This is a genomic window from Treponema sp. OMZ 855, from assembly GCF_024181145.1.
Classification (GTDB): domain Bacteria; phylum Spirochaetota; class Spirochaetia; order Treponematales; family Treponemataceae; genus Treponema.
This window is the reverse complement of sequence record NZ_CP051194.1, coordinates 1-56,721: the sequence shown is the minus strand read 5'-3', so window position 1 is coordinate 56,721 and position 56,721 is coordinate 1. Positions and strand designations below refer to the sequence as shown.

The window sequence follows — 56,721 nt, the reverse complement described above, 5'->3', positions numbered from 1 at the left end:
AACCGTAACATCAATCCACACGGTTGTATTTCCTACTTGCATTGGGTATTTACTTGTTTCGTTCCTGCTAGCAATGTAGCGCAGACTAGCCATGAACAAGTCAATATTCTTGTTTTTATCTATGCATTCAAAATAAAACGCTCCATATTTTGAATATACTGATTTTAAACTTTCATTTGTATTAATAGCTACTTCCTTGGTCTTTGATATTGTTTTCTTTATCTCAAAAACAGGGGTATTGATAGCTCCTGAAAAGACACCGTTTACTAATACCGCATTTTCCAACGTCGCATTTTTCGCGAAGACATTACCCGCGGTATCAACTTTGAATATCTCCTCTCCCTTGTTTTTTATCTTCAACCCATTATCTTTATCAAACCATGCTTCAAAATCCTGATGTGTTGTATCGTCGCTATCGATGTGCAGCTTTTGTACAATCAGCTTTTCAGTAAACGTCTTTTTTGCGGCTAATTCAAGGACGTTGATATAGTCTGCTTTAAGCTTACCATTTACAAAAATATTATCGGACTTGAACTGTATCTGATCCGCTTCAAGGCTTATTTGACTTGCCAGCAAGGCGGCGCGGCGGGCGTCTTCCCAGAGCGGTTTTATCGCAGCTCCGGCATCCGGTTTAATGCCGTAATAGTCGGTATCTTTTACCTTGGCGTATACGGCGTTAACCTTTTCAAGCGAGCTTGCTTTTATGAGTTTTTCGCGGGTTGCCTCGTCAATCATAACGGGGAGGTTGAGGGTTAATGCCATCTGCCCCGTTGCCCCGCCGCCTTTTACGAGGGCGTGGATTGCCCCTGCCTGCACGTTTAAAAGGGCGGTAAGCTCGCGGCGCATATCGTCGGCTTTTGCAAGGATTTCGTCTTTGGTAATGCCGATATAGGATTGTAAGCCCTCTTCCGTGTCCGATACCTTCAAAAGGATTTCGTCCTTGGTAATGGATAATCCGTCCTTGGCGTTGCGGGCGTCCTCGTCCATCTTATCAATCAAATTTTCAAGAGAGGTTCCGTACCCGTTCAGTTGAAAGACATCGGAAAAAGTATCGCCGCGGGCTATTACGTCAATCGCTGCTTGCGCGGCTTTTGCGGCCGCTTCGAGGGCGGCTTGCTTTACCGCTTGCTCGTTTACCTTTTTCAATTCGTCGCGGGTTACGTATCCTTTATCGGAAGGGTGCGGCTTGGGGTTGCCGTCGGGGATATCGGTAATATTACTTTTATACTCCGGCAGCGCCCCATATTCGTAAAGAGCGGGGTTGTAGTCTTTTAAGGTTAAGCTATAGCCGTGGTCTGCCGGTTCTATGTTTACGATTTTCATTGTACGGGTAACCGCCTGAAATCCGCCGTCCGTGTCGAGGATACCGAAACTTAATACATCGCCTGAATGCGGAATACTATCGGCAGACTGGCGCACTTTTGAAACGACTTTGAGCGTGTCGGTTTTTCCGACGCCTGCAACTTCAACGGCACAAATACCATGCCCTTTATTATCGATACAGTGAATAAGAACGCCGCATCGTTTCCCTTCCGGAAAATCGACACACCCGTCAAGGGTGATTGTTTTTAATAAGCCGCCCCACCATGTAACCTCTTTTACCACTGCATGAGAAAGGCCGACGGGCAAGGCTCTATGCTGTACTTCAACGCGGCTAAAAAGCGGATAGTATGCGCCCTCCGCTCCAACCTTTACGACGACGGTACGGGGGTGCGCTGCTTCTTCCGCCATCTGCCGCCAGACGTATTTATACGCCATCTTATAATCGGTGATATACTTTAAGGCGGTTATGCTGATGGTGTCGGTTTCGGGGTTATACTCTTTACCGCTTCGCATAAAAACGACACTATCGGCGTCGTATCCTGCGTCTCGGTTTATGTAGGTAACTTTTTTACCGTCGGTTTTTCGTTTAAAGTCCTTGCTTGTCTGTATGCTGATAATGTTTTCGCTGTTAAGAAGCGCAACCGAATATGGCCGGCCGTTATCGATTGCCGCTTCAATCTTGCCGGTAAACTCGTTATAGATTAAGGCAGCGTTTCCGTTTTGACAGAGGGTATCGATCGTGTTTTTCTTTTTCTCACCGCGGGTGATAACGCCATCGGCATAAAATCCTTCTTTTTCGCAGTACTCATACCATGCGCCGAAAGAAGCTAAGTCAAGTTCATCGTCGGCGTATCGGCTCGGCTTATGGTGGGGGCTGGTAAGGATTTCAAGCACCCATGAAGCGAGGTTCCGTGTCGGCACTTTTGCATCGCTCCAGCTCTTTGCGGTTTTATCCCAGACGCGGGCGATGCCGGATTGAATAACGGAAAAGCTATCGAGCATATCGGCGGTGTTCTCGTTTGCGACAACACGAATACCGACCCTTGTACATTTGTCGCGCTTGTCGGCTTCTAACAGTTGCGCGGCGACTAAGGTATCTTTGTTTGATTTTTTCGCATCGTAGCAGGTCGTCTGCACGGCTAAAAGGATTACATTTTCTTGACTGTTACTCTTTGCCTTGGGGGTAACGCGCTTAACTCTCACGCTGATTTTCTTGCCATAACTTTGGGAAGCGGTAAAGGTTTGCGTTGCGCAATAGCGCATCTGTTTTTTCGTATTATACTCGAATGTATTTGAGGCGGTGCCGTTCTGGACAAACCCTGAATCAAACGGTGTCCATACAGGTTCCGCATCTTCGGGGTTGTTTGTCCATTCTACCTGAAGGGTTACGCTTTGTGCTTTCCACACATCCTCTTCAAACTTACGGAGGCCGTCAAAAAGAACAATAACCTCTACCGCCATAGGGTTTGATGCTAATTCCTGAACGACGCCCGCTTTCCATTCTTTTTCAATGCGCGCGTTCTCTTCCGCATCCTCCCCTGCGTGTTCGTGCGGGATTTGCTTATTTACGCTTACGCCGATAATCTTTTTATTAAAGGCATCGATGGCAAAATCTCCGGTCTGCCTAATTTCGATACGGTTACGGCTATCATAATAGGTACCGGCATCAAAATTGAATACGCCGTTTTGCGGGGTTTCGGTGTTCCACGTTTTAACGGACGTGTTTTTCATTTGAAGCTTTTTAATAAGAATATCATTAAAGCCGCATTCTAAAACCAGATTTAAATACTGATCCTCTCCGCGCACTCCTTCAATGGTGTAGTGCGGAGGGCATAAAAGGTAGGGAGTGAATAACGATTCGCCGATAGTGTACGGGAAATACTGACCGGTTGCGGCTCTATTTTGTGCGCCTTTAACAAAAGGGAGACGCTCTATAGCGTTCTTTGCCTTTGTGTTTTTCTGCGCTTTTTGCATTTCTTCAAGTTCCAGTTGCTGATTATAAAGCGCCGCGCCGACGGCGACACCGGCTGCAATACCGGCAACGGCAAGCACGACAGAAACTGCAATCAGAGCTGAAACGGGATCTTTGGGCAGTTTTCTGATAAAGATAATGTCATCATCCTGCGCTTCATAATCGCATGGAATTGCCTTGCCTGCTTTTAAAATAAGTGCGTGTTCCCAGTCGATATTGTTAAGCACATCTTTTAAAACGCCGTTCGCTTCATACGTTGTTACGTCTTGCCCGATGCTATTATAAACGTGTATCAATGCCATAAATGCCCCTTATTTTAAAAGTTCCGATGCGATTAACTCGACAGCCGAGCCGCGTCATGTGAATAAATTCGGTTTCGTTTAAACAGACGCCGAGATGTAAATCTGTCCCCGATTCCGTGTGTGTTTCCATCTCTAAAAGCGCGCCCTCTTTTGGCGTGTCGATTTTATGCACGTTAAGCGTCGGCGCATAAAGATGGCTTAAATGTACGCTGTGATCTTCATAGTACACGTCGTCTAAGCGGTACCCCGCGCGGCGGGCGACTTCGATACAAAGACCGTAACAGTCATACCCTGATTTATCCCGCCCGTGGTCTTTATACGATGCACCGATTAAATCGTTTACTTCTATCATACTACTATAGTCATGCTTTTACGCGTTTCCGCGGTTATTGTCGGCGTCAAATATAAACGGTGGGAAATTCATTTCAAGCCTATCATCGTTGGTAAACGAGATAACGACTTTTAAACCGTTGTCGGTGGTAACCGTTCCGTATTGATGGTGAAAATAGCGGATCGGTGTTATATCCCCTGCGGCGTCGAGTACACCGATAACGTCAACGGTGAATAGCTCATCGCTTGCCTCTACCATATCGAGGGCGCATGTTTTAACGCCGGTGATTTCAAGGGTTCCGTTCTGTAGGACGCCGCCGACTGTTTTAGGGCGGGTATATTTAAAGGCGCTTGCTTCATACGTTATCCCGTGATAGGTTACGTCTTCATTATTATTGATATAGTGCGCCGCCCCGACGTTCGGATGGTGGATTGTAATTAAATACGGCAGGGCATACGCACCGCCAGAGGATAGCGATTGAAAAAGTTCAGCCTTTGTCATACTTCTATCCATTCCATCGATATCGTTTTATACGCTTGCCCCTCAATCGTCGGCGGGCTATCCATCCGGTATACTGTTTGCACTGCCGATCCTTCGAGGTTCGGCGCGCTAAAGGGTTGACCGTTACCGCCGAGGGTTTTGGTGTACCATTCGTCAAAAATTTGAGCCTGCGCCCGTGTTACGGAGCAAGATACGGCATACTTGCGCTTTACCACCGTATTTTTCTGCCATGCGACGACGCGCCCTGAATCATATTGCTGCTTTACGGCATTATCGACGTATCCGGTTTGAACGCCGTACAGTTTTGTAATGGGAAAAGGGAATGTAATCATTGAATATTTACCCCTGCGCTTCGTGCTTGCATACCGGCAAAGCCTTTATCATACGTGCCGTCTGCAAAGCCTTTATTGATATGCTTATCGATAATTTCTATAAAGACTTCTCCGTTTTGCTCTTGGGCATACGCGCTGACACGGTTTGATTGCGTATTGTTGACGGTGATAGGGAAAGAGGGTTTATATTGCCTCTCTCCGTTCAGCATTGCCCATAATCGTTTCTGCTGCGGAAAGTTTGTAATCATCTCGCCTGAATTAACATTCGCGTTGACGTTGTCTCCGTAATAGCTGGAACCTCCTACTATACCGCCGTGTGCAAAATTCGGAGGTATCGGCTTACTTGCGACGATAGAGGCAATTTGTACCGCGCCTGCTGCGGCGACAATCGGAGCGGTGGCAAGCCCGATAGGAAAGCCGAGCGCAATCGTTTTACTTACCCCCTCGGCAATGTTTGCGACGGCGGCAAGCATAGAAGCCGTCCATTGAAACATCTTAACCTTGTATTCTTCTTGCGCCGCTTTCTTTTTTATCTCTTTCATTTTCGCGGTGTACTCGGTTTCGGACATTTCGCCTTTTTCGTACTTCTCGTCGAGGGCGGCAAGTTCTAGCTTTTGCTCATTCTGAATGGATTCAAGCATCAGCTTTGCGGCATCTTGCGCAACCCGTAGCGCTTGCTGCGTGTACTGATTGACTTGCTCCATAACGGTGCGGGCGCGCTCTATTTTTGCTTGCGCATACTTTTCGTCTATCTCTGCTTTCGCTTTTTCCTTTTCCTCTTCGCTTAAAACCTCGCTTGCATCGATTGCCCGTTTAAGGTCTAAAAGTTGCTGTTGCCGCTCGCGGAATGCCTCTTCTTCGTTTTTTTGCATACCGGCGATTGTCCGTATCTTTTCTTTTTCAAGGGCAATCTCTTTTTCTTTCAACTGTTTTAATAGCTGCTCTTTCGTATATTTTGTATCGTTTCCTTCCTGCGCTTTTTCGATTGTTGCGTCATCTAAGCCCTTTATTTTATCTCGAAGGGTTTTATATTGCGCAAGCTGCTCGTCGAACCCCTCTAGCGGCGTCGGTGCTATTTTCATATCTTTGATGGTGTTCATTACCGCATGGGTTGCTTCAATCGCAGCCTTTAATTTTTTCTCCGCATCCGTTTGTGCATCAACAGCAGCCTTCGCCGCGTTTACCTGCTCAAGCCGCTTTTGTGCAACAGGGAAACCTTCTTTGATTTTCCCTTCCGTGTTCGTGAGTAAGTCGATATAGGATTTTAGATAGACATTGAAAAGGTCTTGAGCCTTGACGTTCTCACCCTTTGCCTTTGCTTCAAGCTCAAGGGCTTTAATGTTATTTTCAAGCTGCTTATTGCTTGCCGCTGCGTAATCGTCGGCGGTCTTTTGTGCTTTCGTTTGATCTTCTGCTGCTTTTGCCGCGGCGTTTTCGGTCGCAATTCTGTCTTTTTCGGCTTTTTCTTTTTGCGCCAACAGTGCCGTTGATTTTTCTAAAAGTTCTTCCTCTTTTTCTCCCAACTTCCCCGCAAGCTCTATTTTTAACTGTAGCTGCTCGATTATTTTTTCAAGCTCTTCAATAGAAGAATCTTCGAGCCTTTTTGTCGGTGTCGCTTTTTCATACCATTTTTCAACCGCTTTATATGCCGCCGCTCCGCTGTCAAGCGCATCATTGGGATCGGGTTTGTACATATCCCGCTTTCGCTGCTTTTCTGCTTCCTTTACAGGGTCATAGTCCATCCGCTCAAGCATATTATGCAAAAAAGCATCGTTATCAGTATTGATAAAGTCAAGCCGTTTTTTTAGCCATTTCATTGCGGCGGCGCCTTTTTCATAAAACCCTTTCCAGAAACGATCCCAAAGATCAACGGCCGGAGCTATGAGGGCGCCGACCATCTCTTTAAAATCTCCCTTTGCATTTTCTGCCTGTTCTTTTACATTAGCAAGTTCAGAGGCTAAGCCGTTATAGTGTTTTGAGATGAGCTTTACCGCGTCTCCGTTTTTAAGTTGTTCGTCTGTAAGATTTTTTATACCTTCAATCTGTCTTCCAAGGGCTCCGGCCTGCCCTGAAAAAGTGGCATTTAAGGTTTGTACCGCGCTTTGTATATCAGTGCCGGTTCCTGCTGCGTAGTCTGCGGCGGCCTTCATAATATCTTTGATTTGCGATTCCGTGCGCCCTGTTGCCGCGAGTTGAGCCATAAGATTAAGGCTTACCTCGTCTCCGATTTCGCTCACCGATTGTAATTCGCTTGCAAATGCTTTTAATCCTGCGACTGCTTGCCCGTCTAAATACGGGTTGTTCCGTGCTGCAACCTCAAGGGCTTTCTCTGCCTTTTCCTGTACCTTGTATGCGTCGGTACATTCCCGCATTATCTCGCCGATTTTCTTTGTTGCGGCGATTGCCCCGACGGCCGCGGCAACGTAGAGACCGTTAGAGGAGGCGGCGTTACTGATTTTATTAGCGAAACCGGAGGCGGTGCTTGACGCTTCCTGCATAGCGGTGTCAAGTTTCTTAAAATTGCCCGCCGTTTTTTTCGTCGTCTTTTCCGCTTCTTTCCCTATCGTCTGGATTTCTTTGTTTATTTTTTTGACGCCTTTTTCAACGCCTTCGGTACCCAGTTCAGTTTTAATTTCTACGCTTCCATCGGGCATTATCTTTTTCCTTTTTTCTTTTTCTGCAAGCCGTTCAGCCTTGCTTCAAACTCGGCAAGAGCGGCATCTTCTTCTTCATCCTTTACTTCAATTTCCCATGCGTCGTGGAGCTTTTGCATTGCGCGGGTGTATTCGTCCTTTTTACCGCTCGTGTTTTCCCAGAGCCTAAAACCGATAACATCATTTAACTTGGTGTCCCGTAAGCCTGCTAACAGTGCGCTAAATTGGTGCCAATGGAGAGGCTCGGTACTTAAATCAATATGATACTGCTGCATAAAGGCGGCATAGATTAAATCGGCGTCAAGGGTGTAATCGAGCACCGGCGCGCCTGCATCCTCGCGCTTACTCTTGCGGGGTAAAGTGTGCGGCGGGTTCATAAAAGCAACAAGCGCCTTTACGCCCGCTATTTTATCGGGGGGTAACTCTTGAATAAACATAAAATCGCAGTCGTTCGGCTTCATGCCTTTCTCATTGAGCACCTGTTCCAAACGGATAAAATAGCGGAAATCGGTATGAATGCGGTAAAAAGCCCCCGAAACTTCTATCGCTTCGGGGAGCTTTGCTTTGGTTAAATCGATCACTAAACGCCCTTAACTTGCGGGGGTGAACGTTTCGCCAGCCCAGTCGCCTTTGATAAACTCGGGCTTGCCGCTTGCAAAGGAAAGAGCGCCGATAACGATTTTATTGAACGAAAGGTCAAAATTGATGCTTTCGTCTACCGTATCCATCTGGCTGATTTTTACCAAGGCGTCAACCTTCCATGCCTTGTACACATCATCGCTGCCGTTTTTCCCTTTCTCTTGGTAAAAAGCGACCATTACATCGCGGTGTGCATTTTCACCCGTCGGCAACTTAAAGAGCATACCGAAAAACTCTTCATAGTCATCGGAGTTTTTCCACATGGTGAGACTCTGCGCAAGGCTCGGCTGATATCCGGTGATTTCTTCTTCCGGTATATCACTTGAAATGTAATCGTAGGTTTTTACCTGCGGATTGGTCGAAAGGGTGAACGTTTTTGATTTTTCAATACGCCGCCAATCGGGTGCGCTGTCGGTTCCTACGTTGACAAACGGCACGACGTGCGTTTTACGTACTAGTTTCTTTTTTGCCATAGTCTTTCTCTTCCTCCTCTTTGGCATTATTCTTCCAGATAACTACAGGCAATCGCTGCGCTGTAGGTGGTAAAGTCTTTATCATCCTTGCCGATAAATTGCGGCAGGGTGAGCGCTTCGCATGTAATGTCTACATCTTCCCCTTCTATCTCCACTCCGTCTAAGGCGCTGGTAATGGTATAAGCATACTCGCGGGCTTTCTCGGCATCTTTACAGCGGATATAGTAGGTAAGATTCCATCTTACGAAGCGTGAGCCGTCGGTATAGCGTTGCTGTGCTGCGGGGGCTGGATCGTGCCGGAGCGCTGCCCCGTCTTTGTCGGCGTAAGGAATAAGGTCGTTATAGACGGTAAAAGGAATGAGCCCTTTTTTTTCAACCCACTGATTAACCCGTTCAGCTATTTTTAAGCATTTCATTAACAAACCTCACCCATTTTGAATGCCATCGTGCCTTTGCCGCCTCGAACCATTTCGCGCACGCATTCGGGTTGCGCTGCTTGCTATGGTCGAATCCCTCCCCGTAATACTGCGCCCGTGCATACGGTGTCTGCCAGATTAAAAGCCCGCTCCCCATCGTTGTATTGATGATTGCCGACTTTTGCAGGACGCTTGTTTCAAGCGGGCAAAAGTAGTTACTGTCTTTAACAACAAGGTAATCAAGATAGCCTTGTACACTTTCAATGCGTTGTACGACATTCGCTTTTATAATCTTACCGTCTTCGGCAAGCCGCTTTACTTTAAATTCGATTGTCATACAAGCGACACCTCCCAATGATGCACCAGCGAACCTCTGCCAGCGGTGTAGCATGGAGTTACGGCGCGGACGGTGTATTGTTGTCCTTGCCAAAATACCGCGCTGTCGGTTTTGGGTATAAACCCGCGCGGTGTGCTGTTTACTCCGTCGATAAAAAGAAGTAATTTGTCGTCCTTTTCTTTACCGACGGTGCCGCGCCTTACACTGTATGCAGGTACTATCCGCACGTGTTCGAGTAAGATGTTTTCTCCATACTCCGCGCCGCCGTCGCGGTTTAACCCGCTTACCTCTTGCACGGTACAGGAATGGATTAAAAGGTGTTTGCCTATCATCGCCTTACCTCCTATCGCACTCCGCCGGTGATATGGCAAAAGAGCTTCAAGTATTCGTACTTTTTCGCTTCAAGGCTCTTTTTTGTGCCGCTCCACGAATAGCCGCCGATACTTTCGCTCGTCGTTACGGTGTCATTGCCGCCTGCCTGATAATCTATTTCAATCATCATACAGATAGCCTTTACGATGCCGTCCGCTTCGCGCTCTACAATAAGACCGTCGTCGTATAACCCTTTGACAAAGAGAACGTTTTTTAGGCGGTATGTGTTAAACTCCGCCTCGGTTGGAATAACCGCTCGTCCTAATGTGTGAGAGTAAAAATCGTAGGTTACTTTGTCAAAGAGTGTCATTGATTGCTTATTCCTTCTTCCCGCCCTTTTTGCCGGGATCGTCTTTCGGCTCCGGCGGTGTCGTGTTGCTGGTATCAGCCGGCGGTTCGGGCGGTGTCGTGTTGCTGGTATCAGCCGGCGGTTCGGGCGGTGTCGTGTTGCTGGTATCAGCCGGCGGTTCGGGCGGTGTCGGTGTTCCGGTTCCGTCGTCTTTCGGCTCCGGCGGTTCGGGCGTTGCCGGCGTTCCGCCCTGTTCCGTTACCGGCTCTTTTTTCTGCTCCGCGCCCTCTTCGGGGATATATCCTACTGTGCGCATCTTTATCGCCTCCTTAATTTATAGAGTGTAAATAAGCGGACGGTTTACCGCCCACCTCTTTTCCATTATGCTGCCGTATGCAGGTAGATACCGTTCTTCTTGTTTTCGTACACGTCGGCAATACCGTACGAACGGTAATTGAACGCCCAGCCGTCGGCAAGCTGATTTTCTTCCGGTCTGAAAATGCTTACAACGACATGCTTTGAAAACTGGATAAGAGCGCTTTTATGAATAATCATAAAGTTGACATCCTTCGCACTTGCGTTCTTTTTGTACCCGCCTTTTTCCTCTCCGCTGCCCTTGCCGTTCAGCTGGTCAATAGCAGTGTAGAACCGCGATTGCGGAGTTTTGACAATGCGGCTTTCAAATGTCGCTAACAGCTCTCTTGACTTGGTGGTATCAAGCGAATGAATAGCGTTGAAATGCGCGGGGGTAAGGAAAAGGTAGCGCCCTTCCTCCGGCACTTCCGCATCATCGAGCGTACCGATCGCCGCGGTAATCGCTTGCATAACAGCCCCACCATCGGCGAGCGTGGCCGCTTTCTTTGTTCCGGCTTTTAATGCGTATTTAGCGAACCGATACGCATCGAGTTCAGGGGTAACCTTGGTACGGATAAACTCGGCGGCAAGGCGGCCAAATGCAACCCCTGCCGTTTCCTCGTTATCCATTGCGTCAACGGTAAAACGCCGCCCGCGGTCAAAGTCGCATTTGACCGTTTCGTTTTTAAGGTCAACACCGCCGGATACATACCCATCATTACGGCTATAGTCGCCGAGTCCGTCCATGTCCAACTTCGGGATGACAAACTCTCCGGCGTTTGCCCCTTGCGTTATCAGCGCGGGGTTTGTTTCCAAAACAGCCGTTTTGGACGAGTATTTGTATACATCGTCAAGCTGATCGATGTACTTCTTAAAGGTAAGAATGTTATTCGCCATGTTCTTTTATTCTCCTTGTATTAGTCTTTTTCAGGCGGTAAGCCCATTACCGCCCGTGCTGCCGCCCGCTCATCGGCTGCGTGCGAGCCGCCTTTCATGCTGCCTTGTACCGGTGGTGCGGGAGCGGTATCGTCGGCAAGGATGTTTTTTTGATCCTTCGTAAGGGCGGCAAATAAATCATCAAGCGATTTCCCCTTCGCCTCTTCACTGCCGAGCTGTTCGGTGAGCTTTGCCGCGAGGGCATCACGGGTAATATCGTTGACAAACTTTTTGCCGCTTAAAAAATCCTTTACTTGCGCGGTTCTCTCAAGGCTTGCGATTTTTGCTGCCGCTTCCTTTTTTGCCGTTTCCGCTTCCGCTTTGTACTTTTCAACATCGGCCTTTATTTGCTCATGGTCTGCAAAGCCTTCAAGCGTTTTATTCGCTTTTTCAAGCTGCGCTTTAGTTTCCTTAGCATCTTCTTGAGCGGCGAGCGTCTTTTGTTTTTCGCGCTCTATGTCCTTGCCGTTCTCTGCCATAATCTGGTCGATAACGGCGGCTTCAAGGTTAAGCCCTTCCAAAAATTCTCGCTTCATACATCTCCTCTTTTATATTCTTCACGTTACGCATCGTTTTACGGCGTTGCTCGCCGATTGTGAGTGCTGATCTTTTTTATTACGCGCCTGTCAGCTTCTGCGCATTACACCTTTATAGTTAGGCTTCCGGTGTGTTTTTACGGTAAAAACGGAAAAAATCTTTTTAATTTTACGATTGCAAAAACGATAGCTCCAACAAGAGCTGTTGAAAGCATTATAACGGTAATTGTCAGCCGGTGGATCGTGTCTTTTTTTTCGTCAATTAGGGCTTGCTTTTCCGCTATTGTTTCGGCCGCCTCTTGCTCGGATTTGTTGTAGGATGTCCGCAAATTCTTCAAGGTATCCCGTTCCGTCTGTAATTGATTGTTTAAGGTGTTCGCTGTTTTCTCTGCTTGCTGTAAGCTCGCCGCTAAGGTTTTCGCTTTGCTCTCTTGCGCCCTCAATCGCTCCGCTAAGCCGCTCGCCTGTAATAGCAGATTCTGCCTGCTTATCGCTAAGTTCTCCGATATGCTCTCTAACCTGATAAGCTCCGTTTCCGTTATCGCGTACTGCTGCTCCAGTGCAGCAGCTGGAAAGAGTAAACAGCAAAAAACAGATAAGGCAAACAATAAAAACATTCTTTTCATTCATTCACCGCTCCTTTTGATTTATCGTATTTTTTTATACACAACCACCGTTCTGTGTTCTCGAAAATCTTACACAGCTGATCCGACAAGCCGAAGCGTTGCTTGTTGATTTCGATAGATTTTAAAACATCGCCATCATTATGCCGTTCACTCGCAGCCTTCCAGTCAAAAAACATTTCAACTAAATCGGCAAGCGTAAAGTCATCTATTCCATTGTCATAATGCTCAGGGTGATGGCTGTTATGAGAATAATGGTGATCAAGAGCCGGTTTTAATTCTGCCAATGCTTGTTTATACTCTTCACTACCATACGTTAAAGCTTTTAACCGCGGTGTCATTTTATCAAAAAACATTTTTTCCGGTTCATGCAATTTCGATTCATCGTGTGTTACAGCCCTGTTTATCAGCTCTTGCAAGAATTGCAAGAGTAAGGCATTAACACGCTTTATGTGTAGCAATGTGTCTTTAGCAGAATCGTATCGCTGCTCATTCATCAACCGCTCCTTGGTGATTCTCATTTGTACCTATCCCTTCATAAGTTCAAAGTGGGGACTATCCCAGCCCTTGCCCCAGACCTGTCCGTATCCGCCGGCACACCAGTCAAGCCCACACTCTTCACCGATAGTGCCGATTTCTTTCCAGACTTGCTCCGGTGCATTCCACCAGACGCGGCCGTCTTTTACCGGTGCAATATCAACGGCATTGCCGCCAAAATGCCTTGACTGCGTTGTCTTTGTTACAATGCGCTTATTCTCGGCTTCAGTTAAAAGGTACAAACCTGCTTTTTTACGCAAGGCGTTCACTTCTTCAAGCGGCTTGCGCCCTTGCGCATAATAGGCCGTCTGCGTATCAACCGTACGATCTGTTTCAAGGACGATTACCTCTATACCGCGCTTTTTCAGTTCTGCTAAAAAAGCGCGTGTCCTCTTCGCAAGTTCTGGCTTGAGCCGGTCAATATCCCGTATCACTCCCATCGTTAAACCTCCTCAATTTTTTTAGCTTCCAGTTCATGGAGCACTTCAAGCAGCGCATCCGCCTGCTTCATTTTCTTTTCTCGCTTTTCTTTGCAAAATTCAACACGGATAGCGTCTCCCAGTTTTTCAAAAAGCGGCTGGTAGGACTCATACATCATTGCCTTGCTCTTTACCTCACGCAAATAAATCGCTGCTGCCCTGCGGGTGAACTCCTTCGCAATTGCGTATGTTTTGCTCTTTTCTATCGGTTCAGGCGGGTGCGCGGTGCATCGTCCCGCGTTGTGTATTTCGCGCTGTAGGTGGCTATAGAGTTCCTCGTTCAGTTGTTCGATATAGCCGTTAACCGTCTGAACGGTTAAATCTTCAAATCCGTTTTTGTACAACCGTTTATTAAGGATCGCCTCTGCTCGGTACATACAACAGGAAAGGCGGCTGATGCCGGTTAATAAATACGATATGTCCGGCAATATATCTTCTGCGCGTTCTTTACGGAGCAGCTCTATCCGCTCGCAGGCATCTTTCATGAGATACATAAGCCCGATTGTGTCTACGGTCTGTTTTTTACCGGCAATCGGAACTTCTAATGTTTGCCCAAAAAGGGTATATTTTCCGCCCTTTTTTATCATTAGAATAAAAGCCAATATGATAACGCCGATGACGATTAGCTCTTTATGCTGGAGTGCCTCTATACTCATGGTTTATTCTACCTTCGGATAGCGCTGTTTTATTTCTGCTATCTTTGCAAGCCATTCTGTTTTTTCCACCTCTCCTCGCATTACCTGCATACCCAGCGGATCCGCTTCTTGTCGATAGGCGGCTTCTCGCTGCTTGTCGATAAAAGCGTTATACTCATCCTTACTGATAAGCCCTGCATCGTACTGTTCTTTTTCAGTCTTTTTGACGACGTAAGCACCCTCGACCTTTTCATCGGCCTTGAGCTGAATAAGACCGGCGGCAACCTTTTCGGCTTCCGTCATATCGACAAAATCCGTACCGGCTTCATTGAGCTTCTTGCCTTCAGGCACCGGGACAAGTCCTTCTTCAACCAACTGCGTAAGCGGCTTTTTAGTCCCTGTCTGTAAGTCAGTGTACATACGGATATCATCGCCGATATTGACCGCACAATTTTCGACGATCCGATACTCAATTGCAGGGTCGTGCTTTTCCGGTATTGCCCCGCAATAGTGTCCTGTAATGATATTGCTTTTGATTTCGATGTATTCCATAACTTCTTACCCCTCTATTTTCTCTAGTTTCCAAATGATAAAGGTTCTATTACGCGTCCGGTTTTCTTCGGCAGTCGGAACGATCCGACTGGCATCAAAGCAAGTAGATTCTGTGGTATATCCCTGCGCGGAAGTTTGCCACGCTTCAACATTCTTAGGCGAAGGGCTTTCTGTATAAAAAGGCCCCGAAGGATTTACACCTCCTTCAATCCCTACAAGCCCTTTAATATTCCTTATAGCATCCCCCTGTTCACCCCCGTTAAAAGGATTAGCATCTTTTCCTTTCGCACGGAAAAAACAACCGTCATAGTTTACTTCTGCCCAGCGGTATCCTTCAAAGGCAAAAAGCGTATCAGGCATCGGCATCCACGGCCATTGAATATAGCCGTTTTGAAAGATTTTGATTAACAAATCATTGATATAACGCTTAGCATCGGCAAGCATGCTTACATCCCCTTGTACTCTTGCTTGCGCTTCGACCTGTACTTGCTGGTCTGTATAAGTTTTAGCGGCCTGTAATGTATTGGTATCGCCGGCATCAATGCTCTGACTCACACCCTTGATCGCATCATCGGTATACTGATTCGCTGATGCGACCGATTGGCTTATATGCTGTTTTACTTCTTCAGTAAGTGCGATATTGCCCGTTTCACCTTTCAGATTTTTAAAAATAAAGTGTACACTTTTTTCAGTTCCGGTGCCGGTTGAGCTTACGGAAACGGATGGAGTGCCGATACCGTTATCAACGGATGCGGTAATCTCTTTAATGCTCGCAGCGTCTCCGGTGTCTCCTTTTGCACCGTTACGCACCTTGAATTGACGCCGCGAGTGATCTGTCAGTTCTACCGTGAAGATATTCTCTCCGCCGGATTCGTCGCTTGTTTTAGTCTGTTCGATGCGTTTAATAAATAAGCCGAAAGGGAATACCTCCGGCATAATAAGTCCGTATCTCATAGTATTACCCCGTAACGCAGACATTCAAATGATCATCTGCTTCCAAACACGTTATGCGTACTCCAGTAATTTGATTGATAATCGTAATGCCGTCATCTTTGTCAAATTCTCCAAAGCCCTCAGCCGGATAATCCCAAAAGCCTCCAGTACCGTCAGAGCCGACATTCTCCGGACAACTATTTGTTACCTCAACCCTAAATCTTCCCGTACCCGGTGTCTTTTTGTCACCTTTCCAGAAGTGTCCTACAACGGTAAGACCGGATATCCTATCCGGCAGCATTAAAAATAAGCCTTCCCCACCCTTGATATCTTCGTCTACCGAATATCTACTTGATCCTATATTCCCTCGCGGAAATCCCTTGCGGTATTTCATTCGGCCCCCCCCTCATGCTCGCTTTCAAGTGTTTCCCTAGGCGGCGCGGCGTCTTGCTCCATCGGCTTACTCAACAAGAGCTTTTGAAAAAGCGATACCTTTTCATCTTTTGCTAAATGCGCAATAAGCGCGGCATATAATTCATCTGTGATTATTCTCATACCCTTATAGTCAGGCTGAAATGAAAAAACCCGCAAAAAGATGCGGGTTTTTAAGAGAAATGTTTTATTTTTTTTTGTTATAAATATTTAAAGTTGTTTTTGAGCTTTGCTATTTTGTCCGTCGACGGTGGTATACATAGCCGTGCTTTTTCATTGCCTCTTCCCATTCTTTTTCGTAGCGCTCTCTATCTTCCTGCGTTTCTTCTATCATATTTCCCATTGTTGAGATATGTCCCGTTGTTTTCCCCGTCCGTGTGTCGTATGTTTCAATGTCGCCGTCTTTTGAATATCTTATGCCTATATGATTTTCGTTGCTCATTCGTTTCCTCCTAGTAAAATGAGTTTTGTACGGTTTAATATAACCATGTAATCAGCACGGAACGGACTTGGGATTGCTCGTATTACGTCATATCCCATAAGTGAGGCAAGAACGCCTTTATCACGATTCCTCCAGCCGTTACTGATGATTTTATCGTTTATTTCTCTTGTTGAATAGCCTTGAGCCTTTAGCTCTTGCGTATATCGGTAAATAAATTCATTTACGACATTCGCTTCATCAATGATCCGTGCGCTCGGATCTATTGTTAGTGTTTCGGTCATGGTGTAATGCTCCCCGCGTTGACTTGCTCCAATGTTTTGGTAATGCATCATCTCGTCAATAACACGGCGCAAATCTTTACCTTTTGTATAATCCGCCGCTGCATACATCCCTTTTCCATGCGCCCTGCCGCCTGTTCTACAATCGACATAAAAATCGCCGCTTCGCAACATATTGATATACTCATCGAGTTTCTCTTTGCTTGGTGCCGTGTATGTCCGTTGCGCTATAAAGGTATCATCTTTTACTGCCTTTAGAAATTCGGTTTTATTAAGTACGGTTGGCTTGCCGTCAAATCCTTGCGCTTTTAATACCTCGTTTATATCTTTGAGGTCTCGTTTAACAAATAATCTCCCTGCTAAATCCGTTCCTTCTACCGGCCGCGTTTTTTGTAGGGCTGTCATTGTTTGCGTATGCTGTGCTTTTGCAACAAGATTATCTAAGCTGCTGCTTGCAACATAGAAGGTATCGGCTTTGGCGTTCATGTCCGCTATCTTTTGGACAACCGTTTGATTGACCGGCTGGGATTGTGTAAATGTGTGCACTACTTGCGGTTTCAACGCTTTTGGCTGTTTTTCTCCGTTCGGCATACCGATATACTCTCTTGCACGGTCGCGCCTAATACCGGTTTGCTCGGTAAAGTCTCGCGCCTTTGCCTGCCATTCGCCGATTTTACGGCGGGCGGCGGTGTTATCAATTCCCATTGCATCCTGTGTTGCGGCTTCTTTTTTGTAGTGCCGTATCGTCCGTTCAATATGCCGTAACTGCTGTTCCCCTTCATAACGGCTATAGCTTTTGCCGTTGTAGTCTACCGTCTCCTTACTCATTTCGTCTAAATCGTCTTGGCTGTAGTGTTTTTCCATCCCTTCAAAATACGGATAAAAGGAATGTCGGCAGTTGATACCGCAGATACCGTCCGCCTCTCCATAGCCGCATATACTAAACGGCGGGTATTTTTCGCTTTTGCCGCTTACGCTGTATACCTTGCCTTGCCACTCTTCATGCTCCGGTCTCGCTCCTAGATGCGCGGTAACCTCTACTAAATCGCAGTCGAGCGCTTCGCAGTTATTCATCGTTTGCTGTGAAGCGGTTTGATTAACACCGGTTAGGATATTCATGCGAACGGCACTTTCAAGGCTGCGTCTTACGGGCTTGGCATTGTTTGTATAGGTTATCATTGTTGTTACGCCGTTTTTCGCTATTTCATTTGCGGCCATCTTCATTGCCGTATCGTAATCGAACGCGCCGCTTGTTACTTGCATATACGCATTGTTTGCCTGTTTGAGAAAGGTTTTATTCGTTACCTCGGCGCTGGTAAGGGTAAGACGTGATAAATCTTCATGCGTTTTTTTCATTGTCGCAAGCATCATCTGCGCGTTGTTATCGCTTATGGTGCGGCCGGTCGCTTCGGCAAAAATGCGATTGTCGGCGCGGGCATTTTTTATCAGGGCATCGTTAAAGATTTCCTGTATCTCTTGAACAATGCGCTTATCGTATTTATGCAATATCCGTGCGATATCCTGTTTTAATCCGCCCGCCTCTGTTAATACTTGTGCTTGCCATTTGGTTGCCTCGGTGATTTTACCTACCCGCGCAAGACGCCGCGCCATATCGCGTAGTATGTCGATTTCAAGTTGTGAATAAATTTCGATAAGGTCATCCGAAAGACCGGCAAGGTAGCGGGGTGAGAGCATGGGGGTAGTCCCTTTACGCTAAATCAAACGGACTGGATTGTATCGGTTCAATCGGTACATTCGCTTTAGCCGTTAGTTCATCTTCTCCGAAAAAGTCCCGCCGATACTCCCATTTATCGCAAATGCCGGCGTTTATTTCGTTGATTTTAGTTATCTTTGCTCGCTCAATATCTTTCCGCGTAGCATCGTCGTTCCATGTAACGGTAATATGGCTATCATTGCTGCCTAAGCCGTATGCGGCTGCCATATACGCAAAGACATCGGCGCATTGCTGGTACTTTACTTCTATTTCGTCTTCTATGCGGTCAATGATTGCATAGAGTTCCTGCCTGCCGCCTGAATATTGCGTCGCTGTCTGTTGAACGCTTTCCATATCGGAAATAGTTCCCTTGCCGATGTTGCAGGTAAGTTCAATGCGGCGCAATATCTGTTGAAACATTTCATTCTGTGAAGTGGTGCGGAGATCGGGGGCGTGTTCGGTAATCTTCTTGCCGTCAGGGCTTCCATCCCCGTCTATCATCGTAACAAGCCGATTGAGGCTGCCGGTTATTTTCACCCCAACCGTGCCGCCGTCCCGTATTACCCGCTTTTCAAACATATCGCGGTCGGCAAACACCCGCAGCTCTCCGCCTTCCTGCTCCCAGTTCATTCGCTCGTACTGCTCGTCTGCATCTCGGATCAGATTTTCAGAACCGGCAATAATTGCAACCGGTACGTTTGAGCCGTCAATCTTATTGGTGCTGTGATTGCGAAACTCAATAATCATTGGCTGCTTCACGTGCTGCCATGTATAGGAAGGCGTTATGTCGGCGGTTTGCTGGCAATCGGTTAAACTGACCTTATGCATACTTCCGAGGTCATTACGGTATAAGGTGCATTCAACCGAATGGGCACCTTCTTTGTAGGTGTGCTGCTCTACCAATAAATACAGCTTCTTGCCGTCTACAATCTGCTTGAATATCAGCGCGCCGATAAGGGTGCCATCAAAATCGTAGCTTGTCGGTAAGTAGTTCCCTAATGGCAGTGCTTCATATTGGAGTTTACCCGCGCTGTAAATCGGCCGGATAAGAGCGCTGCCTAAAAGCGTCATATACTCAACGATTTTATCAATATTTGCGTCTAAATGCTCTAACACCGGTTTGATAGCATCGCTTCGTACTTCTATAGCAATTTCACGTAATACCATCATGGCAAGCCGCCCCGCTATCTGGTCAAGAACGCCGCACGGCGGGGCTTTCTCGTTCCAGGGAGCTTGCCCCGCTGCCATATCTGCCCAGAGTTTAATACGTTCGTACATCACGCTTGAAATATGCGTATCGATACCGGTTACTTCTTTGATGGTGTAACTTTTAAAGAGGTTCAGTATGTTCATAAAAAATCCTTTTATCGCTTCAAACATTGTGCGTCTCTACTCCCTATAGTCATCTTACGCCCCCGCTCGCCGGTACACTGCTTCCATTGCATACCGCACCGCGTCCATACAGTGGTCCGGCTGTCCGTCTGGGTATCCTGTCATTACGTCTCCGCTTCGCTTGTCTATTTCGTACTCATAGAGGGTAAACTCATCGGCTGCGTGCGGACACCGTACCGGATCGATGATGATAGCGTCTAAACCTTGCAGCCACTTAAAACCCGCGTCCCTGCTACCCGCCCCCTTTATTGCCCCGCGCATATCAGCTCCGAATGCTCTAAAATCTGCAATGCTTTTAGGCTCTGCACTATCAGCGGTAATGCGCTCTATTGCTATTCTGTCTTTTTCGCCCTCTTGCCGCGTATCGAACCGGTACCGGTCATACTGGTTATTCATGTGGTCTTTTAAAGCATTGAATGCTTCTATGTTTCCGTGCTTGTAAAGTCGCATTTCATCAAAAACATAGAGCGTCGCTTTTTGATATGCGACTACTACATACTGGAACGGATCGGGGTAATAACCCCAGTCAATGCCGCGATAGATATAATCAAATGTTTTTATCTGATCATCTGTAATCGGCTGTAGTTTGACATTTTCAAAGACGTTTAAGCCGGTACCGGTTGCTTCTCCAAGGTAGATATTCCGGTATGCCCGCTCGTTCGTCTCTTTTGTATGCGCTATATCGTGCAGGATTGCTTCTCCCAGCCATGTCGCCGGTATGTCGAGATAGGTGGTGTGTATTACCATGCGGTTGCTATCGGGGGTGCGCGCTTCGATATTACACCAATGCCGTGTAGCACTCGGTGGGTTATAGCTTTCAAAGATATAAAATGTCTTGCCGCCGCGTAATGCTGATATACGGATATTCTGCAATTCGCTTTCTGAAAATTCAGTCTTTTCCTCTACCCACAAAATAGCAAAATACCCCGATGCTGTTTTAAGTGATTTGATTTTCTCCGGATCATCGCAGCCTGCAAATAATATCCGCTGCTGTATGCCGCCTCCACGGTTGTAGATAATCGGCAAGGCAGCGGTTTGACTACGCGATATCTGGAAACGGCTCTCAAGACCTAAAAGCCTAATTGCCCATACAATCTGTTCAAACACGGAACGGCGCAAGGTATTGGCGGTCTTTCGGATAATGAGTGCGTTATAGTCCGGAAACATAACAATCAATAGGACAATGCAAATCGAGATAAACGACGATTTACAGCTTGCCCGCCCGCCGGTAAACGTATACCGCTCTTTTTTATGCGCCATAATTGCCTTAAATGCGCTATTGTATACTTTTGCAAAAAGGGTTCTACTCGGTAGCGTCATCTATTTCTATCCTCAACGTGTTATCTGGAGCAGTGCTTTCAGGCGGCGAGGCGTCTCCATACCCCCGCGCCCGTCCTTTGGTTGCAAGAATAAAGCGGATCATTGCTCCGTCTCCGCCCCGCGCTTGCTCGAACGCCTTACCCTCTACAAGGTCAAGCCCTGTTTCAAGCTCGTCTCTATACGCTTCCCGTGTTTCTTCGTGCCGGTCTATATTCGCCTTTGCCGTATGCCAATCGCAGCCAAGAGCGAGGGCTATCGTTGTAATTATGCCTCCCGAATTTTTTATCGCTTCAAGTAGTTCTTGTCTTTTGTAATGCTTTTTCTTTCTACCGCCCATGCCTACCCCTTCGGAATTTCGGATTTATGAAATGCTTTTTGAGCGGATAAAACATTGTATGCCATACCCTTATAGTCATGCTCAAGGCGATTTTTAGGATGTTTTTAGATTTATTTACCCCTTTATCCTTTTAATCCTTTCTCCGATCCAGCGCATGACAGGGACTGCCATACTGTTGCCGATTGCCTTATATCGTAAACTGTCGGGGCATTGTTCAGCAGTTTTTCCGCGCCATTCAATCTGTGTATAATTGTCTGGGAAGCCTTGTAACCGTTCGCACTCAAGCGGGGTAAGGCGGCGTATATATCTTTTTTCTCTTGCTAAAACTAAATCGAAACAATCAGACGATGCACTACTTCTTAATGTTGCGGCTTTCTTATCTTTGTGATATTTGAAGTTTCCTCCGCGACGGAAATAGTTAACGCCTTTTCCAATAGCGGCGGTAGTTTTCTTTTGTGTTTCGCTGCCCGTCGCAATATTCCCGCACATGCTTTCCGGCTTAAATAATACTTCTGCGGCAAGGTCTGCCCTGTTATCAGAATGTCCGATAACAAAGACTCGACGGCGGCGCTGGGGTACTCCGAAATACTGAGCGTCAAGCACCCTGTACGCCCACCCATACCCGCATTCTTCCAATCCGGCAAGGAACGATGCAAAATCATATCCGCTGTTCGATGACAATACGCCGGGGACGTTTTCCCATATAACCCAGCGGGGGCGATATGTTTCCACAATTCCCAAATAGGCATACATGAGAGCGCCTCGCTCGTCAGCGGTTCCGCCTCGTTTCCCGGCAATACTGAAAGACTGGCAAGGTGTTCCTCCGGCCAGAATGTCAAATTGTCCTGCGTTCCATTTCTCATATTGTGTTATGTCTCCATAATTTTTTACGTTCGGGTATTTTTGCTTCAACAATTCGCAAGGGAATTTTTCTATTTCTGCAAAACCGATAGGCGTAAATGCTAACGGTTCCCATGCAACGCTTACCGCTTCTATACCGGAGCAGACTGATAAGTAGGTCATTTACTTACCTTTTGTTTTTTTGAATTGTGTTCTCCACAGCTCTATTTTACGACGCAGTTTTTTTTCTTTTTTAAGATAAACTCTCCAATCAAGATTTATTCCGCAAATTGGGCAGCATTTAAATTCTCTAGCTCCACCTGCTAAATTAGCGCGCACTCCAGTAGCCCTGCAGACAGGACAAGATGCTTTAATCTCTGTATATTGTCGTTCATCATTGGGAATTTCTCCATATCCATAATAGTGAAGAATAGGCTTTACTTTGAGTTTTCTTTCACAAACATATTTAGCATTATTGTCAATAATCATTAAATCAGTCTTTATTTTCATTTACTCCTCCACCAATTCCCCGCAGGGGGAGCCGTCGTCGGCAAAGACATAGTTTTTTAAAAGCTCATCTGCCGAAAACCAATCATCATCTATCTTTATTTCATACCCATCTTCTTCTCCTATATCTATGGCTGTTATAAAAGAATATTGTTCATTTTTATGTTTTACCCACCCACAGTGTTTCATAATTGCTTCCATCGCTTTTTTATTGCTTGCGAAAGGCAGGTACTTGGGTTCGGCGGGAGGTTCGATGAGATAGGCAAATAAGTAAGCTACTTCAGCATATCCATATGAACCCATAAAGCGTTTGGGTGAACTTTCATCTCCTATGCTGGTCAATGTTGCTGGGCTCTTCGTTTTAACAAATGCTTTCAAATCTTGCACCGTATTCGCAAAAATACATTTACTCCCCACCTTCAATTCATCCGCATTAACTGCGGAAAATACACGTGATTTGTCAAATTCCATGATTTATGCCTCCTCATTTTTATAGTGCTTTTCAATACGGTTAAATACATCTTGCGCAGTTAAAAACCCAAGCACATCATCGTCTGTGTCAAGTCTTTCCTTTTCAGTCATAAGACCTTGTATTTCAAGTAAATCCTTCCGACGACCATAGCTAAAGTCATGCTCAATGACAGAGCAGACCGCGCCATCAGAGCATGGATATACGATATGAAAACCGCCGTGCAGTTCGCTAAAATCAAAAGGTATCTTTGCTTTTTCAAGCATATCTTTTAGCTTAAAAATTTCATTGTATTTTTGTTTGCTTACCATTTTTCCTTCCTCCCTCTTTAAAGCGCTTTGTCAGGACATCCATGATAATTTCTCGTACTGCAAGAATATTTTTTGTCTTGATAACTGCAATCTTCACCAGCAATACTGCGACCGTAATGGATATAGCGGTGCGGAGCAAAACAGGGACGCTTTACACATTTCTTGTCAGACACATCACAAATAACTCTTTTCCCTTCTATTTTTATTTTAATCTCCATGATTTATTCCTCCCCGCTTTTGTAAAAATCTTCGTTGTAATCCGTTACCGTTGATTGTGCGGTAGCAATAAAAGGCAGTGGTTCTACACTACGTGCAAGCTGCTGAATATCAGGTGTTTCCTCGTTTTCAAAAGCTGAATTTGGTAATGCTTTGGCTGTCTCTTCTAATATTGCAAGGGCATCGTCCCAATCCTCAGTCCATACTTCAACTTCCTTTGTAACAATGTGCTTTTTAATAAACGCCGCATATAGCGTATAGCCTTTTGCTTTCATTTCTTCGATGGTCATTTTTTTCTCCTCCACTTTAAATCGCTTCCGCTTCCCGCAGCTTCGGCCGGTAGCTTTCCCAGAAGAAATTGAACGATTTCCCCTTTTCTTTCAGTCGGTCAATAACAGAACTGTCAAGCATTGTTTTTACCCACTCGTAATTACAATTACCCGCAAGCCAGAGCGGGCGATTGCGCTCATACCGTTCGCGGCAAATAAGCGATAAACAGCGCATCTTTGCATCTTCGTTTTTACCCTTATCGATTTCGTCGATAACAAGAAACGGAATGGTACAGAAATACATCGTCATCTGATATTCTGTTTTCTTTGCTGCATAGCTGTTATACGTTGATCGAAGTCTTAGGTCTAAAAGCTCCCATGTCGTATATATTCCGTTGTTGAGTATCACCGCCGAACTTGCAAGATGGCTTTTACCTGTTCCGCCGTTCCCATACATCAAAACAAACGTATCGCGCGGATTTTTGGCAAGTTCATAAAGGTCGTGAAGATACTGCGCCGCTTTTTCATTTACTGGCTTGTAGCTGCTGAAGCTTTCGTTAAAATACTTGTCTCGAATCCCGATTTTCAGCAGGCACTTTATTCGCTGTTCTTCAAACTTTTCCCGTTTTTTTTGTTCTTCCCGCTCTTGCATACACTCAGGGCATTCGGGCGGCTTGGTCGATCCGTCTAGGTGCATTACCTGTACATCCCCATGTTTTTCGCAGTGAAAGGTTTCCTCTCTGCCGCGAAAGCGCGGAATATAGTTTTTTGCTTGCTTTATTTCACACGTGCGCATAATTCCTCCTTGAGCTTAAAACGGCATCTCTTCTTGAGCGCCGGTTACGTTGTAGTCAAACCGCTTGTTTTTCCCTTCAGGTGGGGAGCGGGCGTATTGCTGCTGCATTTGTAAAAATACCTGCGGGTATTTTTTTCGCAATTTTGAACCGGATATGATATTTGGGCACCAGAAATTATCCGCCGTTTTTGCCCAGAGGATTACTTTTTCAATGTCTTCATAGCTGCGTTTATCAATGCGGTTGAGCTTTTCTATGTCTTTCGCCCATTGCTCAATATGCTTTTGACTGGTAGTAAAATGAGGGTCTGACTGCCGGTGTAGGTCATAGAGTAGGTGTGCTAAACGCTCCGCTTGTTCCGGAATTATTTGTGTTTTTTTAACAGGCGAAGGGTTTACATCCCCGTCCGGTTCTTCCGGCGGGGATACTATTTCATTAACATCACCATTAACATCTACATCTACATCTACATCAAGGTTTGTGGTATTCGATGAGGGTTTATAGTACGTGGTACCATAAACCTCTTTTTTAATTTTTGATACGACTTGCTGCGATACTCCATGTTTTTCAGCGGTTTCTTTTTGCGTCATCCCTGCTTGTAAATCTTCACAGACTGCCTGTTGTATTTCTTGCGGTATTTCAGGCCGTCCGCCTTTTTTCCCGTCTTCGGTGTTTTTTATGCGGCGGGCTTTGGCATTGTCGATAGCTTCTTGTATTGGAAGCCATGCGCACGCCTCAAGCCCCGTGAAATCAGGCGCTGTACCATAAAGCCCGTATTCAATAATCGCTTCATAAAACCGATAGCGCAATTCTTTGTCTAATAGTTTTAATTGTTTTGCAAAGGTTTCATAAAAGATAAAACTTTCCGCCATATTGAAGCTCCATTATTTTATTGTTTACGCATTGATTAACGCTGCTGCACGTCGCGCTTGCTTTTCTTTTTCTTGCCGTTCTAATTCTGCTTGAATAAAGAGGTCTCCTTGCGCAAGCGGCAAAAGCTTTTCATAAAAGCCTTTTACATACTCTCGTTTTATTTCAAAGCCATATCCTTTCCGTCCGAGGTTTTTACAGGCGAGTAATGTTGTACCGCTTCCGGCGCACGGATCGATTACGACATCGTTTATGTCGGTAAAGGTGCGGATTAAATGTTCCAGTAATTTAAGTGGTTTTTGCGTCGGGTGGATTTTCGGCGTTGCTGTATCGCGCTCAAAGTCCATGCAATTAAAAATCATCTTGCCGTTATTATTGAATTTAGGCAGTTTATCCCGATAAAAAATGAGCCCGTATTCACAATTACCGACAATACGCATATTCGCTTTTAATACTTGCGCGGAAAAATTCTTCCGAAATACCAAATTGATATAATTGTTAAACCCGTACTGCTTTGCCGCTTCAATCAATTCAAATTGCTGTTCAAACGCGCAAAACAACATCATACATGGTGCCTTTCCTTTTGCTTTCGGTTCTTTGATTAAAAGGTTGTTGCAAAAGTGGAAAAATTCAGCGATTCTAAAACCCGCCTTGCTATCGGTGTCAAAAAATGAAGATCGCGCGTTTTTACTTTCTCCGTTTTTATTATCCCCGCCGATGTACCAACTTGGATTAGAACCGTATGCGTTCGCTCCAAGCTGGTACGGTAAATCGGATAATACGAGCTGTGCTTTTTCTATGTAGTGCGCTTTCCAATTTTGAAATGAATCATGATAGAGTAGTATCCGTTCCATTTATTCGTATCCATTCACTTATTTTGAAATACTCCCCGCCGATATAAAAGCAGCAGGGAGTAAAGGTGTTAAGCAATCACCGATACTTTGATATGTTCTTTCAAGTATGCGGCAATCTGTAAACGCGCTTCATTACGCCATGCTCCGCCGTCAGCCTCGAATAACGCAGCTTGTACCGCTCCGTTATCACCAGTTCTGATACGCAATAAAAATTGACTTTCAGGCTGCGCAATTTCTCTGAATGTTCGATACGGAGAAAGACGAACAATCGGCTTTATCTCTCCCTTTTCTTTCAAGGCACCGCTCATGCCTCTTTTGACGGTTACATGCTGCGTAATACCGTCATCATCCGTATCGGCGGTGTCAGCTTGCACTATTTTTGAAACCATCAGCGCAACGTAATCAAAGTCATCGCCCGCTTTTCTTTCAAACAGTGAATGCAACCTGATGATAAATTCTTCTTGCGGCATAAACTGTCCAAACGGGAAAGTCTGCATGTAACTATCAAGCCTCGCGTTTACAAGCACCTCTCGAGCCCTCTTTTCTCCCGAAAGAGCAGAGCACAACATAACTTTTTCAGGATCGTCAACAACAGCAGTGTAATAATTTTCAAAATCGAGATCATCAATATTCCTCTCGATAAAATCAACAAACCCTGTAAGTGTTGAAACATTGATAGCAGCCGCCTTAGGCTCATACAGTACAGGTTCTAAATCCTGCGCACTGTATGTTTTACCATCCACCTGTACGGCATAGCTGTCTTTTACCAGCTGTTCAATCTTTTCGATTGCTTCTTTTCCAAAATCCATACGTTTAACCTCCTATGGCAGCTACTGTGCCAGCTTTAAAATCGAGCGATTGCTGCTTCGGATCATCTTCAAAAGCGGCAAGCTCCCCATTGTCGGTATCAAAGAAGATGACCGTTTCCGCCGGTTTAATCGGAGCGAGACTAGACGTAACCGATATATGTACGGTTGCTACTCGCCGCGTCTTTTCCGGTTTTACTTTCAACTCAATTTTGATACTTCGCGCTGCTTCCGGCTTGGTATTCTCATCGTTCACGTTTGCAAGTAGTTTTTCATACTCTGCATTGAACAAGTCGATCACCGCACCGCCGTTAAGTGTTTGCAATGCGACCTTTTCCATAACACACCTCCTCGCCGTCTCATCCGGCGTGTACTATTTGTTTTATAACCCGCTTACGGAGTCGTTAAATCCTTCTGCATTCTTCATTACGAACGAAGAATGCAGCATGGCGCATTTCTGCGATTTTATTTTGATAGTGCCGATACACATTCCGCCAGAAGGTGTACATATTCTTATCTTCATGGAAATAATTCATTTGCCGTATCGCATCATCACGATATGCAATTAAATAAGCCTGTGTCATACATTCCCCCTCGCTATGAATAAAGCGCGTTTGTCATATCGCAGTAGATAATCGCTGCGTCGATTTTCCGATGATAAAAAAGTTCGTACTGAACTCTTTTATACAGGTATGCCGTATAGCTTTTTTTTATGTAGAACGTCGGCCGCTTTAAGTACTGTTCGATAATGTAGCTTGAGGCGCTATGCGCTTTCTCGCTCCGCTCCATCCGCGCAAGGCTTTGAAGGTGCCGGTTCGATCCAGCAAACTTGTTAATCATTTTAAGCGCAACTCTCACACCGAGCCGGTACATATCGGCAAGCGCTTTTGTATCGTTATCTATGATGTAGCGTTTTTGCATATTCATAAATCTTTGATTGTCTGTTTGCGCTTCGCTGTAGTACGGAATATCGAACAATAACGGAAGCTGCCTACTGTCTACCCGTTTGATATTTGAGCGCCTCCCGCTCGTAAATCGCTTTACAAAGCGCAATACAAGCGCCCTCGTTTCGGCTAATGTCAAGCGCACCGTTGCACCGCAAGCTACACGTCATGCCGATATTTAAAATATGGTCGATAATAAAATCGCCGTATTTCGCACGGTTTGATTTTGTGTTTCCGATCCGGTGCGCCCCTTGCAACGCTCCAGATAAAGGGCGCTGCCCGCATACTTCACATACCCCGCCGCTTTTTGCCAGTGCATAGCGGCGCTGTTTTTCTTGCTGCTCTGTCATCTTTTATTCCTCTTTTAGGATAATGCCTAAATCAGCGGCTAATAAATGTGCTGCTTCTATTAGATACGCGCATTCCTCCGTACTCGCTTTTGATTCACCTTGCGGAACGATTACGCCCTGGAACTCGGTATACGGATAGCCAAAACTTTCGCAGGCGATCATTTTAACCTTCGCCTTTACCGTTTCGTAATCGTTGCCGGTGTCCGCGCATATTTGCATGATATGCCCGTTTAGATGATGATTTTGCGAATGATCTCCCGTACTACGCGGCCGACGCGGAGGCGTCAGGGTAACGCTGACATAATCGTTTTTCTTATCGCGGCAATAAGAAAGGATTTGTTTTATCCCTTCCTTATCTACGAGATTGTTGGGAAGTTCAAAGCAGAGATGCCCTTTATTAAAAACTCTATGCAGCGTTACCGTGATGCTTTTCATACTTGCGGTTCCTTCAGTTAAAACGGTATATTGTCAAAATTTTCAGGATCGGTAGTAGCAGGCTGTGTATCCTGCGGCACCGTTCCTTGATACGCCGAAGGTCTTTGCTGATAACCGTTTTGCGGGGGTGTTTGATTATAGCTTTGATATCCATTAGTCGCCGCCGCGCTCTGTCCTTGCGGATGTGGGCGCGACTGTCCTTGTTGAGGGTATGTAGGGTGATTAGGCGTTGTATTTCTTTGCTGCGGATAAGCTCCGTTATTATTGTTTTGCTGCATTTGTTGCGGTACGATTAAGGCTTTTACTTCAAAACCTTTTTGTTCTCCATTCTCATTCGGAGCGCGCTTGTCGATTTTGATAATGCCTCTTTTCCCAATCCATGAGTTATAATTAAAGTCTCCACGCTGGATTGAAAAACAATCAAAAAAGCGAGTTAAGTTTTGATTACGCCGTCTCCATGCGTCTTCGGAGCTTACATCATCGACAATGTAGTAATACAGCGTCCCTTGCTCATCAATCGCAAACGAAAGAGCGAGCATCGGATTATTCTTCTTTGATATTTTTTCTTCTACTTTGGTGATGGTGCATTCCCATTCACCTGCTTTGAAATTGTTGTTAAAATAATTCTCATCGACCTGATAATCATTAAACATATTCTTATCCTCCTATTGAAATGTATAGCGCAGCTGTGCATTTTCCATATACGTTTGAAGGGCAACTAACTGATCTGCCGTTCCGATTACCGTAAAGGTAACTTGTAACTTTTCTTCTCTTCCTTGCGGCGTTTCTGTCTGTGCCGGAGAGAGATAATTCTGCAAAGGGGGACAACAAGCATCATATATCAAGGGGATTTCTTCTCCGGCCGCTTCCATATCAAGCCGCTCTTTTTCGGATAACTCTTGCATTTTATTTTGTTCTACCCTCGCTTTTTCAAGAGCAGCAAGCCGTTCCCTGCTCGCTTTGATTTCATCCACTTTTGCAAGAGCCGCATCGAGGTTCAGCGTTGATAAATAATATTGCTTCGCTTCCGCTTCTCCGATACGGTCAAGAACGCTTAAATCTGCTTGTATCTTTTCAATCCGCCCTTGTATCTCGTCTTGAATATCTTTGAGCTTTGTCGTTTTATTAAGCCACTTCGGATTAAACAGCATATCAAAATCAACAAGTGAGAAATGAAGCGATTCAAAATATTCGATAATGATCGCTTTCTTATTATCTTTTTCTTTTTGCTCAACCTCTTTGACAATTACATCAATATTTGCCGAGCATTCTTTGATAAGACTTATCGTTTCTGAAACTGTTGCTTTAAATGTTTCGATCGGCTTCATAAATTCTTTTTCAATGCGGATGCGTTCTGCATTGAGCATTTGTGCCGCGTTGTTTAACTCTGCCTTATCCTTTTTTGCCGCTGCAATGTTTTCGCCGCTATAGCGGTCTATCGAATAAAATGCGAGACGCTCTTTAACTCGTTCTAATAGCTGTGCGGCGTTTGTATTCAGTGTACCGATATTCTGTTCAACAACCGTAAGATTGAGATCAAGCGGCGGTATTTCGACAACTTCTTTTTTATCTTCCCGTGTATTCATAAAATCCTCCCGTAATCGGACACCTTGCACATAGGCGATAAAGACTTCTTGTAGCTGCTGCATTGATAAAAGCGGAATATCGACAACTGAAAAATTACCGGTATTCGGCGTATGCAAGACCTTTAAATACTTCTTTTTGAAAAAGAGATTGTACAGGTTCAGTTGGAGCGCCCAGCTCAAGATGTCCGTTTCTTTCTGTGTTTTAATATCAAAAAGCGTATCGCTTGCAACAATGTCAGCAGTTCCTGCATAGGTAAAATCATCCACGGTATGATAAAACTGCTGTTCAAATTGGCAGGATGCACGGACGATGTTTTGTTCAATCCATTTTGCTTCAGCAGATTGAATCTCCCCTGTTTCAATTTCTTTATGAATTGCCGTACCGCGCTCCGCTGCCTTCTTTAAAATTTCAGGGGGAATATGTGATAAATCTTTCCCTGCAACAGTGCGGATAATTTTTGTAACGGATGGAATGATTTCGCCGTTTAGCCGGTATACATGGAATCTCTCATCAAAAATAAAATCATCTTTTTTCTTCATGCTCTTATATCTCCTTGTGGTACGAATGTTAGACCGTCTCTGCATGTGGTTTGGCGAAGCTTAAAATAGAAGGTTGCTGCTTGTTAGAGCTTTGCGGCGGTAAACCTTTGTTTTGTGCATTTCTCTGATTTGCTTCTTGCTGCGTGGTATTGGAATGCGGCGGCGTGAAAATATTTTCAGGCATTCCGTAATATTCACGGATAACCGTATCAATCGCTTTCAAATCGTTCGGAATAAGCGGCTCCGTAAACATCCCCATCGGTGTTTTTACCGTGTCGCTACCATTGTTTACTGTTGCAAAACAGAACTGCCGCTGATTGTTTCCGTCTAATAGAACGACTGTTTTTAAAACGATGGTAAAAAGACCTTCAAGGGTGATTTTCTCATCAAGCAGTTGCCCAATCGTTTTACACTTTTCATTCCCGTCTTTTGTTCGTTCGATATGGAAAAGAAAATAGATAATCTTATCATCAGGAAGCGCAACGGCTGTTTGTGTCAGGTTAAAAAAGTTAGCTCCGATATCGGTGAACTTTTCAAAACCTTTTTCTTTTGCACGGTGCATATACTCAAAAGCCATTAGGTATTGCGCGTCGTCTATAACGATACTTCTTGCCTGCGCCCGCGTAAGTATTGTTTGAATGTCTTGATAGTTATCCGTTTTTAAAACTGATAACGTGTTGCGAAAAGGAAGCGGCTTTTTCGATACATTAACTACCGATGCTTCCCCTTGCTTGAAATTGCGTAAACTGGTTGATTTACCCGTTCCGCTTTCTCCCATTACTGCTACAATGACTGCCATAAAGTCCTCCTTGTTTGTTATATACAGCCCGCATTTTTCAGCTGCTGTAATGCGGCTGCTCCACTCGTTACCACGAATGCAACGCCGCCTTTTTTGTTTATGTCGTTAATTCTGTATTTTTGCTCTGCCGATAAACGCCCGCCAACCGGACGCTTGCACTCGATACCGACGAACCGCCCGCGGTTATCGTAACCTTCAAAATCGAGTGTTCCTTTATTTGCTGTGCGGATAAAGCGGCGGGCTTTACCGGTACCGATTGCAAAAGCTCCGGTATTTATCCGCTGGATTGCAAGGCCGGTTAATTCGATTACGGCTTTTACCTCGCGGATTACCGCATCTTCTGTAATTGCTTTTAACGCCGCTTTATTTGTCATGCTGCTATTCCTCTACAGGTTCGCTGTAGTACACCATGCAGGAATAGACGGTGTGATCCTGCCGCGTACATGTAATCTGATATTGGATATCGATGATGTGGAAACCTCGCGCCATCTCTTCTAAAAGGAATTGATTAACATGTTTTTCTAATTCCCAATGGTTTGCTACTGTAAACACCCGTACCCTCTTAACGTATGTCATACTGTTATCCTCCAACCCTGCGATTAGGGCAAAAAAAAGCACGTAAGGCTGATTTGTGGTCTTCCCTACGTGCTTCCGGAGCTTATGGCTATCCGTCTCGCGTTTTAAGCGATTAAACAGACGACCACAAAAACCTGTTCAACCGCTCAAAAACAACCGATACAATCGGCTTTTCTGATTGATGACAAGGCAAGCCGTTTGCAAGCCAGCCGTAACATGGTCTTGCGCGTCTTACCTTTACTCTTACAGTTAGAGGTTATTGATTCGTAATGTGGTGCTGTGATAATCTGTTAAGGTATGTACTGGAGGCTATCTAGTGCATTTTTTGAAATTCTGATACGCAATTAATTCTTAATTATTAATTTGTACCTCACCTCACCACAACTCTAAACAGTCGCTCAGCAAAACGGTTGACGCAGGCAGCTGCCGCATGTTTATCGATAACGGGAGCGGGATGTTCATAGCGGAAATAGATACTGCCGTCTTGGCCGATAAGACTGAGCCGGATGCCGCTTTCGGTACATACTGCCGTGACGGAAAACGGCGCGTATTCGGAAACCGTAAATAACGATTTGTTTAAAGCGGCGGCAAGGCGTTTCTCGCTTCGTTTGCTGAGCCGTTCGTCTGCACCGGTACAGGTCAGCGTAACCGGCAACCGTATCCAATGTTCCGGAAAGCAGGCGGGATTGCTTTGCAGCAGCTCTTGATAGAGCGCTGTTTTCAGTTCAGTGTTTCTTGTGCAGAGTATCAGCGTCGCAGCAGCTTGTTCCCGCAGTTCTTTCTCCCACACCGGGTCAAGGGCATCCAGCGCTTCCCGCAACAGTTGTTCATCGCGGAGCAGGATACCTTTTTCGGCAATGTATGACGGACGTGCCTGCGGAATAACCGACGTTTCCAGCACCTCCGCACGGCGTAAATACCGCCGCGCCTTAAACGGTACCGATTGAAATGCCCGATAATAGAAGCTGTTTTTATACAACCCGTGCGTATTGCCGTCCGTATCCGCTATCGTGTACTCCTTTGCCAATTTCAAATTATGTATACTAAAAGCCGCTCGATAATATCGAATCAAAGCGGAATACTTTGTAAGATTTTTAGAACGGACAAAAAAATCCTTGGCGCTTTCAGGTATCCGTATCTTTTCCGCCGCATATTTTTTTTCATATAACGTCTGATACAGGCCGTACAGTTCGGTATAAAACTGCGCGGTACTCATCCCGAAGTTCGCAATCCACGAATAGTCGGTAACCCGCTCGATTTGTGTAATATAGCGTTCCGCTTGCTCCCAATGCCCCATCCGCAGATAGATTTTTGCAAGATTGATCAGCGGCAGCGGCGTATAATTATCTTTTGTCGATTGCGCATAATAGGCAATCGCACGGTCAAAATTATTTTTCCGCTCTTCAAGCTCTCCGAGAATCAAATATCCCGATGAGCGCGAAAAATAGTCGGAAGCATTGCGGGCGTCTTCTTCAGCTTGATCAAAATGATAAAATTCGGTTTCCAAGATTGCCTTGTTGTAGGAATACACCGAAGCCGAGTACAGCGAATCGTTTTGCAGTGCGAGTTCAATGCCTTTCCGATAATAGAGCGCCGCATTCCGATAGTCGAAGAGTTCGCCGTACAGATTTCCGAGCGCGTTTGCAATACAACCGTCATCGCCGTAGCTGCTGCGGGCATCGAGCATCGCTTTAATCCCTTCATCGGTTCGGTGTGTTTTAAAGCAGAGCCAGCCATACGTTGACCATCCGAAAATATCGGTAGGATTATACGAAAGATATTCGTGCAAAAGACCGCGCGCCTCTTCTGCTTTATTCAACGCCGCCGCTGCGCTCGCTGCACCGTACAGGAGTTTGATGTTGTATCGGTTGATACGCAGGCCTTCGGTGAAGCGGCGGTATGCGGGTTCGTACAGTCCGTTGCTAAAATACATATCGCCGAGTTTGAGTTGGAAAAGCTCATTTGTCGGGTATCGCACGATACCTTCTTCGAGCAGCGCAGCAGCGGTATCCCAGTTTTCCGCTTGCACCGCCGCGTCCGCTTTTTGCAGCAGCTCATCAGCGTTCGATGTGCTCGATGCAGGGAAGAGGTACAATGGTAATAGAAACAAAAACAACACGAGGAGCAGCCCGTTCCGTGATGCATGGCCGTTATGATGTCTATCGGTCTGCCGGTATTTTCGGTATTGCGCTTTCATTTGCCGTTCCTCCGACTTCGCTTCCAAGCCTTTTTTCCCTGCTTTTTCTCCGAGCGGTAGAGCTGCTTTGCAATCGCAACATCTTCGCCGGTACAGGAGGGGGCAAACTTTGCTTTTTGAGTGAGTGCGTAAAAAGCCTCGCTCGGATGCTTGTGCAGCCGTTTCAGCGTGAGAATGATTTTCCGATTATTTCCTGACCACCTGATAATCAGATACGGATAGGCGCGGAACGCACCATACAGGAGAATCGCAACGAGCACAGCAATGCAGAGCAGTATTCCGCGGTGCATTTTGAAGAACTGCGAAACACGCTGAGCAACGGTTTGGGCTTCTGCCGCCGAAAGCGTTCCGCCGTGCCTAATACGGAGCGCCGAGCGGTTTAATAGGATTTCGTCAAGGAGCTGCGTAAATTGATCCCCGCCTGCCTGAAAAGAAAAATCGAGCGATTCACCGTCCGCAAGCTGTTCGGTGGTCGGGTCTATGTCCACCCAGCCGAGATACGGGAAAAAGACTTCCACCCACGCATGAGCCATATTCGCTCGTACCGGATAATAATTGAGGATACCCGATTCAGGCTGTAGAAAAAAACCGGCGGCAAGCCGCGCAGGAATGCCGAGACTGCGGAGCATGAGACAGTACGCAAAGGCAAAGTACGAGCAATAGCCTTTTTTCGATTCGGTTACAAAATACCGGAGCTGATCGCCGTCGGGAGCCTGCCCGGGACAAAGCGAATACCGATACTCGCCCTCGCGGAAATACTCGAGCAAGGCGTAGACCTTATCATAGTAGAGCGCAAAGGGAGCTGTAACCGATTCCGCGATAGGAAAGAGCAGCGCCTTTGTGCCGGAATCTACGGCCGTATAAAAACGCAAGGCTTCCGCCGACAGCCCTTCTGCCGGATTTCCCGACGGAGGCTCCGCCGTAATAAGGTCGAGCGGCACGCCGTGTAGTACCTCGCTTTCCGCCTTGTAAGCGCCTTTAAAACTCACGGTGTCCCAAACCGTATACGGCGTTACCGACAGCGGATAATCAAGCGCGACAAGGGAGTCGGGATCGAGGTTGACGGTAAATATTTCCTGACTGACCCGCTCGCGGCACAGGAAAGACTGATGCAGAAGTTCCGTAGGTTGCTGAGTAATCCGCAGCGGCTGCTCCGGTTCGCCGGGCGCCGACTTTTCGTAAAAACCTTTTTGCGGACTCCAGCCCGACAGGTACATACGGCGGAACAAGTGTGAATCATATTCCTGATCAACATGCACCACCATCACCAGATTGGTGTTCATTTTTACCTCATCCTGCAACTGCAGAAACTGAGAAAAATCGAACTCGAAAAGCTTTTGTTCGAGCAGTCCGCCGTTATTGCCGACGGAGCCTTTATTAAATGTCCTGATAAGGAGCACGAGCAGAACCGCCGTTAAACCGATAAAGATAAGTGCAAACGCTGCGAACCGTCTGCGTTTTAAAAAAGGAATGCAGAGCAAGGCTGTTTGAAGCAGCATGAAAACACCGGCAAAGCCCGCCGCAAAGAGCGGATTGGAAAAGGCTGTCAGGCGATAGTGTTGCTGCGGAAAAAACAGCAGGGAGAACACGAGAATAGCAGCAAGCGGTTCATAACGCCGCCACCGTTCGGTAGAAATAAACAGCACTGTTGAGGTAACGCTAATGAAGGCGGTGAGCGCAAGTAAGCCGAATATCAGCTTGATGCGCAAAAAGAGGGTATCTGCAATAAGCTGCGGTATCAGCGCGAGCAAGCCGAGGACACATGCAGGGATAAGCAGCGCGGCGGAAAAGCCGATAATCGCTGCCGCTTCCGCACGAATTCCCTTTCTATGCAGAAAGTGAATTACCGCCGTGCAGCAAAGTCCCCATACCGGCAGCGCCGCTGCGGGCAGAATACCGGCAAGATAGCGGTACGGTACCGAAAGAAGCAGCAGGAGTGAACAGATACGGAGCACGGCGGCAGGTTTAGAGTAGTTCTGCATGGCAATTTCCTGCGGTAAAGATACGGAGTTCCCGTTCGGCAGCTTCCTGTACCTTTCGATAAAAAGCATCCTGCCGTGCGGAAGCGGCAGAAGCATACAGCAGCCGGTGTATCCCCCTCCGACTAAGAACACGATGCGCTCGCTCATCGAGCGGCGTATGTTCTTCCGATACCGGCGGCACGGCAAGGCAAAAAAATGTTTCAACGCCGCTCCGGCTGTAAGCGGTGATTTTCCGGTAAGCGGCAGTATTTTGGGAAGCTGCGATTCCAAGAGTAGGAGTGCCTACCACAGACTGAGTTGCATTCACAGAGGGAACGTAACAGTATAACAGTCCCCCGCCGTCCGGCACTGCCTGAAAGACTGCCGCCGCGTCGGGAAGCGCTTCCGGTGAAGCACGGAGCGCCGGTATGGCAAGCAGATTTTGTATCTGCGAAGCAGCGGTGGACGCTTCTTCCGTTATCTCGTACCGCTGTAAGGACTGTTGGGAATAATCATATAATAGAAGAGAACATTGGATACCGGCATTAAGCAGCTCTATAATCACGCCGGAAAGGCGGCCGATAAAGGCGTCAAACACGGAGGCAACCCAAGCCTGTTCTTTTTTTTTCATACATACCGGTTCTTCTATATATATCGTTAAGCGCTTGACCGGCGGCGGTTCAAAAGCGCCGAGCTTTATGGAAAGTGTATTGGTGTGTGCATAGAGCTTCCAGTGAATTTTCCGCGGATCGTCGCCGGGAAAATACGGACGGGATTCATAGAGTTCATTTGTGCGCTCTTGCGACGGAAGGTCGTTTACGGCGCGGGAACGGAGATCGGGAAATATCGTTTTTTGCGGCGGAATCACCGGCTGTACTACAATGTAGGGTACGGACAGACAAGGCGGCTGCATATATACCGCGGCAAAAAAACCGGCAAAGTCCCGGATATTGAGATACTGCCGTTTATAAAAATACCGCCCGCGAGGCAGATTTTTGGGATGATATTTTGTTTGTATTCCCTGCAAGGGGATGGAAACAGTTACGAACGTCTCTGTGATAGGTTCAGGCGATAGTGAAAACTCAATGGTATAAAAGGCTGCGGTTCCGGGAACACAGTGCGGGAAGGTCTTCGCAGATTCTGACTGCACGGTTTTGAAACGGGCGGGAATAACCGTAAAGCTGCCGCCGTCTGAGGCAAAATCAGGTTCTTCCGATTTCCAACACAGGGCGGTAATAGCTACAGCGGCGGCAGCGAAACCTGCATAGAGCGTGAGTAACCCGCCGCATACCGCGCTTAAAAGCTCTCCGCGGAGCAAGCCGCTTATTAAAAGCAGCACGCCCATCACAGTGTATACTGCGCCGTGCCTCGTAATCCGTAGCCGCATCATGCCTTATTGTGCCTCAGCCGGTTTTGTCCAATCCGTTTGTTTGTCGGCAGTGCGGATAACCGCTTCGGTAATGCCGCTGATGAGTTCCGAAGCCGAGCCGTCGCCGGTTTTTATCAAACACCGGTGCGCAAGTACGAGGGAACTAAGTGTGCGGATATCTCCGTCCTCCACCCAATTGCGTCCGTTGACAAGCGCAAAGGTGCGGGCGAGGTACAGCAAATGCAAACCGGCGCGGGGAGATGTGCCGAGCTTAAACGCAGGATGGGCACGGGTCTCTTTTCCGATTCGAGCGATTATCTTTTCGAGTACGGGATGCACAAATACCTGCCGCTGTTCTTCCCGCGAGGCCGCGATATCTTGTATGGAAACAACCGGCGTAACCGGCTCCGGTTCTGCAGCGCGAAGGTGTTTTTGTTCATGCAGCAATTCGGTTTCCGCTTCTTCATCGGGATAGCCGATCGACAGGCATATACTGAATCGGTCTAACTGAGCGGCGGGAAGCGGATAGGTACCTAAACTTTCCACAGGGTTTTGCGTAGCCGCCGTAAAAAAGTAAGGACTTAACGGACGGGTTACCGTACCGGCAGTTACCTGCCGCTCAGCCATCGCTTCCAGCAAGGCGGACTGTACCTTCGGCGGGGTACGGTTCAGCTCATCCGCAAGCAGGATATCCGCGAACACCGGGCCTTCCATAAATTCAAAGGTATTCAGCCCTGCATTAAAGACTTCCACGCCGGTGATGTCGTAGGGCAAAAGGTCGGGGGTGCATTGGATACGCCTGAACCGCGCCGGCTGCCCGTCTTTTTCGATGAGCGCTGCGAATGTTTTTACCAGTGTGGTTTTTCCGACGCCCGGCACATCCTCTAAAAGAACATGCCCGCCGGTCAGATATGCGGTAATAAAAAGACGGAGAACATCCTTCTTCCCTTTAATCGCTTTTTCCAGTGCGGAAAGAAGCCGTTCCGCCGTTTTTTCGGTATTCATAGCGGAGATTATAGCATAGTATGCGGAACACCTCAACTTTATAAAAAGGAGTACTGTCCTATCCTATTAGTGATGATGTTCCCCATGATGATTGCATTGAGCATTCGGATCATCCTGTAATGTGCCTGCTAAAAAAGCTGCGACAGCTTCATCCGGGGAGCCGGTAATTCCTGCTAGCTGATTAATTCCGGCGTTGTTCAGCGCATCAATCGCACCCTGTCCGCGGTTTCCTAAGATGAGGGTTTCAATGCCAAGGCTTTTAAGATAGGTTGCCAAATCGTGATGCCCGAAACCGCCGTTATCGATTACTTCAGTTTTCGTTACTTTTCCGGCTTCAATTGTATAAACCTTAAAATGCTCTGTTTTTCCAAAATGCTGAAAAATTGAATTCGTTAAAATATCATAAGTCGCTGCGATTTTCATATTGATTGAGTATACCATAATTATTGAGGGCTGTCTAAAGGTTCCTTAAAATTCGACAGCCGTAGCCTTTATCAAAAGGCGAGGATTGGCGAATTGCCACACTTTTGCAATGAAATGAAAAAGTGCAATCAATAGGCGATGTTTGCATTAGCAAACTCGCAGTGTTTTTCAGCCGCGCTATTTTAGCGGATGAAAATAAACGTTGGTATAACGGCTCAATATAATCTAAATCTAAGAGCGGCACTTATTACAAATTATTCATTAGCCACTTTCCAGTCTTTTATCGTTCTCGTCTTTTCATCAAAGGAACTTCCAATGAGCACTATTTTCTTCCCACTCGCCATGTACTTTGCGGCATAGTCTTTCTCTTTTATTTGCGCGATTGCATCTTCCGCCGTACCGTTACCGGAGAGTTTAAACTCGAAGATATAAACAGTATCCGCTGTTTTGACGACGCAATCTGCACGTCTGTCAAAACTATACATCCGTGTATAGTTTTGACTACGAGTTTCGGCGGAGCCGAAACATCGCTGCTGCGTGGAACCACCGCCATCCGTGGCGGTACTGTAGCAATATACCTCTGTCTGTACAAACTGTCCCATCAGCGCAAAGACAAGATACACTGCTGTCTGGTAGTTTTGTTCACGCAGTTTTAGGTTCTTGTCGGTGAAGTTGTCATACGGAATACTTGAAATAATCGCTTGCATCCGCTCCATAAAGCTATTCACATCACCCTTGCGGATGTCTTGCACAAACCGCCCTATCCATACCCCTGTTTGACCGAACGGCACGTCAGAGTATGCCGGTAAAAGATTATGCAAAAAGCCGTACCGTACTTCATCATTGGGGAAGCCCAGCTGATAGAGTCTTAAATCGCTGATATATTTCTTTATCGTTAAATACCCCGCTTGAAATAGAATCGGCAGGGTATCTTGCGCTATTGCCCGATACGTTTGCAGCCCATCTTCATCAAGTTGCACATTGCCGTCCAAGTCGGAGATATAATAATGCGCTTCTTTTAAGAAGTTGACCAAAAAAGTCGGTGTCCCCGTGCTAAACCAATAGCTTTTGAGCTCTTTATCGTCAAAGGCATTGAGAAGACTATAAGGATTATACATTCCCTCCCCGGCAGGATGGAACAGGTAGCCGTCGTACCACTGTTTTAAGGCAGCAAGCGTCTGCGGATAGTTAAACGTTTGCTTTTCCGCAAGCGCTTTTATTTCAGGTTGAAAATTTGCTTCAAGCTCTTTTTGACTAATGCCACAAATACCGGCGTAGGTTTCATTGAGGCTGATATCTTTGAGATTATTCAAATCGCTGAAAATGCTGATTTTGCTGAACTTTGTTACCCCAGTTAAAAACGCAAAGCGGATATACTCATCACAGGTCTTAATCACCGAGTAAAATGCTTTCAGTGTATTACGGTAGTGTTCGTTCAGCTCTTCATTTACCCCCATCGTTTGCAGCAAGGGTTTATCATACTCGTCTACAAGGATAACGACTTGTTTGCCGGTTTGCTGATACGCTGCTTGTATCAGGGATGTAAACCGCTTAGCATGAGAGAGACCGCGCGTTTGCAGATTGTATTTGGGTTCTTCGGTATCTAAAAAATAACTAAGAGTTTCATCTAAAGCTCCGCTCAGTTCATATTGTCCGGTATTAAAATCCAGATAGAGAACCAGATATTCCAGCCACGCAGTTCGGTTTTCTTGTACCGCTTGCTCCTCTTCCGCTTGTTCAAGATACAAACCCTTGAACAACTCTTTTTGTCCAAGGAAATATGCTGCTAATGTTGAAAGGAAAAGGCTCTTACCAATTATTTTTTTAAGCAGGTAAAAAGTACGAAAAGAAAGAGAGCGGCGGCGGGGAAAATGAAGAACATCATAGGATGTAAAGAGGCGGTGGTTTTACATACCCATTACTCCGCACAAATAAAAAATATGCTACAATCGTATTATAATATGTCAACTCTTTCTCATTCTGACGCTAATAGTTATGATGAAGCATCTTTGATCAATATCCTTAAATTTTTTATAGATGCCCAAAGTGAGGTTTTCAATGAAAAAGATTATATTTGTAGATATTCCTATGAAAAAAATGAATGACACTACAGATACCCAATGTTATGCAGGAACAGGAAATGCCGATTGCCGCTATACCGGTAAGGTGGTTTTTCCTGTCAATGCCGTACTTGCGGAAAAATTGCAGAAAGGAGATCAGGTAAAAGCGGTACTCCTCACAACCATTACCGGTAAAGATCATTCAATAGAAAATGCTGAACTTTTTCAGCAGGAACTAAATTCGATTAATGCTGCTATCGGTGCGCATATCGAATATGAGCGGCTTGCAACGGATTTTGTTGAATCAAAAGCAAGCCATGAAGCACGGCTCCGTAAAATGCTGCCGCTTATGGAAGAAGGCGCTGAACTCTATGCGGATATTACATTCGGACAAAAAACAATCCCCATGGTTTTAATGTGTACCTTTCATTTTGCGGAAAAGTTTTTTGATGCAGATGTAAAAAAAATCATATACGGCAAAGTTGAGTTTATCAAACATGCCGACGGAATAGCCTATCCTGAAAATCCTGAACTGTATGATGTTACGCCGCTCTATTATTTAAATAATCTTATGGGGACAATGGAAGCTCCAAACGGAACGGAAGCATTAAAAGCCTTGGATGCCTTTTTTGCACTGTAATTGTTGCAGTGTTTTGCAGGGCAAAGAGAAAGCCCGGAGATGGACATGGAAAAACAACAGCAGGAAGCAAAGATTATCAGAATCGCAGCGGAACTGTTTCCGTTTGTTCAACAGAAGAATACTGCCTGTATGGAGTTTCTTACTTTGCGGACAAAACTTACCGATGCCGTATGGCGCTGGGCTTTACTTACTTTCAATCCGGAAAAAATTGAAAATGCCGCGATTGAAATAATGGAATGTGTAAACCGTAGTGTGCTCAGCTATGAAGGAACTGCCGAACACTATATTAACTATCTGGCACACTCTTTAAAACAAGAGATAAACCGCGCAAATATAAAACTGCATACTTTTCACTCTGAAATCATTCCGCGGCCGGAGAACAAACGGCGAAAATGGAATCGGCTGTGCGCCGCTGCTGCACACTATGGGAAAGATATAGAACGAGCTGAAACACAAGCATGGCTTGCAAAACAAACCGATTATACAGTGAATGAAATAGCCCAGCTCATGGAGTGGAAGGTTCAGACTGCTATACAATCGGAACATATCGATTTCGAAAACGGCAATGGATATTCTCTGTTTGATTCTGTGGCACTATGCATCCAAAACGGTTACAAAACAGCAGATACCTTTTTAATAGAACAAGACCACATTGAATGCTGTCTACAGCTTATTGATGTAGCGTTTGCCGCATCGCAAGACCGCACAAAGCCGTATCTTTCCGCATTGCTGACCCATCGGGTATTATGCGAACTTGATGCGGCAAAAACAGACAGCGCTGTAATAGCTGAAGTCCTGCACAATACACGTTTTGCAGATACGGAACACGGACGCACGCTCATCCGGCTGTTTTTTGAAGCGGAAAACCTCCCCACGCAAGAAGATATTGCCGCACAGTTCGGCAAAGATAAAACCGATGCAAGCAGAACAATAAGCAGTTTTATTAAAAAACTGCAAAAAATCTGTCAACCGGCAGAATAAATGACTATAGTAACCATAGGAGGCTGAAAACACAATGAGTTGTACAAAAGACGAAGTAATAGCAAAAATTATTGCCGTAGTAAAAAACTTTGACGGTAAAAGGAATCCCTCTGTAATTATGCAAAAATTAGGCTGGAATAAAGACACCGTCAATGATATGTGTAGTTTATTCAATGTCAGTAAATTCAGTGAAATTTTATCTCAGATACCGCAGATAAAAATGGAAAAAACGAATACGGTACTACATATGTACAGCTTGTACAGAATACCGAACACACACAATTAAATGCCAAGCAGGAGGAACCACAGATGGCAGAAACAATAAAACATCACGATAGGATATCAGTGCTTAAAAATGCGCTCAGCGAAGGTCTATACGAAAAAGACGAAGCGCTGCGCCTTGCACTTTTAACAGCAATTGCAGGGGAAAGTATTTTCTTTTTGGGTGCTCCCGGGTGTGCCAAAAGCATGCTTGCGCGGCGCGTTGTGCAAGCATTTAAGGCGGACGGAGCGGGAAGCGTTCAGTATTTTGAAACGCTCTTAAATCAATTTTCTACGCCGGAAGATGTGTTCGGCAATATTTCGCTCAAAGCCTTGAACGGCGAAGGTGAAAGCGGCAAAGAAGAATACCGCCGCCTCACAGAGAACATGCTACCCGAAGCGGATATCGCCTTTCTCGATGAAATTTGGAAGGCAAGTCCCGCAATCCTCAATACACTTCTTACCATCATAAACGAGCGGAAATTTCATAACGGCAGTACAGTACAGGACGTACCTCTAAAAGCTTTACTTGCTGCGTCAAACGAACTGCCTGCAAAAGACCGCGGGCTTGAAGCTTTGTATGACCGGTTCATTATTCGTTTACCTATCGGTTTTATTCAAAACGAAGATAGCTTTTTTGATATGGTAGAAGGTTCGTCCTCTGAATTTGAACTTTCCGATGAGATTAAAAAATTGCAGATTTCCAACGAGGACTTAAAAAACTGGAAAACACAGATCGACGCAGTGCAGCTTTCAGAAGAATCACGAGCGGTTATTTCTGCAATCCGTAAAGAACTGACGGTGCAGAATGAGACATTGAGCGAAGAAGAAAAAGCTGCCGGTGAATCATTTGCAATCGGCGACCGCCGTTGGAAAAAAATAGTGCGCATCTTAAAAACTTCCGCATTTTTGAACGACCGTACAGAAGTAGATTTAATGGACTGTCAGCTGATTGAATACTGCATCTGGAGCACGGGAAAACAGCAGAAAAAGGTACGCCAAATCGTAGAGACGTGCATTCAACAAAACGGACTGGATTGCGATACTGCGATAGATGACATTAACGACCGGATTGAAGAGTTTACAGCAAAAGTTGAGAAAGATTGGTTTGAAACAGTAACAGAATCTGCAACTGATAAAATTATTACGATCGATAATCAAGAATGCTATGAGTGTATACGCAGGGGAACAAGTGAAACGTGGTACATTACTGTGGGTAAAGGAAAGCATAATTTATCGAATACCTATCACGATGTTTATGATTCAAATAAAACATATGATACAAGTGATAGCTTTAAGAAAACAGATGATCAAATTTCATGTCATCATATTTTTAGGGTAAAGAAAAATTCCGCAACAACTCATTTTGAACAAAAAAAATTCTCCGATATTGCTCAAGAAACCTCACAAAAGAATTTTGACAAAGCATATTATAAGCCTATTGTGGATGAAATCCATACTGAAATTAAGGCGCTAAAAGACAAAAAAGAAGCGGATGCGGTACCCTTTAAAGCAAACCTCTTTGCAAATCAGGATTATAATAAAAGTCTTACTGCAAAACTGGATGAGGCAATCCGGCAGCTTCAAGATGCGGAAATCACACTTGCTAAACAGCATAACAGGTATTTCAACGCAGAACTCAATACGGATTTTTCAGAAGGAGATGTTATTCTCAAAGACGGAACCGCTTTTTCTTCGGAAGAAATTAAAAATCTGACAGAGGAACAGAAAAAAAATGTGATTGCAGTTGTGTGCATTGCTGACGATAAAACCTTTGCTATCGGTATAAGTGAAAAGAAACTGGCATGGAATGCACTCAAAGAATATGCCCTTCATTACGGCGATGCCTTACCAAAAGACTACGCAGCAAATTGGAGTGTTCCCGACAAAGCTCAACTGTATGCAATATGGAAAAACAGAGATAAGCTCAATACTTCTTTAACCGCACTCGGCATTCAAGGAGGACTGCTTACTCCACAGGAATACTGGTCGGCATCCGAAAACGGAGAAGCGGCAGCCTTCTATCAACTTTTTGATGAGAACGGTTTGCAAGACCATACAACAAAAGATCATGAGTATGCGGTTCGCACTATCCGTGAATGGAATAAAATATAGTGAACGATACGAATACATCCCGTGAAGCCCTTACCGCATTGAAGCAAAAGTATTCCGGCGGCATGCCCGATGTCTACCGGCTTTCAGATGAACAGAAAGCATGGCTTGAGCTGAAAATACAGATGCTTGCAGAAGGGCTTCAGCCGCCGCAGCCGGTTATGGAATTGCACAAAATCCGCAACCGGCTTGCACATGCAACGGAAGATATTCCCGATAAGGAATTGCAAAAGATGGTTTCATTTGTATTTGACAATATGGAAGAGATTAGAGCTTTAATAGAAACAGGATGCACTGATGACGAGAAAAGATAGAAACTCAAGAAAATATAGCAGGAAAGCATTGCGCCCTATTGAAGAAATGAGTGAAAAATACCCTTCCGGTATTTCCGATGTTACAGCAATCAATGAAGAAGCGCGTGCATGGCTGCAAATAAAAATGCAGCAGCTACGGGAATGTTTAACAAAAGTATGGTTTTCTTCAAAGCCTTATTGGTGGGAACCGCTCCGTCTAACACGGAATAGAACCGCACACCAAACGGAAGATTTAAGCGATAATGCATTTTTCAATCTGTGCAGCACACTATTTTCCAACATCGGTAACATAAAACAAAATTTAAACGCAAACATTCAACGCTATAAGCAGCAATCGAAGAAAAAGCGAAAGTTTGAAAAAAATGCTGCCCCTGAATCTGCATTTGGTTCAACTCTGGAACGGAAGCAGTTGGTTGATGCGATCGAAGATGCCATACAGCCTGTTGAGCCGGAAGACATCCCCATTGCTTTTCCGCAGAATACGTTTGCACAGCTTGCACAGCATACGCTTTCCGAAATTCTAAATACTCAAGATGTACAAAAGTATATGCAAAGCCATGTAGGTCTTTCAGAAAATATTCAGACTGACCTTTTGGAATGGCTGCAAAAAACACACGGCACATTGGAAAAAGAAAATCCGTTTTTCGATGAAGCAATCTTTGTTGCACAGCAGAAAAAGCAGTCTGCAGAAGAAATTGCAGCCGATCTTTCTGCGGAAAAGTCAAAAATACAGTATCACTATAAACGCCTTCCGTCAGTTAGCGATTCAAAACGCGGAACTATTCAGGAAAGTGCGCTGGACTTTGATTTTTACCGCAAAGCATTTGCCGAGCAAAAACACATCACCGATAGTGCAGCAGGCGATGCCGCGAAAACAGTCCCGACAGAGGAAGCACAAACGTCTCCGGAAGCAAGTATACAGGTAGACGATATGCAAGCAAAAAACACTCCCGGAAAAACTGAGCAAGTAAATACTACCCATGCAGAAACCGTAACACAGAAAACAAAAAATAGTGAAAAAGATACGCTTCAATGGAAATCGCCGGAAAAACTTGAGGCACTGCGCAGGAACTTTATTGCCGATATGGAAAAAAATCTCATCGAACGCAAAACAAAGTGGGAGCAGGAGAGGATCGATACTATGCGAAAGCAGTTTTTGGAGGAGCTGTATAAAAAAATACAAAACTTTATGCGGCTTGAAAAACTACTTACGCCGTTCACTAAAAATTTCGGAAGGCTCTGGGATTTATCCAAGCATCCCTTTGAAACAAGCGGGTTTGAAATTCTTGATACCTTTGCCAAGCTTCTGGAACAAGATGAATCGCTGCAGGAACTTGCTGACCTTCTCGGTAGGCAAAGCCGCACACAAGCGGTGTTTGAAAAAGAGCTGCGGGATAAAATCGTTATAACAACGGAGTGGCATCCGCAACCTGCATACCGCGGAGAGATAAACGGACTCAAGTATTCAAATGATATTGCAGCGGCTCTTCCTTGTGAACTTGCTCTATTGAAAAATCCTGCGGCAAAAAAACTCTTTCAGCTGAAATTTGCGCAAAAACAACTTCTGTCATTTGAGTATCAAAATGAGCAAGAGGAATTAAAAGAAAGTATCGAGCAAGAAGAGGTAACGATGGAAAAGCAAGAACCCAAGGGACCGATTATCATCTGTGTTGACACGAGCGGCTCTATGCACGGCACTCCGGAGAATATTGCAAAAACAGTATCATTTGCACTGGCAAAGATTGCGGCGGAACAGGAACGGCTCTGCTATATCATCTCGTTTTCCACGGATATTGAAACACTTGAAGTAAAACCGAATGAGGATATGGAATTGACAAATGCGGACGGAGGCAACTACCTGCAAAAACTGGTACGTTTTTTGCGTATGTCATTTAATGGCGGAACCGATGCAGAACCTGCGCTGCGGAAAGCGCTTAACATGCTTGCAGGCAGCGATACTGCAACAGGATATAAAAATGCCGATGTACTGATGATCTCGGACTTTGTAATGGCAAATCTTTCAGCTGATCTTGTTACGGCTATCGAACAGGAACAAGAAAAGAACACCGGCTTTTACAGCCTTGTTATCGGAGCAAGCGGCAACAAAAATACCATCGCCTGTTTTAATCACAACTGGCTGTACGACACCAATGATACCCGCGCATCCCGGCATCTTGTTGAGCAGCTGCATGAACTGAAAACACGGAAATAACAAGCCTCTTGTTACGCCGACAACACGAACACTATATCTATGCAGCGCCGCGGTTTTATAGCTTTCGGACAGACCCACACCCATCCTTATCTATCAATAAAAGCTATGCTATAATAAATCTAAGGAACCCCTCTAAAACCGGAAGTTTTTAGAGGCTCCTATCTCCACATCCTTCAAAAGTACGTGAGCAGAAAATATGATAGATATTTGCAAAGATTTAAACGAACATCAAAAACTGGCGGTAAAAACGGATGAGAATGCCGTTGTAGCGGCGGGCGCCGGTTCGGGCAAGACGAAAGTTCTGGCAAGCCGCTATGTGTACCTGATTACCGAAAAAAACTATTTGGTTGAAAATATTCTTGCCCTCACCTTTACGGACAAGGCGGCGGCGGAAATGCACCGGCGTATCTATCGGGAGCTGCAAAAGATGTATGCGGGAACCGATGATGCAACACAGCGGAACCGCGCCGGCGCTGCATTGGATTCTTTTTTTAAGGCGCAAATTATGACTATCGACGCATTCTGTCATAAGATTGCCGTAACCGCATGCCGGCGCTTCGGTATCAGTCCCGATTTCACTATCGACCTTACCGAATCGAAGCGGCTCGCCTATAACCTTTCGCTGGATTTTTTCCTTGAACACCGTGCGGACACAAACCTGCAATATCTACTCGGTGATAAACCGATTACCGATTTTATCAACGACTTCTTTGTCAAAATATTAAACGATTACGTTACGGTCTCCTGCCCGATTGATTTTTCTGAGGCATTGCAGCATCAGCTGGCCGCTGCCGAACCATTATTTACCGGCTATCGCAAACAAGCCGAACGCATTCTCGGAGATATTGCCGCTCATCTTGAAGGAAACGATAACTACATCAGCACAGTAAAAGAAGCATACACGCAACTCCCCGAATTCCCGCTTACACTAAACGATCCGCAGTTACCGTTCTTTCTTGAACGGCTGAAAGCAATTTGCAGCGTTAAAAAAACGATGGGTTCAAAAAAGGATGAGGACGTAAAAGCGTGCAAGGCGCTCTGCGGTGAACTGAGCGGAAGCTCCGGCCGCTTGCAAAGTCTGTATCATTTTTATGCACACAAAGAGCAGATGCAAAAGATATACGCGCTTTGCAGTATTTTGCAGGAACGGTTCATTGCCGAAAAAAAGCGGAGGAGCATACTGCATTTCGGCGACATTGCTCAGCTTGCCGTTGACGCGCTCATCACCGATCCCGACTTGCGGCTCTTTTATAAAAAACAAACCCATCGAATTATGATCGATGAATTTCAAGATAATAACAGCCTTCAGCGCGACCTCTTGTTTCTGCTTGCGGAAAAAGAAGAACGTACCGACCAATCGATACCGAAGCCGGATGAGCTGGTGCCGGATAAACTTTTCTTTGTCGGGGACGAAAAACAATCGATCTATGCGTTTCGGGGCGCCGATGTTTCGGTGTTCCGTACGCTGTCGCAGGACTTACGGCAAGGTGTCGGCTCCGCTTCGATTAACCTGCAAACAAATTACCGCACTGAACCTGAACTGCTCAACTTTTTTAACAGCGTATTTATGCGGGTCTTTTATTCGGAAACCAATCAGCCCCTTATCGGCACCGTGCCTGCGTTTGAAGCGGAATTTATTCCCATCCTCAGCAGAGAGGCGGTTCCCAATTTAGCGCCTCAGACGGATATCTTCTTTATCGACAAAAAACGCTTTCCGAAGGGCGCCGACACCGATACCGCCTTCCTCAAACCGATTGAATGCGAGGCGTATACGCTTGCGCAAAAAATAGCCGCGCTCCATGACGAACACTACCTTGTATACGATGACGCCTCACAGTCTACCCGACCCTGTACATGGTCGGATTTTGCCGTGCTGCTGCGCGCTTCGACGCATCAAGCAGTCTACGAGCGGTTTTTCCGTGCATTTAAAATCCCGTATATTTCCGTACAGCAAAAAGGATTATTCCACGACGCACCGCTCAACGATATCTGCGCCTTGCTCCGCTTAACGGTGTACCCGCATGACAGAGCCGTGTATGCGCAAGTACTCCGCTCACCGTTTGTCCGCCTCAGCGACCGCTCTTTTACCCGATTGATGCTGCACAGCCTTGAGCATGAACCCCAACCGTTTGCTCCCTCCGCTGCCGAAGAATTGGATGCGGAAGACCGGCAGTATTTCTTAAATGCCTGCGCTCTTTTTGAGCGGCTCCAAGGCTCTATCAAAAAAAAGAGTAATGCCGAATTGATTACCGCACTGTGGTATGACGAAGGGTATCGATACATATTGCTTATGGAGCCGCGCTACCACCGCTATCTGGAACTATATGATTACCTGTTTGCGCTTGCGGTAAAAGCGGATGCCGCGGGGCAGAGTCTTTCGGCTTTTATCGACACACTGATTTCGTATATTCATGCGGAAGAGCGGGTTGAAGATATGGAAATTCCGCTCGAACACGGCGGCGATGCGGTTAAAATTATGACGGTGCATAAGAGCAAGGGCTTGGAGTTCCCGATTGTCTGCATTCCAGACTGCGGCAATGCGGGAAAGGCTGAAAAGAAAGAAGGCCTGGTCTTTTTGCACAAGGATTTAGGGCCGGTTATCCATTTACCGCCGGAAACAAAAAACGATCCTTCCGCCAATATCTTTTTTGAAGAACTGCGGCAGGAAGCGAATGCCAAACACCTCGCCGAAACAAAGAGGCTTCTCTACGTCGCCGTTACGCGGGCTAAAGCTCGGCTGCTAATGAGCGGTGTGCAAGAAACCGACGGCGATATTGAGGAACTACCGGAAACGCCCCGCACTTTGGAGGAAATCCGCCAACAGCTTATACAACCTCAGAAGGAAGAAAATAACCGAAGTTTTTTTCAGCTCTTATTACCGGCGCTATCCGGCGATATCAACTGCGTGCATTTTACGGAAGTTTTACCGCTCCCCGCCTCGGCAGTACAGCACACCGCGGAAGACCGGCTGCGCTTCAACCTTGATGAAACCCGTGCCCTATACCGGCAGGCTGCGGAAAAAAACTTTCCGCTTGCGGAACCGCGCGTCATACCGGCAACTCAATTTGAAAAAGACAGGCAGTGGCTTCATTTAAGCGAAGCGCCGCTTGCAATGCTTCAAAGTAAGGAAGCGCAAAGTATGGAACATTCACAAACGATGGCACAATCTAAAACTATGAAACATACCGAATTAAATGAACATATCGAGCAGGGCGACAATACCAGTGAAAAGGATGGCGATGAGCTTTCCTCCACCGAGTTCGGAACCTTGGTGCACAAAGCGATGGAAGCCCGCTTTTTAGACCGCCCATGTACACTGCCTGCAAAGTACGCCCGGGAAGTGGAAAAATTGTGCACCGCTTTTCTTTCTTCTCCGCTGGGGCAAAAAGCGTCAGAAGCCTCATTCAGAAAGACCGAATACGGCTTTTTAACCCTCTACGAAGGAAAGCTCGTCATAGGGCAAATCGATTTGCTTTTTGAATACGAAGATACCGCGTATATCATCGATTATAAAACCGACCAAAAAATCTATCCTGAACAACATCGAAGGCAGCTTTTAATCTACAAAGCTGCCGTGGAAAACTTCTATAAAATGGAAGGGTTCGGCCAAGACCCCGGCGGACAACAGTCGCCAAAATCGGTTAAAGCCTATATTTTCTATCTCCGCAGCAAAACTGCGGTAGAGGTGGTGTAAGGAGTCGACAATCATATTGCTCCGGTTCTTGCCGCCTTTTCTGCCGTATCACTGCAAGGATCCTCCGCTACTCCCTCTTATTGCCCCAATACGGCAAAAGTTATCAAAAAAATGACAATATACGGACATATGGCCGTATATTGTCAATATTATGCTTGACTACACGATATAAATAGTATAATTTTGAAAAAAAGCGGCCATAAGCCCGTTAATTTTCAATGGAGAAGAGAGTGGAAATTAAGCGTGAAAAATACCTGAAAGCCCTAACAAACCGCATGCATAACGGCATGATTAAGGTGATTACCGGCATCAGAAGGTGCGGAAAATCCTATCTTATTTTCAAAATATTTAAAAATTATCTGAAGGAAATACATATTTCAGATGATCATATTATTGAAATTGTATTGGACGAAAGAAAGAATAAAAACTATAGAAATCCCGATGTGCTACTGGATTATGTAGAAAATAAAATCAAAGATAATGAATTATATTACTTGCTGCTCGATGAAGTACAGTTACTCGATGAGTTTGAGGAAGTATTAAATTCCCTTTTGCATATACCAAATCTTGACATATATGTAACCGGCAGTAACTCTCGGTTTCTATCAAAGGATATCATAACGGAATTTAGAGGACGCGGCGATGAAATTCACGTGTTTCCGCTCACCTTTAAGGAATATATGCAGGGCTATAGCGGAGATGCATATCACGGCTTTGCCGATTATATCATGTATGGCGGTCTGCCTCTTATTCTTTCTATGAAAACGGAAGAACAAAAAGTTGAATATCTGACACGGCTTTTTGAAGAGACGTATATAAAGGATATACGGGAACGGAACCGTATCGATAAAATACAGGAATTAAATGATCTGATTAACGTTCTTGCTTCTGCAGTCGGTTCGCTTACAAACCCTTCTAAAATAGAAGCAACATTTAAAAGCAAGCTCCACTCGGATATTTCTATCAATACTATCCGTCAATATATAGCATTTTTAAAAGATGCATTTATGATACATGAGGCGCAGCGCTTTGATGTTAAAGGCAGAAAATATATCGGCAGTCCTTTAAAATATTATTTTGAGGATATCGGCCTGAGAAATGCACGGCTTGGATTTAGACAACATGAAGAAACGCATTTGATGGAAAATATACTGTATAATGAATTGAGAGCCAGAGGTTTTAGCGTCGACGTAGGCGTTGTCCCGATAAGAAAAACGGTGAGCAGCGGAGAGCGTGAACGCAGTCAGCTTGAAATCGATTTTATTGCAACGTTGGGAAGCCGGAAGTATTATATTCAATCTGCATTCAGTTTACCTGATGAGGAAAAAATAAAACAAGAAAAAACGCCGCTTCTCAATGTGGGGGATTCATTTAAGAAAATAATAATCGTACATGACACGCTGAATATCAGAAGAGATGATGACGGTATCACAACGATGAATATCTACGACTTTCTTTTAAATGAGCATAGTCTTGATATGTAAGTATAAGGGGAGTTGTGCAAAAAAAATGCAGTTTTATAAACAATCGAGAACCTCTAAAAACCTCAGTTTTTTAGAGGTTTTCCTTAAGCTTATTTGCGATGTTTTTAATAAGTCATTTGTATTTATAGACTTATTAAAAACTCGGCGGGCACCTCTAAAAATCTAACCGAGTTTTTAGAGGTGCCCAATCATCCTTTAAAAGCGTAAAAAGATTTGTTGCTCGATATGAAGGCAAAGAAGATTCGTTCAATATAGACAAAAGAATGAATCTTCTTGCGTAAGAATTCTACAAAATGATAAACGGCTAATAGATTTTTTGAAAGATACCCTAAACCTTCCTCACGAATGAATTGCCGACGCTAGAACTTGCCGCCGCCGAGCTTAAAGCTGAGGTTATAGCCGATAGAGCCTTTGCTGTGCGATGAAGGGCTCAGCGGATACGTGAATATCGGCCCGGTGCTCATCTGTACAAACTTAAATATCTTCCAGTTAAGGCTGAGTGTTGTAAGCCCTTCAAGCTCACTGATTGCGAACTGCTGGAACAAATTTGCCGTCAAATCTTCCGTACCGATTTTATTCTGAGATACCGTAAACGCGATGTAGTGCTGACCTCGATTTCCCATTGCGGCGATATTCTCATATTTTTTGAGCGAAGGATCGGTAAAATTTTTGTTGTTCAACGCGGCTGCTGCGCTATCAGTAATACGGTCGGCGGCCTCTGTGTTCGCATAACCGAATCCGTTATAGTAGTATTGAAAAGCAAGCATTGTATGCGAGTCTGCATTTGAATACGAACCGCCGATCGTCGCTTGGAAAAACGGCTTGTTCTTTACCGTATACGACGTCAGTGCAGCATCGTCTCTATAATAGGTATAATCGCTGCCCCATGCAAATACGCCTTCCGCAAAGACGGCAACCTTCCCTGCAATACTGCCGGAGAGGGTTGTAATAAACCGTGGCGCCTTTTCATAACGATACCAACCGCCGACACCCAACTCCCAGTCGCCGAACACAAACTCTGCCTTTGCAGCTCCCGCCGTATACTGCGGCTTAAACGTTTCCGTGTCGGGCAGCAAATACAACCATATATTGTACTGCGTCTTAGGAATAACAATATGCGTTCGCAGCGAAACGGGCCCTTCCCGGTCTTCGGTCGGTTTTTCAGGGTCTATCCGCGAAATATTGATAACATCAGCAGGGCTGTAAAAATAGCCGGTTCCCCACTTAACCGTATGTTTTCCGAACCGGAAAAATGCAATATCCTTTGTCGAAAAATCGGTATACATCTCCCAAATTTTAAAATTCGGTGAACCGTTTACACTCACCGGTATATCGACACCATTGGGCGGGACAAGAGATTTAGGTATTGAAAGGGCTCCATTCAAGTTTTTTTCAAACGGGAATTCAAAAAGGAACTTGCCGTATAACTTTAAGTCCTGTACAGGACGCGCATCAAAAAAGAGATTTGCACCGATTGTCGGCTGCAACACCGCCTGTTTGGGATTTAAAAAAGCTTCTTTTACATTGCTCTTCTTTGTGTACGGATCAGCCCATACATATTTAAGACCTAATTCGGCATTTAACGAGCCGCCGATACGCAATTTATTACTTTCAAGTGCGAGTGTTGCGGTTTTAAGATCGCCCGTTAGGGAAACACCGCTTTTTTGAGTTTCAGCGTTTGCCTGCTCCGGTGTTACGAGCGCTTCAGTATCGCCGCCGAACAGCTCATCTTCAAGACTGCCTGTTTCAGTTCCTGCCGCTTCCTGTGCGAATACGGTGATCACAAGCATTATCATTAAAACTAATACAGTTAATTTTTTCATATATACCTCTCATAGGATTCGGGCAAACGCATCAAGCGGTCTTTTAACAACACCGCATAATAAGGGAAACTCCCCAACCTTTCTTTTTGAAAATATACGGCATATTAGGCATATTATTGCGCCGCATTACCAAATATGTTTTCGGCAACGCCGGAAATATCGCATTTACTTCTGCAAAAACCGTTACTGATTCGCGTTCGTTATGCGTTTTTTCAATTCGGCAATGGTAACCTCGAGCGAAGGTTCAAGCGCTGTTTGCGTTTCTATTTTTTGATGTCCGTGCATGACTGTCGAATGGTCTCGTCCGCCTAATTCAACACCGATCTCCGTGGTAGAGAATTCGGTCATTTCCCGTGCAAGGTACATTGCCACCTGCCGCGGAAAGGAGATATTCTTTGTCCGCTTTTTTCCTTTTAAATCGATATAGGAGATGCCGAAATAATCTGCAACGATTTTTAGAATCGTATCGATCGAAATATTATGCTGGCGTGGAGAACCGAACGTATCCTGTAAAAGCCGCTGGGCATTCTCGAATGTAATGGGACCGGTAAGTTCCGAATACGCTTGCAATTTAGTAAGTGCACTTTCCAGATCACGTACATTGGAAGAAACATTCTTTGCAATCAGGTGTACTACTTCGTCAGGAATGGAAAAATGTTCATCTTGCAGCTTTTTAAATAAAATGGCGCAGCGGGTTTCATACGAAGGTATTTTTAAGTCGATACTCAAACCGCGGGTAAAGCGGGAACGGAGCCGGTCGGTTAAATTTTTCAGTTCTTCTACCGGACGGTCGCACGTAAATACGATTTGCTTATTGCTTTCATAGAGAGCATTAAAGGTGTGAAACAATTCTTCTTGTGTACCCTCTTTTTTTTCCAAAAAGTGGATATCGTCAAGCAGCAGCACATCCGCATTACGGTACTTGTTTTTAAATTCATGCATTTTGTTTTTATTCACATGAGCGATATATTCATTCGTAAAGGTCTCGGCAGGGGCATATAAAATCTTCAGATTGGTATTTTGGTACAACGCATTGCCGATTGCCTGCATTAAGTGCGTTTTACCCAACCCTACTCCACCATAAATGAGCAACGGATTATACGCTGTTCCGGGATTTTTCGAAACGGCAATCGCTGCGTTCGCAGGAAGCGGGTTATCTGCATCAATAACGAATTTGTCGAACGTATAGCGTTCATTCAACAGGGGATGTTTCTTTTTTTCTTCGGGAGGCACCGATTTTTGCGGCTCACGGAGCGCCGACGAAGAAGATTCTTTCGATGTATGCGCATTGTTTTTAGGTGTTGAGTGACTATCCGGTGCCTGATGTGTTCTTATTTCAAATTCAATACTGATCCGAGAGCCGAGCAGCTCCAATAATTTTTTTTCGATAAGGATTTCATACCGTTGCCGTACACTATCGCGATAAAATCCGGAAGGTACCGATAAAACGATAGTACTGTCCGAAGCCCTCTCGTAGACAATACGCGAGAACCACGTAGATATTTCCTGTTCGCCTATCTCATCCTTTAATTGTTTAACGGTTTCTTCCCAAAAAATACGATAATCGCAACTATTCAT

The 56,721-nt window shown here is 45.4% G+C and carries 63 protein-coding genes (1 of these 63 only partly in view); 8 read left to right on the top strand and 55 right to left on the bottom strand.

Annotated elements, in window-relative coordinates; translation table 11 throughout:
• From E4N65_RS00315 to E4N65_RS00055, 53 genes are all read right to left on the bottom strand, one after another.
• A protein-coding gene (locus E4N65_RS00315; RefSeq protein ID WP_253673492.1) for a phage tail protein crosses the window boundary here: on the bottom strand, window positions 1–3,597 show its 5' portion. Its footprint begins 273 nt before the window's first position; 3,597 of the gene's 3,870 nt are visible here — the first part of the coding sequence; the start codon lies at window positions 3,595–3,597; the stop codon falls past the left edge of the window.
• Window positions 3,575–3,949: an NlpC/P60 family protein gene (locus E4N65_RS00310; RefSeq protein WP_162664440.1), complete on the bottom strand. Its 375-nt coding sequence runs from the start codon at window positions 3,947–3,949 to the stop codon at window positions 3,575–3,577. The genes E4N65_RS00315 and E4N65_RS00310 overlap by 23 nt, the downstream gene beginning before the upstream one ends.
• Window positions 3,950–3,967: 18 nt before the next feature.
• On the bottom strand, window positions 3,968–4,429 hold the full coding sequence (locus E4N65_RS00305; protein WP_253673491.1) for a hypothetical protein: 462 nt from the start codon (window positions 4,427–4,429) through the stop codon (window positions 3,968–3,970).
• Window positions 4,426–4,761 carry a hypothetical protein gene (locus E4N65_RS00300; protein WP_016519277.1) on the bottom strand — a complete coding sequence of 112 codons (336 nt, stop codon included), beginning with the start codon at window positions 4,759–4,761 and terminating at the stop codon, window positions 4,426–4,428. Before E4N65_RS00300 ends, E4N65_RS00305 begins: the two co-directional genes overlap by 4 nt.
• Window positions 4,758–7,415 (bottom strand): hypothetical protein, encoded by a 2,658-nt coding sequence (locus tag E4N65_RS00295; RefSeq protein WP_253673490.1) that lies wholly within the window; start codon window positions 7,413–7,415, stop codon window positions 4,758–4,760. Before E4N65_RS00295 ends, E4N65_RS00300 begins: the two co-directional genes overlap by 4 nt.
• Window positions 7,415–7,996: a Gp15 family bacteriophage protein gene (locus E4N65_RS00290; RefSeq protein WP_253673488.1), complete on the bottom strand. Its 582-nt coding sequence runs from the start codon at window positions 7,994–7,996 to the stop codon at window positions 7,415–7,417. Before E4N65_RS00290 ends, E4N65_RS00295 begins: the two co-directional genes overlap by 1 nt.
• 9 nt (window positions 7,997–8,005) lie before the next feature.
• Window positions 8,006–8,527 (bottom strand): hypothetical protein, encoded by a 522-nt coding sequence (locus tag E4N65_RS00285; protein ID WP_253673486.1) that lies wholly within the window; start codon window positions 8,525–8,527, stop codon window positions 8,006–8,008.
• Between the two features lie 26 nt (window positions 8,528–8,553).
• Window positions 8,554–8,943: a phage tail terminator protein gene (locus E4N65_RS00280; protein WP_162664446.1), complete on the bottom strand. Its 390-nt coding sequence runs from the start codon at window positions 8,941–8,943 to the stop codon at window positions 8,554–8,556.
• Window positions 8,921–9,280, bottom strand: coding sequence for a minor capsid protein (locus E4N65_RS00275; protein WP_253673484.1), 360 nt, complete (start codon window positions 9,278–9,280; stop codon window positions 8,921–8,923). Before E4N65_RS00275 ends, E4N65_RS00280 begins: the two co-directional genes overlap by 23 nt.
• Window positions 9,277–9,612 carry a putative minor capsid protein gene (locus E4N65_RS00270; RefSeq protein WP_253673481.1) on the bottom strand — a complete coding sequence of 112 codons (336 nt, stop codon included), beginning with the start codon at window positions 9,610–9,612 and terminating at the stop codon, window positions 9,277–9,279. Before E4N65_RS00270 ends, E4N65_RS00275 begins: the two co-directional genes overlap by 4 nt.
• Before the next feature lie 11 nt (window positions 9,613–9,623).
• A complete protein-coding gene (locus E4N65_RS00265) occupies window positions 9,624–9,962 on the bottom strand; it encodes a hypothetical protein (RefSeq protein ID WP_253673479.1) in 339 nt (112 codons plus the stop codon).
• Window positions 9,963–9,969: 7 nt separating this feature from the next.
• Window positions 9,970–10,257 (bottom strand): hypothetical protein, encoded by a 288-nt coding sequence (locus E4N65_RS00260; protein WP_044015298.1) that lies wholly within the window; start codon window positions 10,255–10,257, stop codon window positions 9,970–9,972.
• Between the two features lie 65 nt (window positions 10,258–10,322).
• The gene (locus E4N65_RS00255; protein ID WP_044015300.1) at window positions 10,323–11,192 is read right to left on the bottom strand and encodes a hypothetical protein; all 870 of its coding nucleotides are present in this window, start codon (window positions 11,190–11,192) and stop codon (window positions 10,323–10,325) included.
• A 20-nt stretch (window positions 11,193–11,212) separates the two neighbouring features.
• Window positions 11,213–11,767, bottom strand: a complete 555-nt coding sequence (locus E4N65_RS00250; RefSeq protein WP_253673477.1) for a phage scaffolding protein — start codon at window positions 11,765–11,767, stop codon at window positions 11,213–11,215.
• A 137-nt stretch (window positions 11,768–11,904) separates the two neighbouring features.
• On the bottom strand, window positions 11,905–12,393 hold the full coding sequence (locus E4N65_RS00245) for a hypothetical protein (RefSeq protein ID WP_253673474.1): 489 nt from the start codon (window positions 12,391–12,393) through the stop codon (window positions 11,905–11,907).
• Entirely contained in the window at window positions 12,390–12,911 is a 522-nt protein-coding gene (locus tag E4N65_RS00240) for a DUF5662 family protein (RefSeq protein ID WP_235619659.1), read from the bottom strand. Before E4N65_RS00240 ends, E4N65_RS00245 begins: the two co-directional genes overlap by 4 nt.
• Before the next feature lie 6 nt (window positions 12,912–12,917).
• Window positions 12,918–13,367: a M15 family metallopeptidase gene (locus E4N65_RS00235; protein WP_253673472.1), complete on the bottom strand. Its 450-nt coding sequence runs from the start codon at window positions 13,365–13,367 to the stop codon at window positions 12,918–12,920.
• A 2-nt stretch (window positions 13,368–13,369) separates the two neighbouring features.
• Window positions 13,370–14,062 (bottom strand): hypothetical protein, encoded by a 693-nt coding sequence (locus E4N65_RS00230; RefSeq protein WP_253673470.1) that lies wholly within the window; start codon window positions 14,060–14,062, stop codon window positions 13,370–13,372.
• 3 nt (window positions 14,063–14,065) lie between these two features.
• Window positions 14,066–14,593, bottom strand: a complete 528-nt coding sequence (locus E4N65_RS00225) for a hypothetical protein (RefSeq protein ID WP_253673468.1) — start codon at window positions 14,591–14,593, stop codon at window positions 14,066–14,068.
• 6 nt (window positions 14,594–14,599) lie between these two features.
• Window positions 14,600–15,547 carry a hypothetical protein gene (locus E4N65_RS00220; RefSeq protein WP_253673466.1) on the bottom strand — a complete coding sequence of 316 codons (948 nt, stop codon included), beginning with the start codon at window positions 15,545–15,547 and terminating at the stop codon, window positions 14,600–14,602.
• Between the two features lie 4 nt (window positions 15,548–15,551).
• The gene (locus E4N65_RS00215) at window positions 15,552–15,920 is read right to left on the bottom strand and encodes a hypothetical protein (protein WP_253673464.1); all 369 of its coding nucleotides are present in this window, start codon (window positions 15,918–15,920) and stop codon (window positions 15,552–15,554) included.
• Window positions 15,917–16,081: a hypothetical protein gene (locus E4N65_RS00210; RefSeq protein ID WP_253673462.1), complete on the bottom strand. Its 165-nt coding sequence runs from the start codon at window positions 16,079–16,081 to the stop codon at window positions 15,917–15,919. The genes E4N65_RS00215 and E4N65_RS00210 overlap by 4 nt, the downstream gene beginning before the upstream one ends.
• A 109-nt stretch (window positions 16,082–16,190) precedes the next feature.
• A complete protein-coding gene (locus tag E4N65_RS00205) occupies window positions 16,191–16,400 on the bottom strand; it encodes a hypothetical protein (RefSeq protein ID WP_044016808.1) in 210 nt (69 codons plus the stop codon).
• Window positions 16,397–18,373 carry a phage minor capsid protein gene (locus tag E4N65_RS00200; RefSeq protein WP_253673461.1) on the bottom strand — a complete coding sequence of 659 codons (1,977 nt, stop codon included), beginning with the start codon at window positions 18,371–18,373 and terminating at the stop codon, window positions 16,397–16,399. The genes E4N65_RS00205 and E4N65_RS00200 overlap by 4 nt, the downstream gene beginning before the upstream one ends.
• A 13-nt stretch (window positions 18,374–18,386) precedes the next feature.
• Complete coding sequence (locus tag E4N65_RS00195) at window positions 18,387–19,745, bottom strand: phage portal protein (protein WP_253673460.1); 1,359 nt, start codon at window positions 19,743–19,745, stop codon at window positions 18,387–18,389.
• Window positions 19,746–19,799: 54 nt separating this feature from the next.
• A complete protein-coding gene (locus E4N65_RS00190) occupies window positions 19,800–21,104 on the bottom strand; it encodes a PBSX family phage terminase large subunit (protein WP_253673459.1) in 1,305 nt (434 codons plus the stop codon).
• Window positions 21,088–21,441, bottom strand: a complete 354-nt coding sequence (locus E4N65_RS00185; RefSeq protein WP_253673458.1) for a hypothetical protein — start codon at window positions 21,439–21,441, stop codon at window positions 21,088–21,090. The genes E4N65_RS00190 and E4N65_RS00185 overlap by 17 nt, the downstream gene beginning before the upstream one ends.
• A gap of 114 nt (window positions 21,442–21,555) precedes the next feature.
• On the bottom strand, window positions 21,556–22,464 hold the full coding sequence (locus tag E4N65_RS00180) for a DNA cytosine methyltransferase (protein WP_253673457.1): 909 nt from the start codon (window positions 22,462–22,464) through the stop codon (window positions 21,556–21,558).
• Window positions 22,465–22,791: a hypothetical protein gene (locus E4N65_RS00175; RefSeq protein WP_044013417.1), complete on the bottom strand. Its 327-nt coding sequence runs from the start codon at window positions 22,789–22,791 to the stop codon at window positions 22,465–22,467.
• A complete protein-coding gene (locus E4N65_RS00170) occupies window positions 22,792–23,259 on the bottom strand; it encodes a hypothetical protein (RefSeq protein ID WP_253673456.1) in 468 nt (155 codons plus the stop codon).
• 3 nt (window positions 23,260–23,262) lie between these two features.
• Window positions 23,263–23,568, bottom strand: coding sequence for a hypothetical protein (locus tag E4N65_RS00165; protein ID WP_253673455.1), 306 nt, complete (start codon window positions 23,566–23,568; stop codon window positions 23,263–23,265).
• Between the two features lie 17 nt (window positions 23,569–23,585).
• Complete coding sequence (locus E4N65_RS00160) at window positions 23,586–23,786, bottom strand: hypothetical protein (protein ID WP_253673453.1); 201 nt, start codon at window positions 23,784–23,786, stop codon at window positions 23,586–23,588.
• Window positions 23,787–23,789: 3 nt separating this feature from the next.
• Window positions 23,790–24,074 (bottom strand): hypothetical protein, encoded by a 285-nt coding sequence (locus tag E4N65_RS00155; RefSeq protein WP_253673451.1) that lies wholly within the window; start codon window positions 24,072–24,074, stop codon window positions 23,790–23,792.
• A 16-nt stretch (window positions 24,075–24,090) separates the two neighbouring features.
• Window positions 24,091–24,849: a P-loop NTPase family protein gene (locus tag E4N65_RS00150; protein ID WP_253673449.1), complete on the bottom strand. Its 759-nt coding sequence runs from the start codon at window positions 24,847–24,849 to the stop codon at window positions 24,091–24,093.
• A gap of 15 nt (window positions 24,850–24,864) precedes the next feature.
• The gene (locus E4N65_RS00145) at window positions 24,865–25,719 is read right to left on the bottom strand and encodes a DUF6291 domain-containing protein (protein ID WP_253673447.1); all 855 of its coding nucleotides are present in this window, start codon (window positions 25,717–25,719) and stop codon (window positions 24,865–24,867) included.
• 24 nt (window positions 25,720–25,743) lie between these two features.
• The gene (locus E4N65_RS00140; protein WP_253673445.1) at window positions 25,744–26,571 is read right to left on the bottom strand and encodes a DNA-methyltransferase; all 828 of its coding nucleotides are present in this window, start codon (window positions 26,569–26,571) and stop codon (window positions 25,744–25,746) included.
• Window positions 26,572–26,639: 68 nt separating this feature from the next.
• A complete protein-coding gene (locus E4N65_RS00135; RefSeq protein WP_253673443.1) occupies window positions 26,640–27,380 on the bottom strand; it encodes a hypothetical protein in 741 nt (246 codons plus the stop codon).
• Between the two features lie 4 nt (window positions 27,381–27,384).
• Window positions 27,385–27,717: a hypothetical protein gene (locus E4N65_RS00130; RefSeq protein WP_016519243.1), complete on the bottom strand. Its 333-nt coding sequence runs from the start codon at window positions 27,715–27,717 to the stop codon at window positions 27,385–27,387.
• Window positions 27,718–27,781: 64 nt separating this feature from the next.
• A complete protein-coding gene (locus tag E4N65_RS00125; protein WP_253673441.1) occupies window positions 27,782–27,961 on the bottom strand; it encodes a hypothetical protein in 180 nt (59 codons plus the stop codon).
• Between the two features lie 13 nt (window positions 27,962–27,974).
• Complete coding sequence (locus E4N65_RS00120) at window positions 27,975–28,304, bottom strand: hypothetical protein (protein WP_215904696.1); 330 nt, start codon at window positions 28,302–28,304, stop codon at window positions 27,975–27,977.
• A gap of 64 nt (window positions 28,305–28,368) precedes the next feature.
• Window positions 28,369–28,671, bottom strand: coding sequence for a hypothetical protein (locus tag E4N65_RS00115; protein WP_253673439.1), 303 nt, complete (start codon window positions 28,669–28,671; stop codon window positions 28,369–28,371).
• A 3-nt stretch (window positions 28,672–28,674) separates the two neighbouring features.
• Complete coding sequence (locus E4N65_RS00110; protein ID WP_253673436.1) at window positions 28,675–29,106, bottom strand: hypothetical protein; 432 nt, start codon at window positions 29,104–29,106, stop codon at window positions 28,675–28,677.
• A 17-nt stretch (window positions 29,107–29,123) separates the two neighbouring features.
• Complete coding sequence (locus E4N65_RS00105; RefSeq protein ID WP_253673434.1) at window positions 29,124–29,759, bottom strand: hypothetical protein; 636 nt, start codon at window positions 29,757–29,759, stop codon at window positions 29,124–29,126.
• A 12-nt stretch (window positions 29,760–29,771) separates the two neighbouring features.
• The gene (locus tag E4N65_RS00100) at window positions 29,772–31,232 is read right to left on the bottom strand and encodes a DUF1351 domain-containing protein (RefSeq protein WP_253673432.1); all 1,461 of its coding nucleotides are present in this window, start codon (window positions 31,230–31,232) and stop codon (window positions 29,772–29,774) included.
• Window positions 31,233–31,260: 28 nt separating this feature from the next.
• Entirely contained in the window at window positions 31,261–32,031 is a 771-nt protein-coding gene (locus tag E4N65_RS00095) for a DEAD/DEAH box helicase family protein (protein ID WP_253673430.1), read from the bottom strand.
• Window positions 32,032–32,048: 17 nt separating this feature from the next.
• Window positions 32,049–32,405 carry a VRR-NUC domain-containing protein gene (locus E4N65_RS00090; protein ID WP_253673428.1) on the bottom strand — a complete coding sequence of 119 codons (357 nt, stop codon included), beginning with the start codon at window positions 32,403–32,405 and terminating at the stop codon, window positions 32,049–32,051.
• Between the two features lie 4 nt (window positions 32,406–32,409).
• Window positions 32,410–32,607: a sporulation protein Cse60 gene (locus E4N65_RS00085; RefSeq protein ID WP_253673426.1), complete on the bottom strand. Its 198-nt coding sequence runs from the start codon at window positions 32,605–32,607 to the stop codon at window positions 32,410–32,412.
• A gap of 370 nt (window positions 32,608–32,977) precedes the next feature.
• On the bottom strand, window positions 32,978–34,804 hold the full coding sequence (locus E4N65_RS00080; RefSeq protein ID WP_253673424.1) for a tetratricopeptide repeat protein: 1,827 nt from the start codon (window positions 34,802–34,804) through the stop codon (window positions 32,978–32,980).
• Window positions 34,801–36,021 (bottom strand): transglutaminase-like domain-containing protein, encoded by a 1,221-nt coding sequence (locus E4N65_RS00075; protein WP_253674839.1) that lies wholly within the window; start codon window positions 36,019–36,021, stop codon window positions 34,801–34,803. Before E4N65_RS00075 ends, E4N65_RS00080 begins: the two co-directional genes overlap by 4 nt.
• A 748-nt stretch (window positions 36,022–36,769) precedes the next feature.
• A complete protein-coding gene (locus E4N65_RS00070) occupies window positions 36,770–38,155 on the bottom strand; it encodes a DUF58 domain-containing protein (RefSeq protein ID WP_253673422.1) in 1,386 nt (461 codons plus the stop codon).
• Between the two features lie 3 nt (window positions 38,156–38,158).
• The gene (locus E4N65_RS00065) at window positions 38,159–39,139 is read right to left on the bottom strand and encodes an AAA family ATPase (protein ID WP_253673420.1); all 981 of its coding nucleotides are present in this window, start codon (window positions 39,137–39,139) and stop codon (window positions 38,159–38,161) included.
• Between the two features lie 66 nt (window positions 39,140–39,205).
• Window positions 39,206–39,580, bottom strand: coding sequence for a NifB/NifX family molybdenum-iron cluster-binding protein (locus E4N65_RS00060; protein ID WP_253673418.1), 375 nt, complete (start codon window positions 39,578–39,580; stop codon window positions 39,206–39,208).
• Between the two features lie 236 nt (window positions 39,581–39,816).
• Window positions 39,817–41,394 (bottom strand): ATP-binding protein, encoded by a 1,578-nt coding sequence (locus tag E4N65_RS00055; protein WP_253674837.1) that lies wholly within the window; start codon window positions 41,392–41,394, stop codon window positions 39,817–39,819.
• A 226-nt stretch (window positions 41,395–41,620) separates the two neighbouring features.
• Here E4N65_RS00055 and E4N65_RS00050 point away from each other — a divergent pair, with 226 nt between their 5' ends.
• From E4N65_RS00050 to E4N65_RS00015, 8 genes are all read left to right on the top strand, one after another.
• Window positions 41,621–42,262: a TM1812 family CRISPR-associated protein gene (locus E4N65_RS00050; protein WP_253673416.1), complete on the top strand. Its 642-nt coding sequence runs from the start codon at window positions 41,621–41,623 to the stop codon at window positions 42,260–42,262.
• Between the two features lie 45 nt (window positions 42,263–42,307).
• Window positions 42,308–43,243 carry a hypothetical protein gene (locus E4N65_RS00045; protein ID WP_253673414.1) on the top strand — a complete coding sequence of 312 codons (936 nt, stop codon included), beginning with the start codon at window positions 42,308–42,310 and terminating at the stop codon, window positions 43,241–43,243.
• A gap of 34 nt (window positions 43,244–43,277) precedes the next feature.
• Complete coding sequence (locus tag E4N65_RS00040) at window positions 43,278–43,529, top strand: hypothetical protein (RefSeq protein WP_044014247.1); 252 nt, start codon at window positions 43,278–43,280, stop codon at window positions 43,527–43,529.
• Between the two features lie 23 nt (window positions 43,530–43,552).
• The gene (locus E4N65_RS00035) at window positions 43,553–45,619 is read left to right on the top strand and encodes an AAA family ATPase (RefSeq protein ID WP_253673412.1); all 2,067 of its coding nucleotides are present in this window, start codon (window positions 43,553–43,555) and stop codon (window positions 45,617–45,619) included.
• A complete protein-coding gene (locus E4N65_RS00030) occupies window positions 45,619–45,930 on the top strand; it encodes a hypothetical protein (protein ID WP_044014249.1) in 312 nt (103 codons plus the stop codon). Before E4N65_RS00035 ends, E4N65_RS00030 begins: the two co-directional genes overlap by 1 nt.
• Window positions 45,914–48,142 carry a VWA domain-containing protein gene (locus tag E4N65_RS00025; RefSeq protein WP_253673410.1) on the top strand — a complete coding sequence of 743 codons (2,229 nt, stop codon included), beginning with the start codon at window positions 45,914–45,916 and terminating at the stop codon, window positions 48,140–48,142. The genes E4N65_RS00030 and E4N65_RS00025 overlap by 17 nt, the downstream gene beginning before the upstream one ends.
• Before the next feature lie 196 nt (window positions 48,143–48,338).
• The gene (locus E4N65_RS00020) at window positions 48,339–51,836 is read left to right on the top strand and encodes a UvrD-helicase domain-containing protein (protein ID WP_253673408.1); all 3,498 of its coding nucleotides are present in this window, start codon (window positions 48,339–48,341) and stop codon (window positions 51,834–51,836) included.
• 230 nt (window positions 51,837–52,066) lie between these two features.
• Window positions 52,067–53,320, top strand: coding sequence for an ATP-binding protein (locus E4N65_RS00015; RefSeq protein WP_253673406.1), 1,254 nt, complete (start codon window positions 52,067–52,069; stop codon window positions 53,318–53,320).
• 359 nt (window positions 53,321–53,679) lie between these two features.
• Here E4N65_RS00015 and E4N65_RS00010 read toward each other — a convergent pair whose 3' ends face one another.
• Together E4N65_RS00010 and dnaA are read right to left on the bottom strand one after the other, a co-directional pair.
• Complete coding sequence (locus tag E4N65_RS00010; protein WP_253673404.1) at window positions 53,680–55,143, bottom strand: hypothetical protein; 1,464 nt, start codon at window positions 55,141–55,143, stop codon at window positions 53,680–53,682.
• A 183-nt stretch (window positions 55,144–55,326) separates the two neighbouring features.
• Window positions 55,327–56,721: a chromosomal replication initiator protein DnaA gene (gene dnaA, locus E4N65_RS00005; RefSeq protein WP_253673402.1), complete on the bottom strand. Its 1,395-nt coding sequence runs from the start codon at window positions 56,719–56,721 to the stop codon at window positions 55,327–55,329.

Coding starts and splice junctions, on each gene's coding strand:
- E4N65_RS00270 (WP_253673481.1), bottom strand. CDS start 9,612: ATGATAGGCAAACACCTTTTAATCCATTCCTGTACCGTGCAAGAGGTA.
- E4N65_RS00215 (WP_253673464.1), bottom strand. CDS start 15,920: ATGAAATACCGCAAGGGATTTCCGCGAGGGAATATAGGATCAAGTAGA.
- E4N65_RS00175 (WP_044013417.1), bottom strand. CDS start 22,791: ATGAAAATAAAGACTGATTTAATGATTATTGACAATAATGCTAAATAT.
- E4N65_RS00060 (WP_253673418.1), bottom strand. CDS start 39,580: ATGGTATACTCAATCAATATGAAAATCGCAGCGACTTATGATATTTTA.
- E4N65_RS00220 (WP_253673466.1), bottom strand. CDS start 15,547: ATGAGATACGGACTTATTATGCCGGAGGTATTCCCTTTCGGCTTATTT.
- E4N65_RS00295 (WP_253673490.1), bottom strand. CDS start 7,415: ATGCCCGATGGAAGCGTAGAAATTAAAACTGAACTGGGTACCGAAGGC.
- E4N65_RS00050 (WP_253673416.1), top strand. CDS start 41,621: ATGAAAAAGATTATATTTGTAGATATTCCTATGAAAAAAATGAATGAC.
- E4N65_RS00115 (WP_253673439.1), bottom strand. CDS start 28,671: ATGACAGAGCAGCAAGAAAAACAGCGCCGCTATGCACTGGCAAAAAGC.
- E4N65_RS00305 (WP_253673491.1), bottom strand. CDS start 4,429: ATGACAAAGGCTGAACTTTTTCAATCGCTATCCTCTGGCGGTGCGTAT.
- E4N65_RS00245 (WP_253673474.1), bottom strand. CDS start 12,393: ATGAAAAGAATGTTTTTATTGTTTGCCTTATCTGTTTTTTGCTGTTTA.
- E4N65_RS00070 (WP_253673422.1), bottom strand. CDS start 38,155: ATGATGCGGCTACGGATTACGAGGCACGGCGCAGTATACACTGTGATG.
- E4N65_RS00190 (WP_253673459.1), bottom strand. CDS start 21,104: ATGACGCTACCGAGTAGAACCCTTTTTGCAAAAGTATACAATAGCGCA.
- E4N65_RS00280 (WP_162664446.1), bottom strand. CDS start 8,943: ATGAAATGCTTAAAAATAGCTGAACGGGTTAATCAGTGGGTTGAAAAA.
- E4N65_RS00205 (WP_044016808.1), bottom strand. CDS start 16,400: ATGAGCAACGAAAATCATATAGGCATAAGATATTCAAAAGACGGCGAC.
- E4N65_RS00285 (WP_253673486.1), bottom strand. CDS start 8,527: ATGGCAAAAAAGAAACTAGTACGTAAAACGCACGTCGTGCCGTTTGTC.
- E4N65_RS00160 (WP_253673453.1), bottom strand. CDS start 23,786: ATGGAGATTAAAATAAAAATAGAAGGGAAAAGAGTTATTTGTGATGTG.
- E4N65_RS00265 (WP_253673479.1), bottom strand. CDS start 9,962: ATGACACTCTTTGACAAAGTAACCTACGATTTTTACTCTCACACATTA.
- E4N65_RS00045 (WP_253673414.1), top strand. CDS start 42,308: ATGGAAAAACAACAGCAGGAAGCAAAGATTATCAGAATCGCAGCGGAA.
- E4N65_RS00240 (WP_235619659.1), bottom strand. CDS start 12,911: ATGAGAATCACCAAGGAGCGGTTGATGAATGAGCAGCGATACGATTCT.
- E4N65_RS00180 (WP_253673457.1), bottom strand. CDS start 22,464: ATGACCTACTTATCAGTCTGCTCCGGTATAGAAGCGGTAAGCGTTGCA.
- E4N65_RS00150 (WP_253673449.1), bottom strand. CDS start 24,849: ATGCGCACGTGTGAAATAAAGCAAGCAAAAAACTATATTCCGCGCTTT.
- E4N65_RS00255 (WP_044015300.1), bottom strand. CDS start 11,192: ATGGCGAATAACATTCTTACCTTTAAGAAGTACATCGATCAGCTTGAC.
- E4N65_RS00310 (WP_162664440.1), bottom strand. CDS start 3,949: ATGATAGAAGTAAACGATTTAATCGGTGCATCGTATAAAGACCACGGG.
- E4N65_RS00145 (WP_253673447.1), bottom strand. CDS start 25,719: ATGGCGGAAAGTTTTATCTTTTATGAAACCTTTGCAAAACAATTAAAA.
- E4N65_RS00065 (WP_253673420.1), bottom strand. CDS start 39,139: ATGAATACCGAAAAAACGGCGGAACGGCTTCTTTCCGCACTGGAAAAA.
- E4N65_RS00090 (WP_253673428.1), bottom strand. CDS start 32,405: ATGACAAATAAAGCGGCGTTAAAAGCAATTACAGAAGATGCGGTAATC.
- E4N65_RS00210 (WP_253673462.1), bottom strand. CDS start 16,081: ATGAGAATAATCACAGATGAATTATATGCCGCGCTTATTGCGCATTTA.
- E4N65_RS00085 (WP_253673426.1), bottom strand. CDS start 32,607: ATGACATACGTTAAGAGGGTACGGGTGTTTACAGTAGCAAACCATTGG.
- E4N65_RS00100 (WP_253673432.1), bottom strand. CDS start 31,232: ATGAAGAAAAAAGATGATTTTATTTTTGATGAGAGATTCCATGTATAC.
- E4N65_RS00125 (WP_253673441.1), bottom strand. CDS start 27,961: ATGACACAGGCTTATTTAATTGCATATCGTGATGATGCGATACGGCAA.
- E4N65_RS00225 (WP_253673468.1), bottom strand. CDS start 14,593: ATGGAATACATCGAAATCAAAAGCAATATCATTACAGGACACTATTGC.
- E4N65_RS00135 (WP_253673443.1), bottom strand. CDS start 27,380: ATGGATTTTGGAAAAGAAGCAATCGAAAAGATTGAACAGCTGGTAAAA.
- E4N65_RS00155 (WP_253673451.1), bottom strand. CDS start 24,074: ATGACCATCGAAGAAATGAAAGCAAAAGGCTATACGCTATATGCGGCG.
- E4N65_RS00120 (WP_215904696.1), bottom strand. CDS start 28,304: ATGAATATGCAAAAACGCTACATCATAGATAACGATACAAAAGCGCTT.
- E4N65_RS00165 (WP_253673455.1), bottom strand. CDS start 23,568: ATGGTAAGCAAACAAAAATACAATGAAATTTTTAAGCTAAAAGATATG.
- E4N65_RS00300 (WP_016519277.1), bottom strand. CDS start 4,761: ATGATTACATTCCCTTTTCCCATTACAAAACTGTACGGCGTTCAAACC.
- E4N65_RS00075 (WP_253674839.1), bottom strand. CDS start 36,021: ATGTACCTGTCGGGCTGGAGTCCGCAAAAAGGTTTTTACGAAAAGTCG.
- E4N65_RS00080 (WP_253673424.1), bottom strand. CDS start 34,804: ATGAAAGCGCAATACCGAAAATACCGGCAGACCGATAGACATCATAAC.
- E4N65_RS00200 (WP_253673461.1), bottom strand. CDS start 18,373: ATGCTCTCACCCCGCTACCTTGCCGGTCTTTCGGATGACCTTATCGAA.
- E4N65_RS00250 (WP_253673477.1), bottom strand. CDS start 11,767: ATGAAGCGAGAATTTTTGGAAGGGCTTAACCTTGAAGCCGCCGTTATC.
- E4N65_RS00195 (WP_253673460.1), bottom strand. CDS start 19,745: ATGAACATACTGAACCTCTTTAAAAGTTACACCATCAAAGAAGTAACC.
- E4N65_RS00230 (WP_253673470.1), bottom strand. CDS start 14,062: ATGAGTATAGAGGCACTCCAGCATAAAGAGCTAATCGTCATCGGCGTT.
- E4N65_RS00140 (WP_253673445.1), bottom strand. CDS start 26,571: ATGGAACGGATACTACTCTATCATGATTCATTTCAAAATTGGAAAGCG.
- E4N65_RS00105 (WP_253673434.1), bottom strand. CDS start 29,759: ATGTTTAATGATTATCAGGTCGATGAGAATTATTTTAACAACAATTTC.
- E4N65_RS00020 (WP_253673408.1), top strand. CDS start 48,339: ATGATAGATATTTGCAAAGATTTAAACGAACATCAAAAACTGGCGGTA.
- E4N65_RS00110 (WP_253673436.1), bottom strand. CDS start 29,106: ATGAAAAGCATCACGGTAACGCTGCATAGAGTTTTTAATAAAGGGCAT.
- E4N65_RS00170 (WP_253673456.1), bottom strand. CDS start 23,259: ATGGAATTTGACAAATCACGTGTATTTTCCGCAGTTAATGCGGATGAA.
- E4N65_RS00010 (WP_253673404.1), bottom strand. CDS start 55,143: ATGAAAAAATTAACTGTATTAGTTTTAATGATAATGCTTGTGATCACC.
- E4N65_RS00185 (WP_253673458.1), bottom strand. CDS start 21,441: ATGGGCGGTAGAAAGAAAAAGCATTACAAAAGACAAGAACTACTTGAA.
- dnaA (WP_253673402.1), bottom strand. CDS start 56,721: ATGAATAGTTGCGATTATCGTATTTTTTGGGAAGAAACCGTTAAACAA.
- E4N65_RS00235 (WP_253673472.1), bottom strand. CDS start 13,367: ATGGGAGTGATACGGGATATTGACCGGCTCAAGCCAGAACTTGCGAAG.
- E4N65_RS00130 (WP_016519243.1), bottom strand. CDS start 27,717: ATGGAAAAGGTCGCATTGCAAACACTTAACGGCGGTGCGGTGATCGAC.
- E4N65_RS00040 (WP_044014247.1), top strand. CDS start 43,278: ATGAGTTGTACAAAAGACGAAGTAATAGCAAAAATTATTGCCGTAGTA.
- E4N65_RS00275 (WP_253673484.1), bottom strand. CDS start 9,280: ATGACAATCGAATTTAAAGTAAAGCGGCTTGCCGAAGACGGTAAGATT.
- E4N65_RS00025 (WP_253673410.1), top strand. CDS start 45,914: ATGACGAGAAAAGATAGAAACTCAAGAAAATATAGCAGGAAAGCATTG.
- E4N65_RS00095 (WP_253673430.1), bottom strand. CDS start 32,031: ATGGCAGTCATTGTAGCAGTAATGGGAGAAAGCGGAACGGGTAAATCA.
- E4N65_RS00260 (WP_044015298.1), bottom strand. CDS start 10,257: ATGCGCACAGTAGGATATATCCCCGAAGAGGGCGCGGAGCAGAAAAAA.
- E4N65_RS00035 (WP_253673412.1), top strand. CDS start 43,553: ATGGCAGAAACAATAAAACATCACGATAGGATATCAGTGCTTAAAAAT.